The sequence below is a fragment of the Sphingomonas sp. 77B genome, from assembly GCF_056497825.1.
Map to the genome: position 1 here is coordinate 3,183,452 of NZ_JBWMBY010000001.1, position 56,330 is coordinate 3,239,781.

The 56,330-nt window shown below is 66.8% G+C and carries 52 protein-coding genes and 1 riboswitch (2 of these 53 running past the window's edge); of the genes, 24 read left to right on the plus strand and 28 right to left on the minus strand.

Going from position 1 to position 56,330, the window contains the following annotated elements:
* The 4 genes from dnaK to AC1GI4_RS14985 form a co-directional block, all read left to right on the plus strand.
* On the plus strand, positions 1-862 hold the end of the coding sequence (dnaK, locus tag AC1GI4_RS14970; protein WP_479630024.1) for a molecular chaperone DnaK. 1,037 nt of this gene lie to the left of the window's left edge; only the last 862 of its 1,899 coding nucleotides appear in the window; its start codon lies off the left edge, out of view; it ends in the stop codon at positions 860-862.
* A gap of 173 nt (positions 863-1,035) precedes the next feature.
* The gene (gene dnaJ, locus AC1GI4_RS14975) at positions 1,036-2,169 is read left to right on the plus strand and encodes a molecular chaperone DnaJ (RefSeq protein WP_433911205.1); all 1,134 of its coding nucleotides are present in this window, start codon (positions 1,036-1,038) and stop codon (positions 2,167-2,169) included.
* A 130-nt stretch (positions 2,170-2,299) separates the two neighbouring features.
* On the plus strand, positions 2,300-3,121 hold the full coding sequence (locus AC1GI4_RS14980; protein WP_479630025.1) for a hypothetical protein: 822 nt from the start codon (positions 2,300-2,302) through the stop codon (positions 3,119-3,121).
* Positions 3,122-3,195: 74 nt separating this feature from the next.
* Positions 3,196-3,723: a thioredoxin family protein gene (locus AC1GI4_RS14985; RefSeq protein ID WP_479630026.1), complete on the plus strand. Its 528-nt coding sequence runs from the start codon at positions 3,196-3,198 to the stop codon at positions 3,721-3,723.
* 183 nt (positions 3,724-3,906) lie between these two features.
* On the opposite strand, the gene purB is transcribed toward AC1GI4_RS14985, so the two are convergent.
* Positions 3,907-5,223, minus strand: a complete 1,317-nt coding sequence (gene purB, locus AC1GI4_RS14990) for an adenylosuccinate lyase (RefSeq protein WP_479630027.1) — start codon at positions 5,221-5,223, stop codon at positions 3,907-3,909.
* A 215-nt stretch (positions 5,224-5,438) separates the two neighbouring features.
* Here purB and AC1GI4_RS14995 point away from each other — a divergent pair, with 215 nt between their 5' ends.
* The gene (locus tag AC1GI4_RS14995) at positions 5,439-5,882 is read left to right on the plus strand and encodes an EF-hand domain-containing protein (RefSeq protein ID WP_479630028.1); all 444 of its coding nucleotides are present in this window, start codon (positions 5,439-5,441) and stop codon (positions 5,880-5,882) included.
* Between the two features lie 209 nt (positions 5,883-6,091).
* Here the strand turns inward: AC1GI4_RS14995 and AC1GI4_RS15000 are convergent, their stop codons facing one another.
* Positions 6,092-6,706, minus strand: a complete 615-nt coding sequence (locus tag AC1GI4_RS15000; RefSeq protein ID WP_479630029.1) for a 50S ribosomal protein L25/general stress protein Ctc — start codon at positions 6,704-6,706, stop codon at positions 6,092-6,094.
* 123 nt (positions 6,707-6,829) lie between these two features.
* Positions 6,830-7,393, minus strand: coding sequence for an outer membrane protein (locus AC1GI4_RS15005; protein WP_294272708.1), 564 nt, complete (start codon positions 7,391-7,393; stop codon positions 6,830-6,832).
* Between the two features lie 112 nt (positions 7,394-7,505).
* Between AC1GI4_RS15005 and AC1GI4_RS15010 the strand changes: the two genes are divergently transcribed.
* Positions 7,506-8,117: a hypothetical protein gene (locus AC1GI4_RS15010; protein WP_479630031.1), complete on the plus strand. Its 612-nt coding sequence runs from the start codon at positions 7,506-7,508 to the stop codon at positions 8,115-8,117.
* Positions 8,117-8,347 carry a helix-turn-helix domain-containing protein gene (locus AC1GI4_RS15015; protein WP_294272714.1) on the plus strand — a complete coding sequence of 77 codons (231 nt, stop codon included), beginning with the start codon at positions 8,117-8,119 and terminating at the stop codon, positions 8,345-8,347. Before AC1GI4_RS15010 ends, AC1GI4_RS15015 begins: the two co-directional genes overlap by 1 nt.
* A 42-nt stretch (positions 8,348-8,389) precedes the next feature.
* Here the strand turns inward: AC1GI4_RS15015 and AC1GI4_RS15020 are convergent, their stop codons facing one another.
* From AC1GI4_RS15020 to AC1GI4_RS15040, 5 genes are all read right to left on the minus strand, one after another.
* A complete protein-coding gene (locus AC1GI4_RS15020) occupies positions 8,390-9,277 on the minus strand; it encodes a TraB/GumN family protein (RefSeq protein ID WP_479630032.1) in 888 nt (295 codons plus the stop codon).
* Between the two features lie 64 nt (positions 9,278-9,341).
* A complete protein-coding gene (locus tag AC1GI4_RS15025) occupies positions 9,342-9,785 on the minus strand; it encodes a hypothetical protein (protein ID WP_479630033.1) in 444 nt (147 codons plus the stop codon).
* On the minus strand, positions 9,782-9,973 hold the full coding sequence (locus tag AC1GI4_RS15030; protein WP_433911198.1) for a hypothetical protein: 192 nt from the start codon (positions 9,971-9,973) through the stop codon (positions 9,782-9,784). The genes AC1GI4_RS15025 and AC1GI4_RS15030 overlap by 4 nt, the downstream gene beginning before the upstream one ends.
* Positions 9,970-10,419 (minus strand): hypothetical protein, encoded by a 450-nt coding sequence (locus AC1GI4_RS15035; protein WP_294272723.1) that lies wholly within the window; start codon positions 10,417-10,419, stop codon positions 9,970-9,972. The genes AC1GI4_RS15030 and AC1GI4_RS15035 overlap by 4 nt, the downstream gene beginning before the upstream one ends.
* Complete coding sequence (locus tag AC1GI4_RS15040) at positions 10,397-10,600, minus strand: helix-turn-helix transcriptional regulator (RefSeq protein ID WP_294272726.1); 204 nt, start codon at positions 10,598-10,600, stop codon at positions 10,397-10,399. Before AC1GI4_RS15040 ends, AC1GI4_RS15035 begins: the two co-directional genes overlap by 23 nt.
* 327 nt (positions 10,601-10,927) lie before the next feature.
* On the opposite strand from AC1GI4_RS15040, the gene AC1GI4_RS15045 reads away from it, so the two are divergent.
* The 3 genes from AC1GI4_RS15045 to ppdK all read left to right on the plus strand — a co-directional run bounded on the left by AC1GI4_RS15045 (position 10,928) and on the right by ppdK (position 16,714).
* Positions 10,928-11,767: a glycine--tRNA ligase subunit alpha gene (locus tag AC1GI4_RS15045; protein ID WP_007406656.1), complete on the plus strand. Its 840-nt coding sequence runs from the start codon at positions 10,928-10,930 to the stop codon at positions 11,765-11,767.
* Positions 11,767-13,929: a glycine--tRNA ligase subunit beta gene (glyS, locus tag AC1GI4_RS15050; RefSeq protein WP_479630034.1), complete on the plus strand. Its 2,163-nt coding sequence runs from the start codon at positions 11,767-11,769 to the stop codon at positions 13,927-13,929. The genes AC1GI4_RS15045 and glyS overlap by 1 nt, the downstream gene beginning before the upstream one ends.
* A gap of 124 nt (positions 13,930-14,053) precedes the next feature.
* Positions 14,054-16,714 carry a pyruvate, phosphate dikinase gene (gene ppdK, locus AC1GI4_RS15055; protein ID WP_479630035.1) on the plus strand — a complete coding sequence of 887 codons (2,661 nt, stop codon included), beginning with the start codon at positions 14,054-14,056 and terminating at the stop codon, positions 16,712-16,714.
* A 224-nt stretch (positions 16,715-16,938) separates the two neighbouring features.
* Here the strand turns inward: ppdK and AC1GI4_RS15060 are convergent, their stop codons facing one another.
* The 8 genes from AC1GI4_RS15060 to AC1GI4_RS15095 all read right to left on the minus strand — a co-directional run bounded on the left by AC1GI4_RS15060 (position 16,939) and on the right by AC1GI4_RS15095 (position 24,456).
* Positions 16,939-17,301, minus strand: a complete 363-nt coding sequence (locus AC1GI4_RS15060) for a hypothetical protein (RefSeq protein ID WP_479630036.1) — start codon at positions 17,299-17,301, stop codon at positions 16,939-16,941.
* A gap of 79 nt (positions 17,302-17,380) precedes the next feature.
* A complete protein-coding gene (locus AC1GI4_RS15065) occupies positions 17,381-18,373 on the minus strand; it encodes a type II secretion system F family protein (protein ID WP_294273503.1) in 993 nt (330 codons plus the stop codon).
* Positions 18,374-19,354 carry a type II secretion system F family protein gene (locus AC1GI4_RS15070; RefSeq protein WP_479630037.1) on the minus strand — a complete coding sequence of 327 codons (981 nt, stop codon included), beginning with the start codon at positions 19,352-19,354 and terminating at the stop codon, positions 18,374-18,376.
* 5 nt (positions 19,355-19,359) lie between these two features.
* Complete coding sequence (locus tag AC1GI4_RS15075) at positions 19,360-20,625, minus strand: CpaE/TadZ family protein (RefSeq protein ID WP_479630038.1); 1,266 nt, start codon at positions 20,623-20,625, stop codon at positions 19,360-19,362.
* Complete coding sequence (locus AC1GI4_RS15080) at positions 20,622-21,299, minus strand: CpaD family pilus assembly lipoprotein (protein WP_479630039.1); 678 nt, start codon at positions 21,297-21,299, stop codon at positions 20,622-20,624. The genes AC1GI4_RS15075 and AC1GI4_RS15080 overlap by 4 nt, the downstream gene beginning before the upstream one ends.
* A 26-nt stretch (positions 21,300-21,325) precedes the next feature.
* Positions 21,326-22,864 carry a type II and III secretion system protein family protein gene (locus tag AC1GI4_RS15085; RefSeq protein WP_479630430.1) on the minus strand — a complete coding sequence of 513 codons (1,539 nt, stop codon included), beginning with the start codon at positions 22,862-22,864 and terminating at the stop codon, positions 21,326-21,328.
* 2 nt (positions 22,865-22,866) lie between these two features.
* Positions 22,867-23,910 (minus strand): Flp pilus assembly protein CpaB, encoded by a 1,044-nt coding sequence (gene cpaB, locus AC1GI4_RS15090; RefSeq protein ID WP_479630040.1) that lies wholly within the window; start codon positions 23,908-23,910, stop codon positions 22,867-22,869.
* 51 nt (positions 23,911-23,961) lie between these two features.
* Complete coding sequence (locus tag AC1GI4_RS15095; RefSeq protein ID WP_479630041.1) at positions 23,962-24,456, minus strand: A24 family peptidase; 495 nt, start codon at positions 24,454-24,456, stop codon at positions 23,962-23,964.
* Positions 24,457-24,506: 50 nt separating this feature from the next.
* Here AC1GI4_RS15095 and AC1GI4_RS15100 point away from each other — a divergent pair, with 50 nt between their 5' ends.
* The 3 genes from AC1GI4_RS15100 to AC1GI4_RS15110 are packed head-to-tail and all read left to right on the plus strand — an operon-like array spanning position 24,507 to position 26,729.
* Complete coding sequence (locus AC1GI4_RS15100) at positions 24,507-25,445, plus strand: alpha/beta fold hydrolase (RefSeq protein WP_479630042.1); 939 nt, start codon at positions 24,507-24,509, stop codon at positions 25,443-25,445.
* Complete coding sequence (locus AC1GI4_RS15105; RefSeq protein ID WP_479630043.1) at positions 25,442-26,527, plus strand: NAD(P)/FAD-dependent oxidoreductase; 1,086 nt, start codon at positions 25,442-25,444, stop codon at positions 26,525-26,527. Before AC1GI4_RS15100 ends, AC1GI4_RS15105 begins: the two co-directional genes overlap by 4 nt.
* A 25-nt stretch (positions 26,528-26,552) precedes the next feature.
* Positions 26,553-26,729 (plus strand): YegP family protein, encoded by a 177-nt coding sequence (locus AC1GI4_RS15110; RefSeq protein ID WP_076718339.1) that lies wholly within the window; start codon positions 26,553-26,555, stop codon positions 26,727-26,729.
* Between the two features lie 6 nt (positions 26,730-26,735).
* Here AC1GI4_RS15110 and AC1GI4_RS15115 read toward each other — a convergent pair whose 3' ends face one another.
* The 4 genes from AC1GI4_RS15115 to ispH form a co-directional block, all read right to left on the minus strand.
* Positions 26,736-27,353 (minus strand): hypothetical protein, encoded by a 618-nt coding sequence (locus tag AC1GI4_RS15115; RefSeq protein WP_479630044.1) that lies wholly within the window; start codon positions 27,351-27,353, stop codon positions 26,736-26,738.
* 98 nt (positions 27,354-27,451) lie between these two features.
* Positions 27,452-27,889: a ribonuclease HI gene (rnhA, locus tag AC1GI4_RS15120; RefSeq protein ID WP_294202730.1), complete on the minus strand. Its 438-nt coding sequence runs from the start codon at positions 27,887-27,889 to the stop codon at positions 27,452-27,454.
* Complete coding sequence (gene thrB, locus AC1GI4_RS15125; protein ID WP_479630045.1) at positions 27,886-28,839, minus strand: homoserine kinase; 954 nt, start codon at positions 28,837-28,839, stop codon at positions 27,886-27,888. Before thrB ends, rnhA begins: the two co-directional genes overlap by 4 nt.
* Before the next feature lie 3 nt (positions 28,840-28,842).
* Positions 28,843-29,811 carry a 4-hydroxy-3-methylbut-2-enyl diphosphate reductase gene (ispH, locus tag AC1GI4_RS15130; protein WP_479630046.1) on the minus strand — a complete coding sequence of 323 codons (969 nt, stop codon included), beginning with the start codon at positions 29,809-29,811 and terminating at the stop codon, positions 28,843-28,845.
* A gap of 102 nt (positions 29,812-29,913) precedes the next feature.
* Between ispH and AC1GI4_RS15135 the strand changes: the two genes are divergently transcribed.
* Complete coding sequence (locus tag AC1GI4_RS15135) at positions 29,914-30,552, plus strand: hypothetical protein (RefSeq protein ID WP_479630047.1); 639 nt, start codon at positions 29,914-29,916, stop codon at positions 30,550-30,552.
* 23 nt (positions 30,553-30,575) lie between these two features.
* Here AC1GI4_RS15135 and AC1GI4_RS15140 read toward each other — a convergent pair whose 3' ends face one another.
* A complete protein-coding gene (locus tag AC1GI4_RS15140; RefSeq protein WP_479628293.1) occupies positions 30,576-31,502 on the minus strand; it encodes an IS110 family transposase in 927 nt (308 codons plus the stop codon).
* 420 nt (positions 31,503-31,922) lie between these two features.
* A riboswitch (glycine riboswitch) is annotated at positions 31,923-32,031 on the plus strand.
* A gap of 162 nt (positions 32,032-32,193) precedes the next feature.
* Between AC1GI4_RS15140 and gcvT the strand changes: the two genes are divergently transcribed.
* From gcvT to gcvPB, 4 genes are all read left to right on the plus strand, one after another.
* Positions 32,194-33,369, plus strand: a complete 1,176-nt coding sequence (gene gcvT, locus AC1GI4_RS15145) for a glycine cleavage system aminomethyltransferase GcvT (RefSeq protein ID WP_479630048.1) — start codon at positions 32,194-32,196, stop codon at positions 33,367-33,369.
* Between the two features lie 2 nt (positions 33,370-33,371).
* Positions 33,372-33,743 (plus strand): glycine cleavage system protein GcvH, encoded by a 372-nt coding sequence (gene gcvH / locus AC1GI4_RS15150; protein ID WP_056434420.1) that lies wholly within the window; start codon positions 33,372-33,374, stop codon positions 33,741-33,743.
* A gap of 188 nt (positions 33,744-33,931) precedes the next feature.
* Positions 33,932-35,290, plus strand: coding sequence for an aminomethyl-transferring glycine dehydrogenase subunit GcvPA (gene gcvPA / locus AC1GI4_RS15155; RefSeq protein ID WP_433911183.1), 1,359 nt, complete (start codon positions 33,932-33,934; stop codon positions 35,288-35,290).
* The gene (gene gcvPB / locus AC1GI4_RS15160; RefSeq protein ID WP_479630049.1) at positions 35,287-36,843 is read left to right on the plus strand and encodes an aminomethyl-transferring glycine dehydrogenase subunit GcvPB; all 1,557 of its coding nucleotides are present in this window, start codon (positions 35,287-35,289) and stop codon (positions 36,841-36,843) included. Before gcvPA ends, gcvPB begins: the two co-directional genes overlap by 4 nt.
* Before the next feature lie 113 nt (positions 36,844-36,956).
* Here gcvPB and AC1GI4_RS15165 read toward each other — a convergent pair whose 3' ends face one another.
* Positions 36,957-37,214, minus strand: coding sequence for a SemiSWEET family transporter (locus AC1GI4_RS15165; protein ID WP_433911181.1), 258 nt, complete (start codon positions 37,212-37,214; stop codon positions 36,957-36,959).
* 71 nt (positions 37,215-37,285) lie between these two features.
* Between AC1GI4_RS15165 and bluB the strand changes: the two genes are divergently transcribed.
* Positions 37,286-37,936, plus strand: a complete 651-nt coding sequence (gene bluB, locus AC1GI4_RS15170; protein ID WP_479630050.1) for a 5,6-dimethylbenzimidazole synthase — start codon at positions 37,286-37,288, stop codon at positions 37,934-37,936.
* Positions 37,937-37,967: 31 nt separating this feature from the next.
* Here the strand turns inward: bluB and AC1GI4_RS15175 are convergent, their stop codons facing one another.
* A complete protein-coding gene (locus AC1GI4_RS15175; RefSeq protein WP_479630051.1) occupies positions 37,968-38,867 on the minus strand; it encodes a DMT family transporter in 900 nt (299 codons plus the stop codon).
* Between the two features lie 90 nt (positions 38,868-38,957).
* Between AC1GI4_RS15175 and proS the strand changes: the two genes are divergently transcribed.
* A complete protein-coding gene (gene proS, locus AC1GI4_RS15180; protein WP_479630052.1) occupies positions 38,958-40,490 on the plus strand; it encodes a proline--tRNA ligase in 1,533 nt (510 codons plus the stop codon).
* Between the two features lie 165 nt (positions 40,491-40,655).
* On the opposite strand, the gene AC1GI4_RS15185 is transcribed toward proS, so the two are convergent.
* A complete protein-coding gene (locus AC1GI4_RS15185) occupies positions 40,656-41,624 on the minus strand; it encodes a glutathione S-transferase family protein (protein WP_479630054.1) in 969 nt (322 codons plus the stop codon).
* 136 nt (positions 41,625-41,760) lie between these two features.
* Positions 41,761-43,959 carry a ribonuclease R gene (rnr, locus tag AC1GI4_RS15190; protein ID WP_479630055.1) on the minus strand — a complete coding sequence of 733 codons (2,199 nt, stop codon included), beginning with the start codon at positions 43,957-43,959 and terminating at the stop codon, positions 41,761-41,763.
* Between the two features lie 226 nt (positions 43,960-44,185).
* On the opposite strand from rnr, the gene AC1GI4_RS15195 reads away from it, so the two are divergent.
* Positions 44,186-46,681 carry a family 20 glycosylhydrolase gene (locus tag AC1GI4_RS15195; RefSeq protein ID WP_479630056.1) on the plus strand — a complete coding sequence of 832 codons (2,496 nt, stop codon included), beginning with the start codon at positions 44,186-44,188 and terminating at the stop codon, positions 46,679-46,681.
* Here AC1GI4_RS15195 and AC1GI4_RS15200 read toward each other — a convergent pair.
* Positions 46,665-48,587 carry a beta-N-acetylglucosaminidase domain-containing protein gene (locus AC1GI4_RS15200; RefSeq protein ID WP_479630057.1) on the minus strand — a complete coding sequence of 641 codons (1,923 nt, stop codon included), beginning with the start codon at positions 48,585-48,587 and terminating at the stop codon, positions 46,665-46,667. The genes AC1GI4_RS15195 and AC1GI4_RS15200 overlap by 17 nt on opposite strands.
* A 270-nt stretch (positions 48,588-48,857) precedes the next feature.
* Entirely contained in the window at positions 48,858-50,651 is a 1,794-nt protein-coding gene (locus tag AC1GI4_RS15205; protein ID WP_479630058.1) for an ABC transporter transmembrane domain-containing protein, read from the minus strand.
* Between the two features lie 229 nt (positions 50,652-50,880).
* Between AC1GI4_RS15205 and AC1GI4_RS15210 the strand changes: the two genes are divergently transcribed.
* On the plus strand, positions 50,881-52,098 hold the full coding sequence (locus AC1GI4_RS15210) for a polyhydroxyalkanoate depolymerase (protein ID WP_479630059.1): 1,218 nt from the start codon (positions 50,881-50,883) through the stop codon (positions 52,096-52,098).
* Positions 52,099-52,204: 106 nt separating this feature from the next.
* Here AC1GI4_RS15210 and AC1GI4_RS15215 read toward each other — a convergent pair whose 3' ends face one another.
* Positions 52,205-52,684: a pyridoxamine 5'-phosphate oxidase family protein gene (locus AC1GI4_RS15215; RefSeq protein WP_294271957.1), complete on the minus strand. Its 480-nt coding sequence runs from the start codon at positions 52,682-52,684 to the stop codon at positions 52,205-52,207.
* 545 nt (positions 52,685-53,229) lie between these two features.
* On the opposite strand from AC1GI4_RS15215, the gene AC1GI4_RS15220 reads away from it, so the two are divergent.
* Complete coding sequence (locus tag AC1GI4_RS15220) at positions 53,230-56,160, plus strand: L-glutamate gamma-semialdehyde dehydrogenase (RefSeq protein ID WP_479630431.1); 2,931 nt, start codon at positions 53,230-53,232, stop codon at positions 56,158-56,160.
* A 49-nt stretch (positions 56,161-56,209) separates the two neighbouring features.
* Positions 56,210-56,330: the 5' portion of a DUF2167 domain-containing protein gene (locus tag AC1GI4_RS15225; RefSeq protein WP_479630060.1), read on the plus strand. 920 nt of this gene lie beyond the right edge of the window; 121 of the gene's 1,041 nt are visible here — the first part of the coding sequence; its start codon is at positions 56,210-56,212; the stop codon falls past the right edge of the window.

The window sequence follows — 56,330 nt, forward strand, 5'->3', positions numbered from 1 at the left end:
GGTGGTAAAGAACTTCTTCGGCAAGGACCCGCACACCGGCGTGAACCCCGACGAAGTCGTCGCCATGGGCGCGGCGATCCAGGCGGGCGTGCTGCAGGGCGACGTGAAGGACGTGCTGCTGCTCGACGTGACCCCGCTGTCGCTGGGTATCGAGACGCTGGGCGGCATCATGACCAAGATGATCGACCGCAACACGACGATCCCGACCAAGAAGAGCCAGGTCTATTCGACCGCCGACGACAACCAGAACGCGGTGACGATCCGGGTCTTCCAGGGCGAGCGCGAGATGGCGCAGGACAACAAGCTGCTGGGTCAGTTCGACCTGGTCGGCATCCCGCCCGCGCCGCGTGGCGTGCCGCAGATCGAGGTCACGTTCGACATCGACGCCAACGGCATCGTCAACGTCTCGGCCAAGGACAAGGGCACCGGCAAGGAGCAGCAGATCCGCATCCAGGCATCGGGCGGTCTGTCGGACAACGACATCGACCAGATGGTCCGTGACGCGGAGAAGTTCGCGGAAGAGGACAAGAAGCGTCGTGCCGAGGCCGAGGCCAAGAACAACGCCGAGTCGCTCATCCACACCACCGAGCGTCAGCTGGCCGACAATGGCGACAAGATCGACGCGTCGCTGAAGTCGGAAATCGAGGCGGCGATCGCCGAGACCAAGACGGCGGTCGAGGGTGGCAACCCCGACACCATGAACGAGAAGGCGCAGGCCCTCGCTCAGGTCGCGATGAAGATGGGCCAGGCCATCTACGAGAAGCAGCAGCAGGGCGAGGCTTCGCCTGCCGCTGATGCCGGTGCGGCCAAGCAGGATGATGTGGTCGACGCCGAATTCTCGGAAGTCGACGACACCAAGTAACACCATTGGCCCGGCCCCTCTTCGGATGGGCCGGGCCATGGCACTGACGTTGGAATACCGCCCCGGCGCGATCCGGGGCTTGAAGTGGCGAGGCGCTTGGCGGTGTCGCTCCGTCCGGCCTGACGGCACGGTCGGTGGGTGCACCATCCACACGCGCAGGGGCGAGACCGGGCATGAGCACGACGATCGACTATTATGAACTGCTCGAATGCGAGCGCACGGCGGACGATGCGACGATCAAGTCGCGCTACCGCAAGCTGGCCATGCAATATCACCCGGATCGCAATGCGGGCTGCAAGGATTCCGAGGCCAAGTTCAAGGCGATCAGCGAAGCCTATGACTGCCTGAAGGACCCCCAGAAGCGGGCGGCCTATGACCGCTATGGCCATGCCGCTTTCCAGCAGGGCATGGGCGGCGGTGGCGGCGGCCATGGTGGGCAGGATTTCGGCGCCTTTTCCGACATTTTCGAAAGCGTCTTCGGCGAATTCATGGGTGGCGGACGCGGCGGCGGTCGGCAACAGGCGCGGCGCGGCGCGGACCTGCGCTACGACATGGAAATCTCGCTGGAGGAAGCGTTCCACGGCAAGCAGACCGAGATCACGGTCGACGTTTCGGCCGCCTGCGACACCTGCGACGGTACGGGCGCCAAGGCCGGAACCAGCGCCAAGACCTGTCAGCAGTGCGGCGGCCATGGCAAGGTGCGCGCGCAGCAGGGCTTTTTCGTGGTCGAGCGGACCTGCCCGGTGTGTCAGGGCGCAGGCCAGATCATCGCCGATCCCTGCCCGGATTGCCGCGGCGAGGGCCGCGTCGAGAAGACCAAGACGCTGGCCGTCAACATCCCGGCGGGCGTCGACGAAGGCACCCGCATCCGCCTGTCCGGCGAGGGCGAGGCGGGTGCGCGCGGAGCACCTGCGGGCGACCTCTACATCTTCCTGCATGTGAAGCGGCACGCGATCTTCGAGCGTGAGGGCACCACCCTGTTCGCGCGCGCGCCGATCAGCTTCACGACGGCCGCGCTGGGCGGATCACTGTCGATCCCCGGCCTCGATGGCCGCAGCCATGAGATCAAGATTCCGGCGGGCATCCAGTCGGGCAAGCAACTCCGCCAGCGGGGGGCGGGCATGCCTGTGCTCCAGGGACGCGGCACCGGCGACCTGGTCATCCAGATCGAGGTCGAAACCCCGACCAAGCTGTCGACCCGGCAGCGCGAACTGCTCGAACTCTTCCGCGAAACCGAGACGGGCGACGAATGCCCCGAAAGCCAAGGCTTTTTCGCCAAGTTGAAGAGTGTGTTCGCGGGCGAGTAAACCGCTTTCGGCATGTTTCTCAAAATATTGGATTCGGCACGGCCGGGGCTGGCAATAGCTCCGGCCGTGTTGACTCGTGGCTGACAGCAGAGTCAAGATCCGGGTGCGACTTTTAAGAGGAAGTTCTGCGATGCGTCGGCTGTTTGCTTGCTTGATCGCCATGGGCGCGATGTTTTCCGATCCGGTATCGGCGCGTGACGGCCAATCGCGCGGGGCGGAAAAGCCGGTCTTGCCGGACGGCGGTTCCTCCGACGAGATCATCGTGAAGGCGCTCAGCCTTCCGCGCGATGAATTGCCGATCAACGTGCGCTGGGCTCCCGTCGACAACACCAAGATCGACATCATCTATGAACGTGCCGACCAGTATCTGGCCTGCGCCTTGAGCAAGGCCGATCGCAACTGGCTGCGCAAGGCGGTGGAGGGGCCACCCGCGCTGGCCAGCACCGAATATGCGCAAGGATGGCTGATCTCGACCAACTGGGGTTGCTATCCACCGCGCGGCACCTTTGCGCCTTGGAATCCCGGCATGGCCGGGCAAAGCCTGATCGATCGCGGTATCCTGATCGAGCGGACGTTGCGGACCTTCGTGCCCCATGCGTCGCTGACCGCCGCGCAGACCTTCGATCCGGCTGTCCGTGCGCGGTTCCGCAAGGTGGAGACGCAGCACAATCGCTATCGGCAGAATCCCGAATTGTCCGGCTATATCGTCGCGGCATGCCTGGTGCAGACGCAGCCGGTCCTCGCTACCCGCCTGTTCCATGCGAGGCAGGGAGGCGATCTGGTCCGCGGAATCGAACAGGCGATGCTCGTAAATTCGCCCGAATGCCTCGAAGGGGTGAATCAGCTGAACGTCGAGCCGACGACGATGCGCCTTTATCTCGTCGACGCCTTCTACCGTTGGGTTCTGGCAGTGCACGATGTGCCGTCGCTGATCCCCGAGGGCGGGGCATAGCCGGGGCACGGTTCTCCCCAAGTAAAGCCATATTGCATTGCAGCGGCGGGGGCGCTCCAATGGCGCGAATAAGGATGGAGATCGTCATGTCGTCGTGGAAAGCCGCTTTGCCCCTGATCGCTGCGTGTGCGCTGCTCCTGCCCGCGGCCGCGCCCGTATCCGCGCCACGTGTCGGGATCGCCAGCTTCGAGGCGCTGCCTAAGCCGCTGCCGCTGCCCTATCATGCCGGTGACGCCAAGGCGCAGATCGCAGCGGCGCGGGCGCGGGCGGTCAAGGCGCACAAGCGGGTGCTGATCGACCTGGGCGGTAACTGGTGCCTCGACTGCCGGTTGCTGGCGGGCGTGATGGAGACGCCGCAGATGCGCCCCTTCGTCGCCAAGCATTTCGAGGTGGTGACGGTCGATGTCGGCCGATTCGACCAGAATATGGATATTCCGGCGTCCTATGGGATCAAGGGGCGGCTGGCCGGGGTGCCCGCCGTGCTGATCGTCGACCCGAAGACCAATAAGCTGGTCAATGCGGGGCGGGAGACGGCGCTGGCCGATGCGCGGGCGATGACGCCGCAGGCGGTGGCGGATTGGTTGGCGGGTTGGGTGGGGTGAGATTCGTGCGCCGGTCGCTCGGATAACGACTGGTGTTCCCTCCCCCAACCCCTCCCGCCTGCGGGAGGGGAGAGGTTGGATGGCAACGGTTTCCCCAAATAACTCCCCTCCCGCAGGCGGGAGGGGGTGGGGGAGGGGAGTCCGGTTCGGCAAGCTATCCCGCCGTTGGGACTCCCCCCAACCTTAAGCCTCGCCAAACACCCGCGCGAAGATCGTGTCGACATTCTTGTAATGATAATCGAGGTCGAACCGCGCCTCGATCTCCTCTGCCGACAGGGCGGCGGTGACATCCGCATCGGCCTTGAGCAGCTCCATCAGCGACAGTTCGCCATCCGACTCCCAAACCTTCATCGCGTTGCGCTGGACCAGGCGGTAGCTGTCCTCGCGGCTCACGCCCGCCTGGGTCAGCGCCAGCAGAACGCGCTGCGAATGGACCAGACCGCCCATCTTGTTGAGGTTCTTCTCCATCCGCGCCGGATAGACGACCAGCTTGTCGATCACGCCGGTCAGGCGGGCGAGCGCGAAGTCGAGCGTGATGGTCGCGTCGGGGCCGATATAGCGCTCGACCGAGGAGTGGCTGATGTCACGCTCATGCCACAAAGCGACATTCTCCAGCGCCGGGGTGACATAGCCGCGGACCATGCGCGCCAGGCCGGTCAGGTTCTCGGTCAGCACCGGATTGCGCTTGTGCGGCATCGCCGACGAGCCCTTCTGGCCGGGCGAGAAATATTCCTCGGCTTCCAGAACCTCGGTGCGCTGCAGGTGGCGGACCTCGGTCGCCAGACGCTCGATCGAGCTGGCAATGACGCCCAGCGTGGCGAAGAACATCGCATGGCGATCGCGCGGGATGACCTGGGTCGAGACGGGCTCGACGGTCAGCCCCATCTTCTCGGCGACATGCGCCTCGACGCTGGGGTCGATATTGGCGAAGGTGCCGACCGCGCCCGAGATGGCGCAGGTGGCGATGTCGGCACGCGCGGCGACCAGGCGGGCGCGGTTGCGGTCGAACTCGGCATAGGCCTGCGCCAGCTTCAGGCCGAAGGTCACCGGCTCGGCATGGATGCCATGGCTGCGCCCGATGGTCGGGGTCAGCTTGTGCTCATAGGCGCGACGCTTGATGACCGCGAGCAGCGCGTCGAGGTCTTCGAGCAGGATATCCGAGGCGCGGGCGAGCTGCACCGCCAGGCAGGTGTCGAGCACGTCGGACGAGGTCATGCCCTGATGCAGGAAGCGCGCCTCCGGGCCGGTGCGCTCGGCGACATGGGTCAGAAAGGCGATGACGTCGTGCTTGGTCTCGGCCTCGATCGAATCGATACGGTCGATGTCGAAGTCCCCGGCGGCCTTGTCGGCTTCCCAGATGCGCGCCGCCGCTTCCTTGGGCACCACGCCCAACTCGGCGAGCGCGTCGGTGGCGTGCGCCTCGATCTCGAACCAGATGCGGAAGCGGGTCTGCGGATCCCAGATCCGGGTCATGGGGGCACGGGAATAGCGCGGAATCATCGGGGCACCTTCAGGTCGTGGAAACGGCACGGCTCACCGTGCACTCCCTCTCGGAATCACGGCGTACCGTGCCGTTAGCAGGGACGAGCCGAGCCTTCAAATCCCAAGGATGGATCGCCATATAGCATAATGGAGTTTAGGGCCGTATCACTAACGACGAAGATGCGTTCCTGATCTTCACAGTCATCGTTCGACCAACGTAAGGGAGAGACGAGATGATGAAATATGCTATTCTTGGCGCCGCGATGATGGCGTCTGCCCCCGTTCTGGCCCAGGTCACGCCTGCGCCAGCCCAAACCACTCCGGCCGCGCCGCAAGGGGCGCCCGCAACCACGGCGGATCCGGCGCAGATTGCGCAGCCCACGGCTGATGCGTCCGCATCAACTCAGGGTCAGGTGCAGGCCAATGGCAGCCAGATCGCCCAGGTCGTCGACACACAGTTCCCGACCTATGACAAGGACGGTGATGGCAAGCTGAACAAGGCCGAGTTCGCCCAGTGGATGGTCGCGCTGAAGTCGCAGACCGATCCGTCGACCAAGGCCGATGCGCCCGCCACCAAGAAGTGGGTCGGCAGCGCCTTCGCCCAGGCCGACACCGACAAGGACAAGACGGTGTCCAAGACCGAGCTGACCGGCTTCCTGAGCCAGGGCCAGGGCTAAATCGGAACACTCCCTCCGTTCCGACGATTCCCCGAGCGGGGATGAGCGGGGCCGTCGGACCTTCGGGTTCGGCGGCCCTTTCGCTGTCCTCTTATTCCGCCCCGTCGTCAGATGGGGAGGATTTGAGACGGGCACGAAAAAGGGCAGGGGCGTCGCCGCCACCTGCCCTTCTTTTCGTTCGCTGACCCCGAGGGGGAAGCGGGGCCGGATCAGGCCTCTTCCGAACCTTCGGCCTGCGCCTCGGCGTCGGCCGCCTCGTCAGCGGCGGTCGGGACCGTCGGCGGGACGATGGTGGCGATCGCGAAGTCGCGGTCGTCGATGGCGGGCTCGGCGCCCTTGGGCAGCTTCACGTCCGAGATGTGGATCGAGTCGCCTACGGCCAGACCCTTCAGCGAGATGCTGATTTCGGCCGGGATGTTGGCGGCGTCGACGACCAGCTCAATCTCGTGGCGGGTGACGTTCAGGACGCCGCCCTGCTTCACGCCGCTCTCGTCTTCGTCGGTGAACACGACGGGCACGGCGACCGTGACGGTCTCATGCTCGCCGATGCGCAGGAAGTCGACGTGCAGCGGACGGTCGGTGACCGGATGGAACGCGACGTCCTTCGCCAGCGTGCGCTGGCCGTCCACCATGATGACCGAGGTGAAGAAATGACCCGTCATCAGCGCCTTGACGAGGGCCTTCTCTTCGAGATGGATCGACGCGGCGGCCTGGTTGCGGCCATAGATCACGGCGGGGACGCGGCCTTCACGACGCAGCGAACGGGAGGCTCCCTTGCCAACCTGATCGCGCGTCTCGGCGGCGAGCGTAAGGGTGTCGCTCATTCCAGTTACTCCGAAACAAAATGGATATAGGCTTCCGACCACGCCTCCAGGGATGACCATGACCGGAAGCGGCGGCGCATAGCCGCAAAGCCCGCAAAAGGCAAGCCACGCGCCGCCTTATCCTCAGAAGCGGATCGGCAGGCCGATAAGGACGCGGCCATGCTCGGATCCCGCCTGGGCGCGCAGGCGAACCGCGACGTTGCGGCCGATCTGCCGCTCGATCCCGATGCCGCCGACCAGCCCGCTGGGTCCGTTGCCGTCATCGTCGATGACGTTCGCCAGCCGCACGTCGTAGCGATAGCCGCCATAGCCCGCCTCGGCGAATACCATGGTGCGATCGCCGAGCACATATCCTGCCCGTGCGGTCACGCTATAGCCCCAGCGCGCCTTCTGCTCGTAGAACGCGAAAATCTCCTGGCTGCGCACGGTGCCGCCCCCAGCCTGGACCGCTACTTCGCCCCCCAGGAGCAGGCGTTCGCTGGCGGGCAGCATGATCCCGGCAAAGCCACCCCCGGCCAGCCCCGCCCCCACATATTTGCGGCTGTTGATGTCATCGCCAAGGCGGAAGCCATGGATCAGGACCCCGGCCTCCAGTCCCGCATAAGGGCCGGCAAAGGCGGGCTTGTCCTGCGCGAAGGCGGTCGCGGGCAGGCAGATCAGCAGGGCGGCGGCGAACTGGAGGCGCATCGAAAACGTCCTTTGGTCATAGGGGCTCCCCATCGATTCCCTATGAAGGTTGATGTATGATGATTATGAATTTCTGTAAAACAGAAAGAATGTGATGTCGGACAGATATTTCATGAGCCGTGGGCGCGCGCGGGTGGTGCGGGTGTTCGCGCTGCTGTGCTTTCTGATCGCGGGGGCGGGGGCGGCAACGCTGCCTGCGATGTTGGTGGGGCCGCAGTGGCAGGCCTTCATGATCGATTGTAATGACGGATGCCGCCCAAAGCCCCAGCCGCTTGATCAATTGTCGCCGGAGGTCCGACACGTCATCGCCAGCTTGCCAAAGGCCCCGGAACGAATGACCGCCGCCATGGCGGAGCCCTATTGGTGGCGGCGACTGTTCGGCATCCAGATGCTGGACATCCTGCCCTTCACCCTGTTGTTCTTCTCCGTCGGCAAGGCGCTATGGTCGTTCGGCAACCGGCAGGAGCATCGCGATTGGCGCGGAATACGCTGGCTGCAGCGGGCGACGGCGGTGGCGATCATCATGGCGATCGTCGAACCCCTTGCGCAAGTGCTGCGCGACGCCGTCTTTCTCGGCGCGATGACGGATGTCGGGGCTTTTTCCTATTTGATCGACTTCACCCAGATCATCGAGCGGCTGCTGTTCGCCGGGGCGGCCTGGGCTGCGATCTGGGCGCTGGCGGCGGGGTTGCGCGCGCGGGGCGATCTGGCCGAGATCGTCTGATGCCCGTGACCGTCCATCTCGATCTGATGCTGGTACGGCGCAAGGTGAAGTCGAAGGAACTGGCCGAGGCGATCGGGATCACCGAATCGAACCTGTCGCTGCTGAAGTCGGGCAAGGTGAAGGGCGTGCGCTTTTCGACGCTGGCCGCCATCTGCCGCTATCTGGAATGCGAGCCGGGCGACATACTCGGCTACGAGCCGTCCGATGATGATCTGACGGCGGAGGAATAGGGCGCGCCGCCCTCCCGAAGGAGAGCGGCGCGCAGGTTGGGCTCAATAAACGATGCGTTCCGCCTTGATCCCCTGCTTGGCGAGTTGCGCCTGGACGCTGTCATTGCCCGCCAGATGGCCCGCGCCGACCGCGACGAAGACAGTGCCGGGCTTGGCCAGCCGTTCATTGATCCACGTCGCCCAGCGGGCGTTGCGGTCGGTCAGCAGGGTCTTGGCGACCTCGGGCGAGTCCTTCAGGCTGTCGTTCATCGTGCGGGCCAGCGCGTCGGGATCGCCCTTGGCCCATTCGTCGACCATCTCGGCCATTTCCTCACCCGCCTTGGGCAGGTCCTCGACCGTGGAGGTCAGGAAGTCGATCTGCGCCTTTTGCGACAGGCCGTTGAAATAGCCGATCTGCTGCTCGGCGGTCTCCAGCCCCGCGACCGGCTTGTTCGCGGCCTTGGCCGCGTCGGCCAGCACCGTCTCCGGGCCGTTCTTGGGATCGTAGCCGAGCTTCTGGATCGGCGCGATCGACAGGGTGACGCCCGCCAGCCACGGCTTCATCCGGTCGAACGCTTGGGGCGGCAGGCCTGCATCGGTCAGCGCCTTCAGATAGGCGCCACGCTTGTCGGCGGGCAGCTGTTCGGTCAGCGTCGGGCCGGTGGTGACGATACCGTTCTTCAGCACGATCTGCTGCATCGTCGCCTGGTCGGGCTGCACCATTTCCAGGACCAGCTGGTCCGACTTGTCGAAGGCGGTCTTCACCGCCTCGTCGAACCAGGACAGGCCGGGCTTCAGCACATGGATGGTGCCGAACAGATAGATGGTGGTGTCGGCATCCTTGACCACCCAGAGCGCGGGGTCCGCGTCATTGGGGTTTTGCGCGGGTTTGCTCTGCGCACAGGCGGGCAGCGCCAGCATCAGCGCGAGCGAGGTGAGGGCGGCTTTCATGATCGTCTTCATGGGATCGGACTTTCGGAAAAGGAAGGGCCGGATGGGATAAAGGGCCGGAAGCTCAGACGTATTTGCGCCACATCCAGACGATGCCGCAGGTCGCCATCAGGGCGACGTAGACCCATTCGACCTGTAGGGGCGGCAGCACGCCGCCGCGCCAGAGGAACCACCAGACGGGGGCGCCTAAGCCGACGACATAGAAGGCCGCCAGCGCGCCGTCGCGATAGGCGCGGCTTTCATGCTCATCGACCACCCGGTGCCAGCGCCAGGAAATGATAGGCACTACGACGCCCCACATCAGTGCCATGAGGATCGCGAACCAGAGCGGCAAAGGTGACGTCCACATGTCCAATGTGCTGGGCTTCATTCCCGCTGGGGTGGAAAGGATCGCCACAAGAGCCATGGAGAGGCCCATGACGCCGCCGACAGCGCCGGAGATGGCAACCAGACGGCGATTGGCGCGCTCGCTGGGGCCACGGCTGTCGCGTTGGAATAGATCAGTCACGGTCGCACCTCGATGGAAAGATGGACGGAAAAGGCGGGCATCCGCACATTATAGGCGGCGGTCCTAGCGGCCCGAATATCGGGGCGGAGTGTATCGAGCGTGATCTCTCCCACGCGTCCGGCACCCCAGCCGAGCAGCGACAGCGCGATGCCGGTGCCGATGACCGTGCGGGTCAGACGGCGGCTCATGACCGCACCCGCCGGATGACATAGAAGGCCATGCCGATGGCGACCGAGGCCCACCAGCTATTGTCCTCGAAATCAGTCTGGTGCGTCTGGGCACCGATGATCGTCAGCACCGGGTGCAGGACGAAGTTCGCCAGTCCGATCACGGCCCAGGTTTCGATCGCCAGCCGCCGCTGCATCTCATCGGTTTCGCGCCAGTTGCGCCAGGTCACGATGCCCCCGACGATCAGGATGACGACCGCTGTGATCTGGGCCAGTGGCCGTGGTGCGGATGCGCGGGGAAGATGGAACAATCCGTCGACAAATCCCTCCAGGAACGGAAGTCCGACCACCAGCAGGACGGCCACGGCGACCAGCACCATCCGACGTCGCTTCCGGCGCGCCGTGCGCGCGGCCTCCCGGCTCTCGCCCCAGCGGGCGCTGCCCTCACTCGCCGTCATGTTCATCATCGAAAATCTCCTCGATGGGCAATTCGAACAGGCGGCCGATGCGGAATGCGAGCGGCAGCGAGGGGTCGTATTTCCCCGTTTCGATGGCGTTGACGGCCTGGCGCGACACGTCCAGCCGCCCGGCGAGTTCCGCCTGGCTCCAGTTGCGTTCGGCGCGCAGCACCTTGAGGCGATTTTTCATGTCCACCTCCTCTTGCATGGCCAACCTCCCTTTGTCACCCGTGCATGACGTAATGTCAGGTGACCATGACAAAGTGACAGCGAGTCGTGATATTGTCAACAAGACCTGACAAAATATCACGCGTGGTTGACTTTGCTCCGTCATTGCGAGCGCAGCGAAGCAATCCAGAGCCACGGGCGAGCACACCCTGGATTGCTTCGCTGCGCTCGCAATGACGGGGGATGAGGATGGCGGCCGTCCTTGACCGCGAAAGGGCCATCCGCCAAAGCCTGCGCCATTATGCAGACCCGAAACGGCCCCACGGGAGGACCCATGTCCTTCCAGCGCATGATCCTCACCCTCCATGATTATTGGAGCGAGCGCGGATGCGTGATCCTGCAACCCTATGACATGGAGATGGGGGCGGGCACCTTTCACCCCGCGACCACGCTGCGCGCGCTGGGGCCGGACAGCTGGAACGCCGCCTTCGTCCAGCCGTGCCGCCGCCCGACCGATGGCCGCTATGGCGAGAACCCCAACCGGCTCCAGCATTATTACCAGTATCAGGTGATCCTGAAGCCCTCGCCAGCCGACCTGCAGGACCTGTATCTGGGCAGCCTGGCCGCGATCGGCGTCGACATGGCCAAGCACGACATCCGCTTCGTCGAGGACGACTGGGAAAGCCCGACCTTGGGTGCCTGGGGCCTGGGCTGGGAAGTCTGGTGCGACGGGATGGAGGTGACCCAGTTCACCTATTTCCAGCAGATGGGCGGATACGACATGAAGCCGGTCGCGGGCGAGCTGACCTACGGGCTCGAGCGTCTGGCGATGTATATCCAGGATGTCGACAATGTGTACGACCTGCGCTTCAACGATGCGGGCGTAAGCTACGGCGACGTGTTTCTCGAGAACGAGAAGCAGATGTCGACCTGGAATTTCGAGGTCGCCGACACCGACACGCTGTTCGATGCCTTCAAAAAGGCGGCGGCGGAGTGCGAACGCTGCCTGGAGGCCAAGCTGCCCATCCCCGCCTATGAACAGGCGATCAAGGCCAGCCACACCTTCAACCTGCTGCAGGCGCGCGGCGTGATCTCGGTGGCGGAGCGCCAGGCCTATATGGGCCGCGTCCGCGATCTGGCGAAGGGCGCGTGCGGCGCCTGGATGGACAAGAACGGCTGGGCCGCGTGATGACCGATTTTCTGCTCGAACTCCGCTCCGAAGAAATCCCCGCCCGGATGCAGGCGGGCGCGCGGGATAACCTCGCCAAGCTCTTCACCGCCGAACTCGCCAAGGCCGGTCTGTCGGCGGGTGAGATCGTCACTTATGCGGGGCCGCGTCGCCTGGCGCTGATCGCGCGCGGGCTTCCGGCCGCGACCGAGGCGGTGTCCGAGGAAGTGAAGGGCCCGCGCGCCTCCGCCCCGCCGCAGGCGCTGGAGGGCTTCCTGCGCAAGACCGGGCTGACGCGCGAGCAGCTGACCGAGCGCGATGGCGTGCTCTTCGCGATCACCGAAAAGCCCGGCCGCGCGACCGCCGAGGTTCTGGCCGAGGCGATCCCCGCGATCGTCCGCGCCTTCCCCTGGCCCAAGTCGATGCGCTGGGGCGCCGAGTCCGCCTCGACCGAGTCGATGCGCTGGGTCCGCCCGCTGCACGCCATCGTCGCGCTGTTCGGGGGCGAGGTGGTGCCGTTCGCAATCGCCGGGATCACCAGCGGCAATGTCACGCGCGGTCACCGCTTCCACGCGCCCGCCGAGATCGTGCTGACCGGCGCCGATACCTATGTCGACCAGCTGCGCGCCGCGAAGGTGCTGGTCGATCAGGACGAGCGCGCCGCGATCATCCGCGCGCGCGCCTCCGCGCTGGCCGCCGAGGCAGGGCTGGAACTGGTCGAGGACGACGGTCTGGTCGCCGAGAATGCCGGGTTGACCGAATGGCCGGTGCCGCTGCTCGGTCGCTTCGACGAAGCCTATCTCGACGTGCCGCCCGAGGTCATCCAGCTGACCGCGCGGGTGAACCAGAAATATTTCGTCTGCCGCTCCGCCGACGGCAAGCTGGCGAACGCGTTCGTCTGCACCGCCAATATCGAGGCGAGCGACGGCGGCGCGAAGATCGTCGAGGGCAATGGCAAGGTGCTCGCTGCCCGCCTGTCCGACGCGCGCTTCTTCTACGAGACGGACCTGAAGACGAAGCTCGACGATCTGCGCCCGAAGCTGGAAAAGATCGTCTTCCACGAAAAGCTCGGCACCGTCGCCGACAAGGTCGAGCGGGTGGCCAAGCTGGCCCGCTGGCTGGTCGAAGAGGGAATCGTCACCGAATCCCCCTCCCGCAGGCGGGAGGGGCTAGGGGAGGGCAGTGCCCCGAGCGACGTCGCTGGTGGAGAGGTCCCCCCCCCATCCCCCCCCGTTTACGGGGGGGGCGAGCTTGCCGATCTGGCGGAGCGCGCCGCGTACCTTGCGAAAGCCGATCTCGTCACCGGCATGGTCGGCGAGTTCCCCGAATTGCAGGGCCTGATGGGGGGCTATTATGCCGCCGCGCAGGGCGAGAACCCGCGCGTGGCCGAGGCGGTTCGCGATCACTACAAGCCGGTCGGGCAGGGGGACGACGTTCCTACCGCGCCGGTGACGGTGGCGGTCGCGCTGGCGGATAAGCTGGATACGTTGGCGCAGTTCTTCTCGGTTGGGTTGAAGCCCACCGGGTCGAAGGACCCATTCGCGCTGCGCCGTGCTGGTCTTGGCGTATTGGAATTGCTGAACCGGAACGAGCTTCGTGCACGTCTGTTCGGTGCGGTGAGCGCGGCCATGTTGGCGCGTATCGAAGCCCCCAACCCGGTTCAGGTCGATGAGGTCATGCAATTCCTCATCGACCGCTTAAAGGTCCAGCAACGCGAGGCAGGCGTCCGTCACGACCTGATCGACGCGGTGTTCGCGCTCGGCGGCGAGGACGACCTCGTTCGCCTGCTCGCCCGTGTCCGTGCGCTGCAAGCCTTCGTCACCACCGATGACGGCACCAACCTGCTCGCCGGGTACAAGCGCGCCGCGAACATTCTGAAGAAGGAACGCGTCGAGGGCGACCAGGCCTGGACCGCGCCGACCTATACCCCCGAACCCGCCGAGGCCGAACTGATCGCGGCGCTCGACCCCGCCGAGCCCAAGGCGGCGGACGCGGTGAAGGCCGAGGATTTCGAGGCCGCGATGGCCGCGCTGGCCTCGCTTCGCGCGCCGATCGACCGCTTCTTCGACGATGTGACCGTCAACGACGCCGACATGGACAAGCGAACCGCGCGCCTCGCGCTACTCGCGCGGGTGCGGGCCGCCGTGCATACGGTGGCGGACTTCTCGAGGATCGAGGGATGACGTGATCCGGATCGGGAGGCGGGGGCAAACGTTCCTGTCTTCCTCTCCGGCAATATCGCCTTATTAACACCGACGCCTGTGTCCCCAGGGCGTCGGACGTGACGACCAGTAAAGGATCGAACCGATGACCTATGTGTACCGTTTCGGCGGCGGCGTTTCGGACGGCGGCAAGGGGGACAAGAACCTGCTTGGCGGCAAGGGCGCGAACCTGGCCGAAATGGCCTCGATCGGGCTGCCGGTGCCGCCGGGCTTCACCATCTCGACCGCGATGTGCACCCGCTATTATGAGGATGGCGAGCAGTTTCCGCAGGAACTGCGCGACGAGGTCGCCGATGGCATCGCGCATATCGAGGCGGTGACGGAAAAGCGCTTCGGTGACGCGCAAAACCCGTTGCTGGTCTCGGTCCGCTCGGGCGCGCGGGTGTCGATGCCGGGCATGATGGACACGGTGCTGAACCTCGGCCTCAACGACCAGACGGTCGAGGGGCTGGCGAAGAAAGCGGGCGACGAGCGTTTCGCCTGGGACAGCTATCGCCGCTTCATCCAGATGTATGCCGATGTCGTCCTGGAGCTGGATCACGGTGCCTTCGAAGAAGCGCTGGAGATCGCCAAGGAAGACAATGGCTTCACCCTCGATACCGAGATGTCGGCCGAGGACTGGAAGGCGCTGGTCACGACCTATAAGGGTCTGGTCGAGGAACAATGGGGCAAGCCCTTCCCGCAGGACGTGCACGACCAGCTCTGGGGCGCGGTCGGCGCGGTGTTCGGATCGTGGCAGTCGGAGCGCGCCAAGGTCTATCGCCGCCTGAACGACATTCCCGCCGACTGGGGCACCGCCGTCAACGTGCAGGCGATGGTCTTCGGCAATATGGGCGACACCTCGGCGACGGGCGTGGCCTTCACGCGCGACCCGTCCAAGGGCGACCGCGCTTATTACGGCGAATTCCTCATCAATGCGCAGGGCGAGGATGTGGTCGCGGGCATCCGCACGCCGCAGTATTTGACCAAGGCCGCGCGTGAGGAAGCGAACGCCAAGCCCGCCTCGATGGAAGAGGCGATGCCGGAAGTGTACGCCGAGCTGGCCGCCGTCTTCGACCAGCTCGAAACCCATTACCGCGACATGCAGGACATCGAGTTCACGGTCGAACAGGCCAAGCTCTGGATGCTCCAGACCCGTTCGGGCAAGCGCACCGCCAAGGCCGCGCTGAAGATCGCGGTCGACATGGCGAATGAAGGCCTCATCACCCGCGAGGAAGCGATCGCGCGGGTCGATCCGGCGGCGCTCGACCAGCTGCTCCACCCGACGCTGGACCCCGATGCCAAGCGCGATGTGCTGACCAAGGGCCTGCCCGCGTCGCCCGGCGCGGCGTCGGGCAAGGTGGTGTTCGACGCCGATGCCGCCGAGCGCGCGGCGGCGGCGGGCGAGGCGGTGATCCTCGTCCGTGTCGAGACTTCGCCGGAAGACATTCACGGCATGCACGCGGCCAAGGGCATCCTGACCGCGCGCGGCGGCATGACCAGCCATGCGGCGGTCGTCGCACGCGGCATGGGTCGGCCTTGCGTGTCGGGCGCTGGCAGCCTGTCGATCGACAACAAGGCCAAGCTGCTGCGTGTGGGTAGCCGTGAGGTGCGCGAAGGCGACATCCTGACGCTCGACGGGTCGACCGGCGAAGTGATGGTCGGCGCGGTCGCCACCGTGCAGCCCGAGCTGGCGGGCGATTTCGGCACGCTGATGGAATGGGCCGATCAGGTCCGTCGTCTGAAGGTGCGCGCCAATGCGGAAACGCCGCTCGACTGCCAGACCGCGCGCGATTTCGGTGCGGAGGGCGTGGGTCTTTGCCGCACCGAGCATATGTTCTTCGACGCCGCGCGGATCACGGCGGTGCGCCAGATGATCCTGGCGTCGGACGAAGCGGGGCGCCGTGCGGCGCTCGCCAAGCTGCTGCCCGAACAGCGTGCCGACTTCACCGCGATCTTCGAGGTGATGGCGGGCCTGCCGGTGACGGTGCGCCTGCTCGACCCGCCGCTGCACGAGTTCCTGCCGCAGCAGGAGGCCGAGTTCGCCGAGGTCGCGACGGCGGCGGGCGTCGACGTCGATACGCTCAAGCGCCGGGCCAACGAGTTGCACGAGTTCAACCCGATGCTCGGCCATCGCGGTTGCCGCCTGGGCGTGACGTACCCGGAAATCTACGAGATTCAGGCGCGCGCCATCTTCGAGGCGGCTCTGGACGTGGCGGAGAAGTCGGGCGAGGCGCCGATCCCCGAGGTCATGATCCCGCTGGTCGCCACGCGCCGCGAGCTGGAGCTGATGAAGGCGGTGGTCGACAAGGCCGCGCAGGCGGTCTTCGCCGAACGCGGCAAGACGGTCGAGTATCTGGTCGGCACCATGATCGAGCTGCCGCGCGCCGCGCTGAAGGCGGGCGAAATCGCCGAGGTCGGCGAATTCTTCTCCTTCGGCACCAACGACCTGACCCAGACCACGCTGGGTGTCAGTCGCGACGATGCAGCGCGTTTCCTGAGCGCCTATGTCGAGAAGGGCATCTACGCCAAGGACCCGTTCGTCAGCCTGGATGTCGAGGGCGTGGGCGAGCTGGTCAGCCTGGCCGCCGAGCGTGGCCGCGCGACGCGGCCGGGGATCAAGCTGGGCATTTGCGGCGAGCATGGCGGCGATCCGGCGTCGATCGCCTTCTGTGAGCAGGTCGGGTTGGATTATGTCTCGGCCAGCCCGTACCGCGTGCCGATCGCGCGGTTGGCCGCAGCGCAGGCGGCGTTGAAGGCGCGGTGATTTTTGGGGGAGGGGGGGTCGGCGAGTGTGTGGCCTGGCCTCTTTCCCTCCCCCATCCCCTCCCGCCTGCGGGAGGGGAGCGTTATGAGGCTACCTGCTCGCCTCTTTCAGGAGCGGTAGGCTGGTTGCAACGCCAAACTGCCATACTTGGCACGCCCCTCCCGCAAGCGGGAGGGGATGGGGGAGGGCAGGGTGTCTCACCGAGCCCCACCCCCAAAAAACCATCACCCGTGCGTCGTCACACGATTCCCGAAATCGAACCACCCACGACGCTCCCCCGCCGGATAGGCCGGACGCGCGGCGCTGGATGCGACCGGACGATAGGGTGCCCGCTCCACCACCGGCGCGGCCGCGACCGGCTGGGCGCTCGCCAGCCGGTGGTTTTCCTTTTCCAACTCGGCGATGCGGTCTCGTGCCGCCGACAGCTTGGCCTCGGTGTCCTTCACCTGCGCGGCGTGCGCGTCGCGCTCGGTCGAATAGCGGGTGCGCCATTTGCGGCCGCCCGGATGGCTCGCCAGCCCGAAGAGCCAACCCGCGATGAGGACCAGCCCCAGCACGGCGAACTGTGTCGTCGAAGTGAACAGCATCGCGTCGATCCCATCCTGTTGAATTTGGTCTGTTACGACCGATCAACGACTGGGCGGCACGCTGGTTGCGAAGCCGGTTCTATTGCCCGGCGATGAGCGTATCCTTGATCGAACAGGCCGCAGGGCCAAGGATCACGACGAACAGCACCGGCAGGATGAACAGGATCAGCGGCACCGTCATGATCGCGGGCAGGCGCGCGGCCTTTTCCTCGGCGCGCATCATGCGTTCGTGCCGGAACTCGGCCGACAGCACGCGCAGCGCGCTGGCGAGCGGGGTGCCGTATTTCTCGGTCTGGATCATGGTGGTGACGACCCCGCGCAGCGAGTCGAGGTTGACCCGCATGGCGAGGTTCTCCAGCGCCTGCCGCCGGTCGGTCAGGAAGCCCAGTTCGACCGAGGTAAGCTGGAACTCATCCCCCAGCTCGGGATAGGCGCGGCGCAGCTCGCGCGCGACGCGGGCGAAGGCGGCATCGACGGTCAGGCCCGCCTCGGCACAGATCACCATCAGGTCGAGCGCGTCGGGCAGCCCCTTGCGGATCGCGGCGGTGCGTTTGTCGACCTGGTTCTTCAACGCCAGGTCGGGGCCCTTATAGGACAGGACCAGCGTGCCCGCGACGATCATGTAGCGGCTGAACCCGCTCCAATCGGCGAAATCCTCGGTCCCATAGACCCAAAGCGCCATCGCCCCGCCCAGCACGATCGGCAGGACGAGCCGTCCGAAGATCACCGCGACCGCCATGTCCTTCGATCGGATGCCCGCCTGGAGCAGCTTGATCTGGACGGCCTTGAGCTGTTCGTCCTGAAGCATCTTCAGCGCGCCCAGGACCTTGCGCATCCGGTCCAGCAGGGTGGCGCGGTCGATCAGCTGCGCGCGGGGTTTGGGCGCGCTGACGATGCCGTTCTTCAGCAACTCGCGCCGTTCGTTGAGCGCCCGCACCCGGCGCGTCATCGGATCGCGACTGCCGATCAGGGCATAGCCCGCGACCAGCAGCGCAAAGATGCACAGGCCCCATAGCAACGCGGTGAGCGATGCCGGATCCAGGCCGAAAGGGGTGGGCGCGGGAGCGGTCATTCAGATCTCGAAGCTAATCATGCGGGACATGATGAAGGCGCCCAGGCCCATCCAGATAAAGCCCGCCGCGCCGACCACCATGAGGCGGGGATCGACGAAAAAGCGTGCCATATAGGGCTGGTTTATCATCCAGATCATGCCGAACACGGCAAAGGGCAGGCACCCGATGATATAGGCCGATGCCTTGGATTCGGACGACATCGCCTTGATCTTCAGCTTCATCTGCGCACGCTTGCGCAGCACGTCGGCCAGGTTGGACAGCGTCTCGGCCAGGTTGCCGCCGGTCTCGCGCTGGATGGCGATGGCGATGACGAAGAAGCGGAATTCGGGAATGTCGAGCCGGTCGGCGGTTTCCTGAAGCGCCGCGTCCATGCTGCGCCCGATCCGCATCCGGTCGGTGACGGCGCGGAACTCGTCCCCGATCGGGCCGGGCAGCTCCAGCGCGACGACCGCCATCGTCTCGGAGATCGGTAGGCCCGAGCGCAGGCCGCGGACCAGCAACTCGATGGCATCGGGAAAGCGCGTGACGAACTTGTTGCGGCGCTTCGCGATCATTCGCCCGACGACCATGTGCGGCAGCCAGAGGCCGATGCCGAGCCCGACCAGAAGGGCGGTGAAGAACGACCAGCCCAGGATCATCAGCAGGATCATCAGGCCGAACGCCAGCCCCGCGCTCGCCATGCCATATTGGCCGACCGTCCAGTCCCGCCCGGTGCGGTCCAGCCGTGTGGCGAGCTTGGCCGGATTGGGAAGCAGGCGGCCGAACGCCTTGTCCATCCGCGTGTCACCGGCCAGCGCGATCCCGCGCGAGGCCGTCACCGCCTCCAGCGGCTTGCCGAGGTCGAGCGCGACGCGACCGCGCAGCGCCGCCAGCCGCCGCGTCTGGCTGCGCGAGCGAGCTGGGGTGGCAAGGGCCGACATCGCCAGCATCAGCGTCAGGAAGACGCCCATGGCCAAGATCAGGGTCGCGGTCATCGACATGGTGGTCAGTCGGCCCGCGCCCGCTTCTTCAGCAGCGATTTCAGGTCGAACCGATCGAGCAGCCCGCGCCGGGCGGGGCTGCCCGCCCCACCGCCTTCGGCCGAGGCGCAGAGACGCTGCGTCAATTCGATCAGCGGTGCGATAGTGCGCGACGTGCGGCCCAGTTCTGCGATGGGCTTGCCGACCTTGGCGGCCTGGACGACCAGCTTGGGGTCATAGGGGATGACGAAATCCAGCGCGCGCTCGATCGAACCCTCGAAATCGCTCTGGCTGATCTCGCTCTGCGCGGGCGGCTGTACCCTGTTGGCGACGGTCAGAACCGTCACCTGGGGCGCATGCGCCTTGGCCCAGGCAAGGAGGCGGATCGTGTCGCGTGCGGCGGCCAGGGTCAGATCGGTGACCAGCACGATGGTCTGGGCCGATCCCACCAGCATCGGCTGCTGGATCATAAGGCCGCGCGGCAGGTCGACGATGGTCGTCTCGAAATTGAGGCGCATCTCGTCCTGCAACTGGGCGAAAGCGAGGCCATCGGTCAGGACGGGCGCGTTGATCGGCGCTTCGGCCGACAGAATCGCCAGCTTCTCGGACGCCTTGACCATGGCGCGTTCGAGGAACAGCCCGTCGATGCGGCTGGGATTGTCGATCGCATCGACCAGCCCGCGCCCCGGCTCGAGGTCGAGCGCCAGCGCGGCGGTGCCGAAATGCACGTCGAGGTCGAGCAGCGCGGTCGTCCGCTCCAGCCGTTCGGCCATCAGCCAGCCGAGCGAGGTCGCGATGGTCGAGGCCCCGACGCCGCCGCGCACGCCGACGACCGCGACGGTGCAAGGCGCCTTTTCCGGTGCGGTGTCGAGGGGGCGGGGGGCATGGGCCATGGCGCGCGCCTGGCCGATCGTATCGCGCAACTGGTCGGGATTGAGCGGCTTCAGCAGATAATCGTGCAGCCCGCTCGTCACCAGCGATCGGTACAGGCGCACATCGTTGACTGGGCCGATCGCGATCACGATCGTGCCGGGCTCACAGACCTCCGCCAGGTTGTTGATCTCGCTGGCGGGATCGTCGGTTTCGGTCAGGTCGACGAGCAGGATCAGCGGGCTGGCCGATACCGACAGCGACTGGATCGCCCCGGACAGGCCGCCCTTCATGACCTTGTCGACCGACCAGCCCTGTTCGGCGACCAGCGGACGGATCGCCTCGGCCGTCCATTCGTCGCTGACGAAGGCGAGGAAGGGGGCGCGGACGGTCAGCATGCCGGGTTTCCAGGGGGCGTTCACTGCATGGCTCCCGCACCGGGTGCCGGGGCACCTGCGCCGCCGGTCTGGATCGTATTGGGATCGCGCAGCACGGTGCCGCCGTTTCCGGTCGGCGGCGCGTTGCGCAGCGCCTTGACCGCGCGGGTTGCGGTCGCGGGATCGCTGGTCGCCGTACCGCCGACGCCCTGGACCAGATCGGTCGGATTGGCGACCATCGCGGCCAGGTTGCGATTGATCGCGCAACCATGGTTGGACGAGGTCCGACCGTCCACATCGGGCACGGTATCGCTGCGCAGATCGGGACATCCCGGCACGGTCGCATAAGCGCGCGTCACGACCACGCGAATGGTCGCGGGCGCCACCGGACGACGCGCGATCGGCGAAGCCTGACCGAGCACCAGGCCATAGCGGCCGACGATGTTCGCCACCTCGCGATACGCGGCGGGGCCGTCGCCCGCCGGGTCCTCGACGGCAACACGGTCGCCATAGCCCAAATGCAGGTTGCGCGCCCAGCCGTCGAGCCGCCGGTCCTCATCCGCCGCCAGCCGGTCGCCGGACAACGCGAGGTCGAGCACATAGTCGGTCTGCGACACGACCGGCTGATGGACCGACTCCATCCCCGGCTGACTGCCGCTCATGCAGCCGCCGGTCATCAGCAAGAGGCCGAGCGGCGCGAGAAGCGAGGAAGGACGCATGGGGCGCATTATCCTTGGGCAGGCGGTCATTCGGAAAAGCCCGGCATCGGCACATTCTTGCGGACGGGCAGCGCGGCGGCGGCGGGGGGCGTGGTCGCCGCTCCGGCGGCCATCGGGCGGCCCTGCACCGGGGGGGCCATGGTCGGCACGGGGCGCGGCTCCGGGCCGCCGCTGCCCATCCGGCCCAGCAGCACGCGTTCGGCGTCGTTGGGCGAGCGCATCCCGTCGGTCGGCAACGCGATGTCCGAGGGCGAGTTGACCGGCTTCACCAGATAGGGGGTGATGATGATGACCAGCTCGGTCTCGTTGCGCTTGAAGGCGTTCGATCGGAACAGCGAGCCGATCAGCGGCAGGTCGCCCAGCCACGGCGTCTTCTCGATCGAATTGTCGCGCGAGCTGGACAGCAGGCCGCCGATCATCATGCTCTGGCCCGAACCCAGCTCCAGCGTGGTTTCGGCCCGCCGGGTGGTCAGCGCAGGGATCGAGGTGCCGCTGATCGTGACCGCGCCTAGCGACGACAGCTGCGACACCTCCGGCCGGACGCGCAGCGAGATGCGGCCGTCGGACAGGACCGTGGGCGTGTAGGACAGGCTGACGCCATATTGCTTATATTCGACCGACACCGCGCCGAAGCCGGTTGACAGCGGAATGGGAATCTCGCCACCCGCCAGGAAGGTCGCGGTTTCGCCCGACAATGCGGTCAGATTGGGATTGGCCAGCGTCGATACCTGGCCCAGCGTTTCGCCCAGATCGATCGCACCCAGCAGGTCCATGCCCAGCACGCGCCCGCCGAGGCCCAGCGTCGTCCGCTGCGAACCGGGGTTGAACGTATACCGCGTGCCGGTCACCGCCCCGGCGGCATCGGTGACGTCGGCGATGGTCCCCGCATTACGCCCCGATGCGACGCCGAACACGAAGCCGCTGGAATTGGAATCGCGGTTCAGCAGGTTGACGCCGATCTGCTTTACGAAGCTGCGGTTCACCTCGGCGATGCGGACCTGAAGATTGACCTGGAGCGGGGTCGCGGTCTTCAACCGGCTGATGATCTTGCTGTCCTTGCCGACATAGGCCTGGACCAGCCGTTCGGCCTCGGCGGCATCGTCGGGCGAGGCGATGGTGCCGGTCAGCAGGATCAACCCGTTCATCGGCGTGGCGGTGATCTGCGCCTCGGGCATGGCCAGCTTCAGCATCCGCCCGATCGAATCGGTATTGTTGCCCACCCGGACGGTCGCGGCATAGACGACCGCCCCGCCGCGCGCGGTGGCGGACACCGTCGTCTCGCCGGGCTTCTTGCCATAGATATAGAGCTGGGTCGGCGAGCGGACCTGCACGTCGGCGATGCTGTCATCGGCGACGAACAGGTCGGTCATCGGCCGGGGCAGGGTAATCAGCCGCGCCCGCCCGGTATTGATCTCCAAGGCGCCCGAACCGTCGCGCGCCGGGGCATCGCCGCCCGGCCCTGTCGGGGCCGAGCGCGCGGGGGCGGGGGCAAGCAGAAGCGGTGCCAGCACCAGCACGAAGGCCGAGGTGCGAGGCACGCGCGAAAGCATCGATCGTAGCGGCATCATCAGTTTCCACCCCCCATGGGCATGGCGCTGGGCGCGGAGGCGGCGGAACCGCTGCCGCTGCCCCGCGCGACCCGGACGCCCGCATTGTCGGGCAGGCCGCGCATCGCGCGGGCGGCGGTGGCGATCCCGGTGGTCATGGCGCCGGAGGTCGGGACGGCCGATCCATCCGCCATGGTTCCATCCGCCATCGCGATCGTCCCGTGGCTGGGCACCGAGCCGCTCTGGCGACCGGGTACGGTGCGCCGCTGATAGCGCGACACGTCGGCGCCGGTGACATAGGAGGCATGGTCGACCATCGGCTGCGCATCGCCCTTGCCATTCGGGTCGGCGGGCCGCTCGGCCAGGGCGCGCAGCGACAGCGACAGGGTGCCGACCGTCTGCGCGACGGCGAGCTCTTCGGCCATTTTCGGCGTCGCCTCGACGGTGACGGTGGTGAAGGTGTGGACCGGCGTCTTGCCGTCCTCCGCCTGGTTGTCGGTGCGCTGGTCGGTCGCCAGCACGCGGATGTTACGCAGAATCGTCTCGGACACCTTGAGCGGAGGGCCGTCGCCGCCGCCCACGACATCCTGGGTCAGCACCATGTCGATCCGGTCGCCGGGAAAGACGAAGCCTGCCACCGCCGTCTGCGCCGACACCGGCACGGTCACCGCGCGCATGCCGGGCGTCAGCGCGGCGGCCAGGAAGCCGCGATCGCTGGGGCTGACGACCGCGCCCTGGGTCAGCGGCTGGCCCGCGGTGATCGCATAGCGCAGCACATTGCCCTGCAATTTGGCGATATCGGCCTGACCCTTCACATAATAGGCACCGGCCAGCATGTCCTTGGGCCAGGGCTGGAATTTCAGCGCGGTGGGATCGATGATCGTGCCGACCGGCAGAGTGCGCGTGGCCACCAGTATCTCGGTGCCCGGCGCAGGCGCGGTCACCGCCGTCACGGCCTGCGCGACGGGCACGCTGCTACCGGATGTGACGGTTCGGGCGAATAGGGCCGTGATCCCCGCAATCAGCAGGGCCCCGACCAGCAGTAACACTTTGCGACTGTCCATCCTGCGTTCTTCGGCCTTGGCCGAGCCCTTTGCCCGGTTCGATAGGGGCGGTTAAATAGTGGGAAAGGGGTTAAATAACGGTTCCTGAAGGATCATCAGCGCGGCGATCGCGATGGCGACGCCGTAGGGCACCTCGATCGCCGCCGCCGAATCGCCCTGCTTGCGCAGGCGCAGGCGGTGGTCGACCAGCATCGCGATCGTGACCGCGCCGCCCGCGATCGACATGACCAGCATCATGCGGAACAGCGATGGCAGCGGCAGCCACAGCGCGATGGCCGCGATCATCTTCACGTCGCCGCCGCCCATCATGCCGATGCGGAAGGCCTGGGCGAACAACAGGAACGCCGCCAGCGCGACGACGATCTGCACCGCCATGCCGGGCCACACCGCCAGCCCGCTGGTCCACCACCAGAGCGGAGCCAGCAGCGCGATGGCGATGTTCTTGGCGTCGGCGATCTCGCGGGTGCGTGCATCCTCGATCCCCGCCGACACCAGCAGCAGGATGAGCGCCCCCAGCAGCGCGATACGCATTATGGTCCATTCCATGGCATCAGGCCCTAGACGGCAGGGCTTTCAAAACCGTAACCGGGACATGGATGACCGATAGCCTGTCCCTTCGCCGCAGTTTCCCGGCCGCCGCCACGCTGTCACGCTGGCGCGCCCCCGACGGATGGGAGCATCGGCGCTTCGACTGGACGGCCGATGCGCCGCGCGGCCGTTTGCTGTTCCAGACCGGCCGCGCCGATGTGATCGAAAAATATCTGGAGGTTTTCGCCTATCTGGTCGCGCGGGGCTGGAGCGTGACCGCCTTCGACTGGCGCGGGCAGGGCGGGTCGGGGCGGCTGCTGGCCGATCGCCATGTCGGGCACGGCGGTGATTTCTCGATACTGGTCGCGGATCTGCAGGCGTTCTGGGCCGGGTGGCGTGCCGAGGATCTGGCGGGTGATCTGCCCCATGTCCTGCTGGGGCATTCGATGGGCGGGCATCTGGCCTTGCGCGCGGTGGTCGAGCGCGCGGTCGATCCGGATGCGCTGATCCTGGTCGCGCCGATGCTGGGCCTGCGCCTGCCGACGGGGGCACTGCTGGGGGCGGGGATCATCGGCCTGATGAACGCACTGGGCCGGGCCGAGCGCGGCATCTGGGAGGCAAAGGACGGGCCCGGCCATCACACCCGCCAGCGCAACCTGACCCATGATGTCGAGCGTTTCGAGGATGAAGGCTATTGGTATCGCCAGCAGCCCGAACTGGCGCTGGGACCGCCCAGTTGGGGGTGGCTGGCCTCTGCGATGCGATCGATTCGGGCGCTCGATCGCGATCCCCGGCTGGACCGGGTGAAACTGCCCAGCCTGATGCTGGTCGCCGAGGCGGATCGGCTGGTCGATCCGCGTGCGGCCCTGGCCATCGCCGCCCGGATCGGCGCGCGGGTCGAGCGCTTCGGACCCGAGGCGGCGCATGAACTGCTACGTGAAGTCGATCCGGTGCGGCTGCGCGCGCTGGCGGCGATCGATGGCTTTCTGGACGGTCTGACGACGTGATCCACGATGTCGCGATCGTGGGGGCCGGAATGGCCGGGGCAAGCCTTGCCGCCGCGATCGGCCCGCGCGCGCGCGTCCTGCTGCTCGAGGCGGAGGATATGCCCGGCCGCCATGCGACGGGGCGCTCGGCGGCCTTCTGGTCGGAAACCTATGGCGGCCCGGCGGTGCAGCCGCTGACCACGGCGTCGGGGGCCGCGCTGCGCGACGGGGGGTATCTGACCCCGCTCGGCTCGCTGCATGTCGGGCGCGCAGAGGATGACGCGCGGATCGAGCGACTGCTCGCCGATTTCGCCGGGAGCGGGGTGGAATTGTCCCGCGTCGACCCGGCGTCGCATATTCCCGGCCTTCGCCCCGAATGGGTCCACGGCGTCTGGGAGCCGAGCTGCGCCTATATCGACGTCGCCGCGCTCCATGCCGATTACCTGGCGGCGGCAAAGGCGGCGGGGGCGGAAATCAGGACGGACGCCGCCGTGACGGGCGCCGGTCGGCGCGACGGCGCCTGGCATCTGGAAACCCGCGCCGGGCTGTTCTTCGCCAGATTGGTGGTCGACGCGGCGGGTGCGTGGGCGGACGAGGTGGCGAAGCTAGCGGGCGTCGCGCCGATCGGCATCACCCCCTATCGCCGGACCATGGTGCAACTGCGCACCGACCCGCCCGCGCCTGAAGGACTTCCCCATGTCGTCGACATAGCGGGGAATTTCTATTTCAAGCCAGAGGCGGGCGGGCGGCTCTGGCTGACCCCGCATGACGAAAGCCCGAGCGCGGCGTGCGACATCGCGCCGGAGGAATGGGACGTGGCGGTCGCCATCGACCGGCTGGAGAAGGTCGTCGACTGGCGCGTCGAAGCGGTGGAGCGCCGTTGGGCGGGTCTGCGCAGCTTCGCTCCCGATCGCGCGCCGGTGTACGGATTCGATCATAAGACGCCGGGCTTCTTCTGGTGCGCCGGGCAGGGCGGCTTCGGCATCCAGACCGCCCCCGCCGCATCGGCGATGGCGGCGGCGCTATTGCTGGGCGAGGGGGATGTGCCCGAAGGGCTGGACGCCGAACGCTATGGCGCGGGGCGATTTCCTGCTATGCGTTGATCGCTTCTTTTCAGGAGAGATCACCATGGCGCACAGCTTTGCGATCGAGAAGAACAAGGCGGGCGAGTATGTCGCCAAATTCCGCTACAACAGCGAACTCATCTGGTGGACCGAGGGCTATGCCAGCAAGGCCGGTGCCCGCAACGCGATCGAGTCGGTCCTGAAGAACGGCCCGAACGCGCCGATCCATGAACCGGAATAAGGCGGGTCAGCGCAGCGGGCGGGCCATTTGCGTCGTGATCCGAGTGCCAGTCGGATCGGGGGTGAAGGTGATCGGCACCTCGACATTCTGACCACAGGCCGCGACGATCCAGCTTTCGTGCCATGCCTTATCGGCGGTCGCGACTAAACCGTCATAACGAGTATGACGGACATGCGGCGTCACGCAATTCGGCGCGACCGCTTTGGCTGCCAGCCATGCATAGCGTAATGCGTCGCGTTGCAACGTCGGATCGGCATGGGTGTCACCCGGCAAAGCGACAATGCTGGTGATCTTCTCGTCCGGCTGGCCCCGGAAGAAAATATTGATGGTCGTGTCGTTGTCGCATCCACGGACGGGAAAGCTCTGTTTCCAGGCGCCCGCTACCGGATAGCCATCCGGCGCGAAACGAACCGGAGCGAGCACGGTGACGGTCGATCCTGCGGAAATCAGCGTGGGACAGCGTTGGAACACATCGGCGGGCAGGGCGGCGAACAGGCGTTGAATGTTGCCCTGATAGCCGGACGACCGGACCAGAGCCTGTAGCTGACCCGGTGGTTGTGTACTCGTGCCGTCGCCAAACATACCGACGCCAAAGACGGTCGCAATGGCGGCGGCGATCAACAAGACACGTCCCCTTATTCTCTGTCATGGGGACGTAGCGCAGGCCGCATGACAGTCGGATGGACCCGACTGCCAATTTTCGTCATCCGGGCAAGAGGTCGCTACTTTCGAAACGTCTCCGCCGCGTCGCTCGCCAGCTTGTCGGCGCGTTCATTGTCCGGGTGGCCCGCATGGCCCTTGACCCATTTCCATTCGATCTGGTGGCGCTCGGCGGCGGCGAGCAGCGCCTGCCAGAGCTCGGCGTTCTTGACCGGCTTCTTGTCCGCGGTGCGCCAGCCATTGCGCTTCCAGCCGTGAATCCACTTGGTCAGGCCGTCCATCACATAGCGGCTGTCGGTCGACAGCGTGACGGCGCAGGGGCGCTTGAGGGCGTTCAGCGCCTCGATCGCGGCCATCAGCTCCATGCGGTTGTTGGTCGTCAGCGCCTCGCCGCCGGACAATTCCTTTTCGTGTGCGCCCGATCGGATCAGCGCGCCCCAGCCGCCGGGGCCGGGATTGCCCTTGCACGCGCCATCGGTAGCGATCTCGACCGGGGTCACAGGCCCGCCTTTCCGTCGCGATACGCGATATAGCGCCGCCAATAGGCCAGCGGGTCCTTGCGCGTCACCAGCGCGTCGGCGGGCGTGTTCAGCCAGTCCCATGCCCGCGACAGGGCAAAGCGCAGGCACGCGCCCATCGCCAGCCGCGCAAACGCCGCGCGCTCGGTCTCGGACAGCGGGAAGTGGCGCGCATATCCCTCGACCAGCGCCGCGCCAATCTCGGGCGCATAGGCAGTACCGCTGGCATCGAAGCTCCAGGCGGAGTGCATGACGGCGAGATCGGAGATGCGGTAGTCGGTGCAGGCGAAGTAGAAGTCGATCAGCCCGGTGACCTTGTCGCTCAGCACCAGCACATTGTCGGGGAACAGGTCGGCATGGATGACGCAGGTGTCGAGCGCCTGATCTTCCCAACCGTCCAGCACTGAGTCCAGCGCCTCACCCATCGCGTCGTGCAGGCCCGGCTCGATCCGGTCGAGATCGCGGCCGCATTGCGCGAACAGCGGCCGCCAGCTGGCATGGCCCATCGAATTGGCGCGGCTCTGCGGGAAGTCCTGCACCGCCCGGTGCATCGCGCCCATCGCATCCGCCGCCGCCAGCGCCTGGGCCGGGGTGGGGTGCGACAGCGACACGCCGGTCAGGAACTGGATCAGGCAGGCGGGGCGACCCGCCAGTTCCTGAATCTCGACGCCCTGCCGGTCCTTGATCGCGGGCGGCACGGGCAGGCCTTTGGCCGCCAGGTGGTCGAGCAGCGCGAGGAAGAAGGGCAGGTCGCCCGCCGCCACGCGCTTTTCGTACAGGGTCAGTATGAAGCGCGCGGTCGTGGTGTCGACCAGATAATTGCTGTTCTCGACGCCCTCGGCGATCCCCTTGGCGGAGATCAACTCGCCCACGTCATAGCGTGCCAGAAACGCCGACAGCGCCTCGGCCGAAACCTGCGTATAGACGGCCATGGATCAGGCGGCCGCTTCCAGCCCGCGCGGCAGCTTGAAGGCGATGGTCTCGCGCGTGGTCTCTTCCTCACGCTCGGTGACGGTGAAGCGTTCCGACAGGCGATCGACCAGTTCGCGGACCAGCAGCTCGGGGGCGGAGGCACCGGCGGTCAGGCCCAGCGTCTTGACGTCGTCCAGGAACGCCCAGTCGAGTTCGGCGGCGCGCTGGATCAGCCTCGCGCGCTTGCCCGCCCGCTCGGCCACTTCGACCAGCCGCAGCGAGTTGGAGGAGTTGGGCGCGCCGATCACCAGCACCGCGTCGCACTCGGCCGCGATCGCCTTGACGGCGGCCTGGCGGTTCGACGTGGCGTAGCAGATATCCTCGCCGCGCGGCGCCTGGATCGTCGGGAAGCGCCGCTGCAACGCCTCGATCGTCGCCGCGGTGTCGTCGACCGACAAGGTGGTCTGGGTCAGGAAGGCGAGGTTGTCGGGATCGGCCGGGGTGAAGGCCTCGACATCGGCGACCGTCTCGACCAGCGACATTGATTCTTGCGGCACCTGCCCGAAGGTGCCGATGACTTCCGGGTGTCCGGCATGGCCGATGAAGACGATGTGACGGCCCATCTCGACCAGCCGCTCGGCCTGGCGATGCACCTTGGAGACGAGCGGGCAGGTGGCGTCGAAATATTCGAGGCCCCGGCTTTCGGCATCGGCGGGTACCGACTTGGGCACGCCGTGCGCGGAGAACACGACATGCGCATTCTCGGGCACCTCGTCCAGTTCCTCGACGAAGATCGCCCCCTTGGCCTTCAGGCTGTCGACCACGAACTTGTTGTGGACGATCTCGTGCCGGACATAGACCGGCGCGCCATGTTTCTCGATCGCGAGTTCGACGATGCGGATGGCGCGGTCGACGCCTGCGCAAAAGCCGCGCGGGGCGGCGATCAACAGGTCGAGCGGCGGCTTCGGGGCGTCGGTCAGGGATGCGGTCATGGATGCGGCTCTACGCCATTGCTTGCGCGCGTCCAAGCCGGTTCCTATGCTGGCGACCAAACCGGCATCCTGCTTCGGCATCCAGAATAGGCGTTTCGACCTGTGAAAGCATCGTTTCTCGCTCCCGTTGCCCTTGCGCTCATTCTGGGGGGCTGCGCCCGCACGGGTGAAATCGACGCCTCGGGCGGCATCACCGCCGTCCGCTCGGCATGCCCGGTGGTCGGCGTCGCGGCGGGGACCGGCGACATCACGCTGTTCAAGACCCCGGGTGCCACGGATGAGCGGTCGATCGACCTGATCGCCAACATGACCAATGTCCGCGGCAATTGCGCCGACGCGGGAGCCGACATCGTGACGACGGTCAGCTTCGAGGTCGAGGCGCGGCGTACCGACACCGCGGCGGCACGCGACGTGGTGCTGCCCTATTATATCGCGATCGTGCGCGGCGGGACCAACGTGGTCGCCAAGCGGGTCGGCCGCGTGAACGTACATTTTGACGCGGGCCAGGCGCGTGGCCAGGTGGCGGGGGAGGCGTCCACCACCATTTCGCGTGCGGCGGCGACGCTGCCCGACGATGTCCGCGAAAAGCTGACCCGCCGTCGCAAGGCCGGGGACGAGGATGCGGCGGTCGATCCGCTGACCAACCCCGAGGTGCGCCAGGCCGTGGCGAGCGCCAGCTTCGAGGCGCTGGTCGGGTTCCAGCTGACCGATGCGCAGCTGCGGTACAACGCGACCCGATAATTTCGCGGGGGCAACTGTGATGCTCATGAGAGAGCGATAGGCTGTCGCTTTCGGATCATGGCGTTGAGGATGACGAGGAGTTGGCGTGCGACGGCGATAAGGATGGTCTTTGGCGCCTTGCCTTTGGCTCGCATCCTGTCGCGCATAGCGGTGAGGACGGGGATGCGCCGTGAGGCATTGAGGGCGGCGATGTAGAGGGCTTCGCGGACCTTGCGCCGCCCGCCCCAAATGCGCCTGGCGCCGCGCCATGTGCCACTTTCGCGGGCGTGGGGAGCGAGGCCGGCGAGCGAGGCGATCTTTCGACGGCACAGCGTGCCGAGTTCGGGAAGTTCACCGAGCAGGGTTGCCAGGACGGTGGGCCCGATGCCGGGAACAGCCGTCAGCAGCTGGGCCTGTTCGGACAGGGCCCGATCCTGGGCGATGAAGCCTGCGATCTGGCGGTCGAGCTGGGCGATCTGCTGGCTGAGCAGGTCGATCATGGCTTCGATGGCTTGTGCGATTTCGGGTTGGCCTGCGCTGTGGCGATGCAGCTTTTCGGCTTTGCGCATGTCGACCAACTGTCTGCGGCGACGCAGGAAATCGGCCAGGCGTGAACGGGCAGGGCTGAGCGGGATGGTAGCGGGCAGGTTCAGCGCTGCGCCCATCTGCGCGAGCACGCGGGCATCGACGCGGTCAGTCTTGGCCAGCGTGCCGGTGGCTCTGGCGAACTCGCGGGCCTGACGCGGATTGACGCGCGAGAAGGGATGGCCGCGTGTCGCCAGCGCGGCGATCAGGTCACCGTCGCAACCACTGGTCGCCTCGAAGACAAGGCGGATGTCGTGGTCGAGCGTGTCGAGCCAGACGGCGATGGCATCCGGTGTATTGGCGATCCGCCCGATCCGGCCCGATGGCAGCTCGCAGATGTCGATGACGGCACGCGAAAGGTCGCAGCCGATAACGGCTTGTGGCATGGTATAGGCTCCTGTCCATGTCGTGCGGGATCAGCAGTCCCAAGCAACTGTTCAGGGTTGTGACCAACGCGGAAGGGACCCTTGCTCCCTATCGGGCTCCAGACCCTCGGGGGGGACGGGCTCCCTTCCGCAACATCTTCATACCACCGTCGCATCAGACAGGGGGGGGGGGCGCCCCTCCACCACGCCCTGCGGGCGCGGTCCCCCTCCCCAAGCACAACTTGGGGAGGAATGAATGTCGCGTGCAAATCCTCCCCATCTCTGATGGGGAGGGGCACCGCTCGCGAAGCGAGTGGTGGAGGGGCATCTCCCCACCGATCCGACAATCCACAACATTGATCGCACGCGCCGCCGTTCCCGATTGACTTCGGCAAACCCGCCCGGCAGAGGGCGCGGCGTCGATGTCGGACATGTCCGACATAGGCGCGCGCGGGAGAGCGCCGGGTTCATCTTTCAGGTGACGAAAACCCGGCCGCCGAAGGAGCAACCACCCCGGAATCTCTCAGGCAAATGGGACCGCGCGATCGCCATCGACACTCTGGAAAGCGCGCCTCGGCCTCGGGCTGTCGCGCCACCGAAGGGGTAAGCCGGAATTTCCGGCGAAAGCTCTCAGGTTCCGTGACAGAGGGGGATCGGATCGGGTAAGGACATTTGCGTCCCCAGCCGACACCCTTTGACGGAGACCGGCCCCGTGACTGATACCGCAGACCTGAACGTAGAAGACGCCCCCGAGGGTCAGGACATCATCCAGACGCTGCCGCTGGACGCATGGCATCGTGCGCGCGGCGGGCGGATGGTCCCCTTCGCCGGGTACGAGATGCCGGTCCAGTATGAAGGCATCATGGCCGAGCATCTCTGGACCCGCGAGTCGGCGGGCCTGTTCGACGTCAGCCATATGGGCCAGGTGGTCTTCACCGGTGAGAATGGTCTTGGTCCCGTCATCACCGCGCTGGAAAAGGTCCTGCCGGGCGACATCGCCGGCCTTGGCGATCGGAAGAACCGCTACTCGCTGCTGCTGAACGAAGAGGGCGGCATCCTCGACGACCTGATGGTGACGAAGCGCACCCTCGATGGCGCGGAAGAACTCTACATGGTCGTCAACGGTGCGACCAAGTATGACGACATTGCCTATCTGCTCGACTTCATCCCCGACGATGCGACGCTGAACCTGCTCGACGAGCAGGCGCTGCTGGCGCTCCAGGGGCCGAAGGCGGTCGATGCGCTGGCGCGGATCGTGCCGGGCGTCGAGGCTTTGGTGTTCATGACCGCCGCCGACTTCACCTGGAACGACGTGCCGCTGTGGATCAGCCGTTCGGGCTATACCGGCGAGGACGGTTACGAGATTTCGATCCCGGCCGAGCATGCCGCCGCTTTTGCCGACCTGCTCTGCGAGCAGGCCGAGGTGAAGCCGATCGGCCTGGGCGCGCGCGACTCGCTGCGTCTGGAGGCGGGGCTGCCGCTCTACGGTCATGACCTCGACCCCGAGACGACGCCGGTGATGGCCGATCTCGGCTTCGCGCTCGCCAAGAAGCGCCGCGAGGCGGCCGACTTCCTGGGTGCCGAGCGTATCCTCGCCGAGCGTGAGAATGGCCCGGCCGTCAAGCGCGTAGGCCTGACCGTCGCGGGCCGCCAGCCGGTGCGCGAGGGCGCGTCGGTGGTCGCCGAGGATGGTTCGGTCATCGGTCGCGTGACCAGCGGCGGTTTCGCCCCCTCGATGGGTGCGCCGATCGCCATGGCCTATGTGCCGACCGAGCTGGCTGCCCCCGGCACCACCGTCAAACTGCTTCAGCGCGGCAAGACCCATGACGCCACCGTCACGGCCATGCCGTTCGTCCCCCATCGTTACGTTCGTTCAGGAGCCAAGTGACCATGAGCCGCTATTTCACCGAAGATCATGAGTGGATCGACGTCGACGGTGATGTCGGCACGGTCGGCATCTCCGATTATGCGCAGGGCGCGCTGGGCGACATCGTGTTCGTCGACGTTCCTGAGGAAGGTCGCGAGCTGTCCAAGGGCGACGAGGCCGCGGTGGTCGAGTCGGTCAAGGCCGCGTCGGACGTGTACGCGCCCGTGTCGGGCACCGTGGTCGAGGGCAATGCCCAGCTGGCCGACGAGCCCGCGCTGGTCAACAGCGACCCCGAGGGCGAGGGTTGGTTCTTCAAGATCACGCTGTCGGATGCCTCGGAGCTGGACGCCCTGATGGACGAAGCCGCCTACGCCGCGTTCGTCGCGAAACTCTAACCGACTTTCTCCCCTCCCGCAGGCGGGAGGGGCTGGGGGAGGGGACTCGCTCTCCCCCGATCATCAGGCTTGTTGAAGCCGACTGCCCTCCCCCGACCCCTCCCGCCTGCGGGAGGGGAGAAGAAGGGAAGGGCGATGACCCCTCGATCCGCGAGGTTTTCGGGGTGAGGGGCGGAGAAATGGAACGCATGCGCTACCTGCCCCTTACCTCTTCCGATCGTGCCGAGATGCTCTCGGTCATCGGCGCGGGATCGGTCGACGATCTGTTCGTCGACGTCCCCGAATCCGCCCGTCTGTCCGGCCCTATCGAGGGGCTGCCCAACCACGCCTCCGAACTGGCGGTCGAGCGGCACATGACCGCGCTGGCCCGCAAGAACACGGTCGCGGGCGACGTGCCCTTCTTCCTGGGCTGCGGCGCCTATCGCCATCATGTGCCCGCCAGCGTCGATCACATGATCCAGCGCGGCGAGTTCTTGACCGCCTATACGCCCTATCAGCCGGAAATCGCGCAGGGCACGTTGCAGATGCTGTTCGAGTTCCAGACGCAGGTCGCGCGTCTGCTCGGCACCGATGTCGCCAACGCCTCCATGTATGACGGCTCGACCGCCTGCTGGGAAGCGATCGGCATGGCGCGGCGCATCACCAAGAAGTCGAAGGCGATCCTGTCCTCGGGCCTGCACCCGCATTATGTCTCGGTCGCCAAGACCATGGCGAAGTATACCGGCGACACGCTGGAAACCGGCACGCCGGTCCTGACCGCCGAGACCGATCTCGACCAGATGATCGCGGCGATCGATGGCGACACCTCCTGCGTCGTCGTCCAGTATCCGGACATTCTCGGACGCATCGCCGACCTGACCCCGCTGGCCGAGGCGTGCCATGCCAAGAAGGCGCTGCTGATCGCCGTCGTGACCGAGCCGGTCGCGCTGGGTGCGATCCGCTCGCCGGGCGAGATGGACGCCGACATCGTCGTCGGCGAAGGCCAGTCGCTGGGCGTCGGGCTTCAGTTCGGCGGGCCTTATGTCGGCCTGATGGGCTGCAAGGATAAGTATATCCGCCAGATGCCCGGCCGCTTCTGTGGCGAGACGGTGGACGCGGACGGCAAGCGCGGCTTCGTGCTGACGCTGTCGACCCGCGAGCAGCATATCCGCCGCGAAAAGGCGACGTCGAACATCTGCACCAATTCGGGTCTGTGTGCGCTCGCCTTCTCGATCCACATGACGCTGCTGGGCGAGGCGGGTCTGCGCCGGATGGCGGGGATCAACCACGCCAATGCCTGCCGCGCGGCGGATCGTCTGGCCAAGGTGCCCGGCGTGAAACTGGTCAACGACGTGTTCTTCAACGAGTTTACGCTGGACCTGGGCCGCGAAGCGCGTCCGATCGTACGGACGCTCGCCGAGCGCGGCGTGCTGGCGGGCGTGTCGCTCGGGCGGCTCTATCCGGGCGAGGACGCGCTCGCGAACGGACTGGTGGTGGCGGTCACCGAGACGGTGACGGCGGAGGATATCGAGACGCTTGCCAAGGCGCTCGAGGAGGTGCTGGCATGACGATCAACCAGAGCGGCTGGAAGCCCACGAGCCCCGAAGTCAAGGACGGCGAGGTCGCAGGCACCTTCACCGGCAACCGCGCGCTGATGCTCGAGGAAAAGCTGATCTTCGAGATCGGCGATGACAAGACGACCGGCGTCGACTTTGCCGAGGGCGATGTCGCGGGTTCGCGTCTGGGCGACCTGAGCCGCAAGGACCCGATCGGCCTGCCGGGCCTGTCGGAGCCGGAGACGGTGCGTCACTATACCCGTCTGTCGCGCCAGAATTACGCGATCGACCTGGGCCTGTTCCCGCTCGGCTCGTGCACGATGAAGCACAATCCGCGCCTGAACGAGAAGATGGCCCGCCTGCCGGGGTTCAGCGACGTTCACCCGCTCGCCCCCGTCGACACGGTGCAGGGCGCGCTGGAGGTCATTCACCAGCTGGCGCACTGGCTGGTCACGCTGACCGGCATGACCTCGGTCGCGATGAGCCCCAAGGCGGGCGCGCATGGCGAGCTGTGCGGCATCCTCGCGATCAAGGCGGCGCTGGAGAAGCGCGGCGAGGGCCATCGTAAAGTCATCCTGGTGCCGGAATCGGCGCACGGGACCAACCCGGCGACGGCGGCCTTCGCGGGCTTCTCGGTTGAAGATATCCCCGCGACCGCCGACGGTCGTGTCGATACCGCGGCGCTGAAGGCGCGGCTGGGGCCGGACGTGGCGGGCGTGATGATTACGAACCCGAACACCTGCGGCCTGTTCGAACGCGACCTGAAGGATATTTCCGACGCGGTCCATGCAGCGGGCGGATACGTTTATTGCGACGGCGCGAACTTCAACGCCATCGTCGGGCGCGTGCGTCCGGGCGATCTGGGCGTCGATGCGATGCACATCAACCTGCACAAGACCTTCTCGACCCCGCATGGCGGCGGCGGGCCGGGTTCGGGGCCGGTGGTGTTTTCCGAGGCGCTGACGCCCTTCGCGCCTTTGCCCTTCGTCGAGAAGACGGGCGAGGGCTTCCGTCTGGTCGAGGAAGAGAATGCCGACGACCATCATGCTGACAGCTTCGGCCGCATGGTCGCCTTCCACGGCCAGATGGGCATGTTCACCCGCGCGCTGACCTATATCCTCAGCCACGGTGCGGACGGCCTGCGCCAGGTCGCCGAGGATGCGGTGCTCAACGCCAACTACGTCCTGCGCAGCCTCGAAAACACGCTCGATGCGCCCTTCGCCAAGAGCGGCCCGTGCATGCACGAAGCCATCTTCTCGGACGAGGGCCTGGCCGAGGGCTTCTCGACGATCGACGTCGCCAAGGCGCTGATCGACGAGGGTTTCCACCCGATGACCATGTACTTCCCGCTGGTCGTCCACGGCGCGATGCTGGTCGAGCCGACCGAGACCGAGTCAAAGGCGGCGCTCGATCAGTTCATCGGCGCGCTGGCGTCGGTGGCGGAGCGTGCCAAGGCGGGCGACGCCTCGCTCAAGACCGCGCCGCACTTTGCGCCGCGCGCCCGCCTCGACGAAACGCTCGCCGCGCGCAAGCCCGTGCTGGTGTGGAAGGACAAGGCCGCCTGATCTTACAGCCGTCCTCACCCTTCCCACTCACCTGCGGTGAGCGGGCCCCTTCCCTCTCCCGATGGGAGAGGGAGGGAGGCGCGAAGCGCCGGAAGGGTGAGGGTCGTTTGCCGTCAAAGCGCGGTGAACAGGCAGATCCCACCCAATATCACCCCCGGCGCATTGGCGAAGACGATCGGCCAGTCCCGCTTCTCGCGTAAAAACCCGTACGCTACCCAGAGCGCGCAATTCACCATCGTCGCCAGCGGCTGGATGACCGAGCCTTTCTGTCCCGCCAGATTGAACCGGATCTGGTCGATATAGGACAGGTACATCATCACTGCCGTTGCGGTCGCGATCCAGCCGAGTAGCATCAGTTTCCGTTCGCTCACGGTGTCGAAATCTCCTCAAATGTCTGTGAAATCGATTGAAGTGCCTTGTGCCGAGGCGCAAGCGACGCGGGATGGTCCGAGCCTGGGAAGGGGCGAAGATGCACTTTGACGAGGATGACGCCGCGACGCTGGTGACGATCCTGCGCTGGCGGCGGGATGTCCGGCATTTCCGTACCGATCCGGTCGACGAAGCTATACTCGCCCGGCTGTCGGAGGCGATGGCGCTGGCCCCCTCGGTCGGCAATGCGCGGCCGTGGCGGGTGCTCCGCGTCGAGGACCCCACGCTGCGCGCCGCCGTCCGGGCGGATTTCGAGCGGTGCGACCGGGCGGCGGCGGCGGGCTATGACGATGCGCAGGCCGCCGCTTACCGGGCGCTGAAGCTCGCCGGGCTGGACGCCGCGCCGGTGCAGCTGGCGGTCTTCACTCATATCGATCCGGTCGCGGGCCACGGCCTGGGCCGCCGCACCATGCCCGAGACGCTGCGCCAGTCGACCGCGATGGCGATCCATACGCTGTGGCTGGCGGCGCGGGCGGCCAATCTGGGGCTGGGGATGGTGTCGATCCTCGACCCCGCTGCCATGGAGCGGCTGTTCGCGGTGCCCGACGACTGGGCCTTCACCGCCTATCTGTGCCTGGGCCATGCCGAGTGGGACGACGACACGCCGCTGCTCCACCGCGCCGGGTGGCAGGAAAATGCGCCTACGCGGTGGGAGGTGCGCTGACAAATTTCCTCCCCTTACAGCGGAGGAATATTCAATCCTCCGCTGTTGCCGAGATCGTCTGCCGCTTGCCCAGTCTCTGCTCGCGCCACACGATGAACAATCCGCTCGCGATGATGAGCGGCGCGCCGGCCCAAGTGGTCGAGGCGGGCAGGACCCCGAACATCGCCCAACCATAGACCGTCGCCCAGATCAGCCCGGTGTAGTCCATCGGCACGACGGCGGTGACGGGCGCCAGCCGTGACGCGGCCGTCAGCGCCAGCTGGGCCAGCCCTCCGACCACGCCGATCGATGCCAGCACCGCCCAGATGAAGGCGCTATGTCCCTGAACGTGAAAGGCATAGGGAACGGCGATGAAGGGCAGGGTCAGGACGGTGAAGTAAAAGACGGTCGTGCCCGCCGGTTCGTCACGCAACTGGCGCAGCACGATCGCGACGATGGCGACGAACATCGCCGCCATCAACCCTACAAAGGCCCCGAACAGCGACATGTCGTTGGCGCCCGGCCTCACGACGATCAGGACCCCGACAAAGCCCAACAGGACCGCGCTCCACCGCTGGAGTCCCGTCCGCTCACCCAGCACCAGCGCGCCGAGCAGGGTGGCGAAGATCGGCACGGTAAACTGGAACGTCGTCGCCTCCGCCAGCGGCAGCAGGATCACCGCGCCGAAGGTAAAGACCATGCCGACCAGTCCGATCATCGCCCGTGTCGCATGGCCCTTCAACCGCGTCGTGCGCAGCGCCCGCAACCCGCCGGGTCCGGCCATGACAAAGGCCAGCACGACGGGCAGGGCACAGAACTGGCGAAAGAACATGGTTTCGGACAGCGTCGCCCCGTGCGACTCCGCCAGCTTGATGAGCGCCGACATGGTCGACAGAAAGAAGATGGCGATCAGGCGCAGGCCGATGCCTTTGAGCACGCGGTCGCCGGTCATGCGGCCGCTCCTAACGATTGCGGCGGTGCAGCGAAACCCCGAACGCACGGCCCCTTGGCGAAACCGGGTCTTTGCCGCTATCGGGCTGGCATGAAGCACGCTCTGTCCGTCACCCGCGACGCGGATTTCTCCGCCTGGTATCAGTCCGTCATCGCCGAGGGCGATCTGGCCGAGGAATCGGGCGTCCGCGGCTGCATGGTCATCCGCCCCTGGGGCTATGGCATCTGGGAGCGTATCCAGCGCCTGCTCGACGATCGCATCAAGGCGACGGGGCATGAGAATTGCTATTTCCCGCTCTTCATCCCGCTCAGCTATTTCGAGAAGGAAGCCGAGCATGTCGATGGCTTCGCCAAGGAAATGGCGGTCGTCACGCACCACCGGCTGATCGCGGACGGCAAGGGCGGGCTGGTCCCCGATCCCGAGGCGAAGCTGGAAGAGCCGCTGGTCGTGCGCCCGACCTCGGAGACGGTGATCGGCACCGCCTTTGCCCGCTGGGTCCAGTCGTGGCGCGACCTGCCGGTGCTCATCAACCAGTGGGCGAACGTCGTCCGCTGGGAAATGCGCACCCGCATGTTCCTGCGCACCGCCGAATTCCTGTGGCAGGAGGGGCATACCGCGCACGCCACGGTCGACGAGGCGCGGGCCGAGACGCTCCAGATGCTGGAGGTCTATCGGACGTTCGCCGAGGATTGCCTGGGCGTCCATGTGATCGCAGGCGAGAAGCCCGAGAATGAGCGATTCCCCGGCGCGGTCGCGACCTATTCGATCGAGGCGATGATGCAGGACGGCAAGGCGCTTCAGACAGCGACCAGCCACTTCCTGGGCGACAATTTCGCCAAGGCGCAGAATATCCGCTTCCAGAATGCCGAGGGCGGGCTCGACTTCGCCCAGACGACCAGCTGGGGCATGACCACGCGCACGATCGGCGCGATGATTATGGTCCACGGCGACGATGACGGCATGCGCGTGCCGCCCAAGGTCGCGCCGTGGCAGGTGGTGATCGTGCCGATGCTGCGCGATCAGCCCGAGGACGAGGCGCTGCTGGCCTATTGCCGCGACCTGCAGAAGGAACTGGCCGCGGGGTCTGCCTTGGGCGAGCCGATCCGCGCAATGGTCGATGCGCGTGCGCAAAAGGCCGCCAACAAGCGCTGGGGCTGGGTCAAGAAGGGCGCGCCGGTCATCATTGAGGTCGGCGGCCGCGACATGGCGGGCGGCAACGTCTCGGTCATCCGTCGCGATCGTCTGTACCGCGAGGACGGCAAGCTCGACTCGGTCGTGAGCCCGCGCGGCGATTTCGTGAGCGGTGTCGCCGACCTGCTGGCCGACATCCAGGGCGAACTCCATCGCCAGTCGGCTGAGCGGTTGAAGGCACAGATTTCTCCGGTCGATGACTGGGCGAGCGTCGAGGCGCATTTCGCGGACGGCGTGAAGAATCCCGGCTGGGTCGACGTCCGCTGGGCCAAGCCCACGGGGGCGGAACTGGAACAGGTGGTCGAGAAGCTGAAGGGCCTGAAGCTGACCATCCGCAACGCGCCGATGGGCCAGACCGGGTGCGATGACGGCCTTTGCATCTTCACCGGCCGTGAGGCGGTGGAGCGTGTGCTGATCGGCCGGGCGTATTGATGCAAACGCCCCCTCCCGCAGGCGGGAGGGGATATCCATCGCACTCCCCCTCCCGCAGGCGGGAGGGGGCTGGGGGGAGGGCTCGGAGTCTCACCGAGACCATCGCTTGCGGCGTTTCCCTCCCCCGGCCCCTCCCGCCTGCGGGAGGGGAGAATGATAACGGGCTTAACCGCGAACCAACCCCGCCCAGGGCAAATCCGGCCCGGCGGGGACAATCCCGGTCGGGTTCAGCTCCAGATGGCTGGCATAATAATGCGTCTTGATGTGATCGAGATGCACCGTCTCCGCGACCGCCGGGATCGCCAGCATCCGCTCCAGCAGGCCCTCCAGCGCCGGATAATCCTGCACCCGCCGGACATTGCATTTGAAATGCCCGTGATAGACCGCGTCGAAGCGGACGAGCGTGGTGAACAATCGAATGTCGGCCTCGGTCATTCGGCCCCCGACCAGCCATTCACGGCCCGTCAGCCGTTCCTCCAGCGAATCCAGCTCGGCGAATAGCGGCCCGACCGCTTCGTCATAGGCTTGCTGACTCTTGGCGAAGCCGCATTTGTACACGCCGTTGTTCACCCGGTCATAGACGGGGCCGTTGACCGCATCGATCTCCTCACGAAGCTCGGCGGGATAGAAATCGCCCGGCCGTGCGCCGAGCCCGTCGAACGCGGTGTTGAACATGCGGATGATCTCCGCCGACTCATTGCTGATGATCGTGTCGCGCTGCTTGTCCCATAGCACCGGCACCGTGACCTTGCCGCTATAGCCATCGCGAGCCCGGGCATAGAGCTGCCACAGATAGTCCGAACCGTACAGCAAATCGCCGGTGCCGCCCCGCTCGGTGGCGAAAGTCCAGCCATTCTCGCGCATCAACGGATCGACCACCGACACATCGATCATGTCCTCCAGCCCTTTCAGCGCGCGGACGATCAGCGTGCGATGCGCCCAGGGGCAGGCATAGGAGACATAGAGGTGATAACGTCCCGGCTCGGCGCGGTGGCCGGTCTGGCCATCGGGGCCAGGGCCGCCATCCGCCGTCACCCAGTCGCGGAAACCGGAATCGGGGCGTTTGAAGCTGCCCTTCTCGTCTGACTTGAACAGCCCATCGGCGTGCCAGACGCCGTCCACCATATTGCCCATGCGTGTGTCTCCTTTTGGGGAGGGTACGCATGGGGCAGGGGAGCGATCCGCCAAGGTGCGTCATTGCGAGCGTGGCGAAGCAAACCAGTGTCCGGGCAAGACGCCCGGGATGGCTTCGCTACGCTCGCAATGACGGTCAGCGCCGCTTACCGTTGTGGCGGATATTCGCGGGCCGCCCGCGCCGCTTCAGCACCCGGCGCGGTTCGGGTGCCGCGCCCTTGCCGTCTGGCAGCTCGAAGCGCAGCGCCCCCGACACCGGATTCGCCTCGGCCAGGCGCAGCGGCAGGCGCTGGCCCAGCTTGTAGATTTCGCGGCTCTTCTCGCCGAGCAGTTGCTGCGAGCCTTCGTCATAATGGAAGTAATCGCCGCCCAGTTCGCGGATCGGCATCAGGCCGTCGCCGCCCACGCCGTCGACGGTCGCGAAGAAGCCGAAATTCGTCACGCCGGTGATCCGCGTCTCGACCACCTGCCCGACATGCTCCGACAGATAGGCCGCGACGTAACGATCGATCGTCTCGCGCTCCGCCTCCATCGCACGGCGTTCATATTGGCTGATCGAGGTGCCCAGCCGCTCCATTTCGTCGCCTTCGGGCAGCAACCCGCCATCGCCCAGCTTATAAGCCCCCACCAGCGCGCGGTGGACGACCAAGTCGGCATAGCGCCGGATCGGCGAGGTGAAATGCGCGTAGGAGCCGAGCGACAGGCCGAAATGCCCCTGGTTGACCGGCGCATAATAGGCCTGGGTCTGCGAACGCAGGATCTGCTCCATCACCTGCGGCTTGAAATCCGCATCGCCGATCTTGTCGATAATCCGGTTGAACGTCGCGGGGCGGATCACCTGGCCCATCGCAAAGGGGATGTCGAAGGTCTCGAGATAGTCCTTCAGCGCGACCAGCTTGGTGCGGCTGGGCACCTCATGGACGCGGTACATCACGGGGGCCTTCTTCGCCTCCAGCGCCTTGGCGGCGGCGACATTGGCGGCGATCATGTAATCCTCGATCAGCCGGTGCGCATCCAGCCGCGCGCGCGGCGCGACCGACAGGATGCGACCATTCTGGTCGAGCACCACCCGCCGCTCAAGGAGATCGAGATCGAGCGGCTCGCGATCGTCGCGCGCCTTGGCCAGTGCCGCCCAACAGTCCCAGAGCGGGCGCAGCGCCGTCTCGGTCAGCGGATGCGACAGTTCCCCGTCGATCGCAGCCTGCGCATCTTCGTACGCGATGTTCGCCGCCAGCCGGACGACCGCGCGGGTGAAGCGGAAGCCCTTGAGCTTGCCGTCCTTCGTCACCTGAAGATGACAGGCGAGCGCGGCGCGGTCCTCGCCCTGTTTCAGTGAACAGACATCGGCCGACAGGATCTCGGGCAGCATCGGCACGACCCGGTCGGGGAAATAGACCGAATTGCCCCGCCGCCGCGCATCCTTGTCGATCGCCGAGCCGGGGCGCACATAGAAGCTGACATCCGCGATCGCGACGATGGCGCGCCAGCCTTCTGGATTGGCGGGATCGTCATCGGGCGCGGCCCAGACCGCATCGTCATGGTCGCGCGCATCGACCGGGTCGATCGCGACGATCGGCAGGTCGCGCAGGTCTTCGCGGTCGTCGCCCAGCGGCTGGCGCGCGACTCGCTCGGCCTCCTCCAGCGTTTCGGGCTGGAAGCGGTCGGGGATTTCGAACTTGTGGATCGCGATCAGCGAGAAGCTGCGCGGGGCGAAGGGATCGCCCAGCCGCTCGACCACCATCGCGGTGATGCGCGGCGGGCGGCCCGCCTTTTCGGCCAGCACCAGGTCGCCCGCTTCCGCGCCGCCGGTGTCCGAAACCATCATCTCGCGCCGGTCCTTCTTGTCGACGCTCGTCAGCCAGAAACGCCCCGCTTCCTCGCGCAGCACGCCCAGCACCTGTTCGGAGGCGGGGGCGATCGTCTTCATGACATGCGCGATCCAGCCGCCACCGGCTTCCTCGGTACGCGCCAGCACCCGCTGACCGATGCCGAGGCTACCACGCTTGCGCTCGCGGATGCGCAGGCGAGGGATGGGGACGCCGTCGGCCTCCCAACGCTCGGGCTGGCCCCAGACATTGCCGCCGTCATCGACATCGACGACGCGCAGCACCGTCACCTTGGGCAGTCCACCCATCTTGTGAAAGGCGCGGCCCGGCGCGCTGTCGATCAGCCCTTCATCGGCCATGTCCTTGAGCAGCGCCTTCAGCCCGATCTTCTCCTGCGCGGAGAGGCCGAAAGCGCGTGCGATCTCACGCTTGCCAGCGGGCTGGTCGGACTGTTCGATGAAGGCGAGGATTTGCTCACGGGTCGGCAGACCCGGCTGGGGTTTTTTCATGAGGTGGAGATAGGGGGTAGGGGAGGCTGCGTCACCCCCGAAGCTGATCCTCCCCGGCACGGGGAGGGGGACCATGCGCAGCATGGTGGAGGGGGCTTTCCACGCAGCGAGGCATTTGCGGCGATCCCCCTCCACCAGCTTCGCTGGTCCCCCTCCCCTTGCAGGGGAGGAATAGTCGGGTCATGATCCAATGTAATACCAGTACCGCGTAGCAGGACGGCAGGACATGATGACTCTCTGGGCTTCGGCCGCGATTCTGGCGGCGGCACCGGCCGCGCAGGCCGATCTGGATCGGTTGGCGGCGACGCTCGGCTATCGCTACACCATCCTGACCAACCGCCCGGCGTCCTGCCCGACCGGCGTGCCCCGCTGTTTCGAGGCGGATATCGCCATCGCCGTGCCCGACGGCGCGCTCAGCCTGCCGGTCGAAATCCGCTACAGTCTGGTCAATCCGGTGCTGAAGGTCGACAGCGATACATTCGATAATCGCACGATCAACGGCGACCTGAACGTCCTGACGCTGAAGCCGGACCAGCGGTTGACGCCGGGCCGGACCTATCATGTGAAGGTGACCGGGCTGGGCGCATTCTTTTCGCGCAACCACATGATGCCCAATGCGATGCTGGCCGCGCCGGGGCTGGTTCCGCGGGTGATCGCCGCGACCCGAACCGGGACCGATGCCGCGACCGGGCTGGAAACCTTGCCCTTCGTCGCGCCGATGACCGACGAGGCCGCGCTGGCCCGTAGTGCGCCCGACGACCAGACGCTGTGGCGCACGCCCGAGCGGGCCTTCGCGCTCTATGCCGAACGGGGGGCGGCGACGCCGGTCGATGTCGCGATCCTGCCCCGGCCGATGACGGTCACGCGCCCCGCCGGTGCCCCGGTCGATCTGTCGAAGGGGCTGCGCGCCTCGGTGGAGGGCTTCACCCGCACCGCGATCGCGCCTGCGCTGGCCGCGCTGCCGATCGGTACGGTGCCGCTGATTATCCGCAGACAGGCGGGGATCGCGCCGGAGGGCTATCGCCTGACCATCGGCCGGGGTGGCGTGACGATCGCGGCGGCGGATGCGGCGGGGGCGTCCTATGCCCTGCGCTCGCTGGCGCAACAGATGGCGGCGGAGGGGACGACGCTTCGCCCGCTGACCGTCGAGGATGCGCCGCGCTACGGCTTTCGCGGGCTGCATATCGACCTGGCACGCAACTTCCACAGCAAGGCCGAAATCCTGAAGCTGATCGAGCAGATGGCGGCGTACAAGCTCAACACGCTGCACCTGCATCTGGGCGATGACGAGGGCTGGCGGTTGCAGATCGCCGCGCTGCCCGAACTGACCGAGGTGGGGGCTTATCGCTGCGCCGACCTGACCGAGAAGACCTGTCTGTCGCCGCAACTCGGGGCGGACCCGGCGCGGGAGGCCGCCACCAACGGCTATCTGACCGCCGCCGACTATTCCGACATCCTGCGCGCCGCGAAAACGCGGCAGATCGACGTCATCCCCTCGTTCGACATGCCGGGCCATTCGCGCGCGGCGATCCGGTCGATGGAGGTGCGGTACAACCGGCTGATGGCGAAGGGCGACCGCGCCGGGGCCGAGCGTTTCCGGCTGGTCGAGCCGGGCGACACCACCCGTTATTCCAGCGTCCAGCATTATGACGACAACACGCTGAACGTCTGTATCGACAGCACCTATCGGTTCATCGACACGGTGATCGACGCCATCGCCGCGCTGCACAAGGCGGCGGGGGTGCCGCTGACCACCTATCATATCGGCGCGGACGAGACGGCGGGGGCCTGGGTCCAGTCGCCCGCCTGCAAGGTGATGATGGGCAAGACGGGCCTGCAGCCCAAGCAGTTGGGGGCCTATTTCATCGAGCGGATCGCCGCCGACCTGGCCAAGCGCGGCATCGCGGTCGCGGGGTGGAGCGACGGGCTGGGCCACACCGATCCCGCCAAGATGCCCGCAAAGGTCCAGACCAATATCTGGAGCAACCTGCACGCGGGCGGCGTCGCCGAGGCGCATGAGCAGGCCAATCGCGGGTGGAAGACGGTGCTGTCCATCCCCGATCTCAGCTATTTCGACATGCCCTATGCCGCCGATCCGAACGAGACCGGCTATGACTGGGCGTCGCGCGGGGTGGACAGTTTCCAGGTGTTCGGCTTCATGCCGGGCAATCTGGCCGCGAACGCCGCGCTGATCCCCAATATCCTCGCCCAGCCCAAGGCGATCGCCGACACCGTGCCGCTCCAGCCGGGTCGCAGCATCGCCGGGATCCAGGCCCAGTTGTGGAGCGAGACGGTGCGCCGCGACAGCCAGGTCGATTACATGCTGTTCCCGCGTCTGCTGGCGCTGGCCGAGCGGGCGTGGCGCAAGCCCGACTGGGAACCCGCCTATGTCGCGGGCACGGCCTATCAACCGAACGACCCGCGCGTGGACCGCGCCAAGCTGCTCGCTGGCTGGCAGGATTTCGCCGGGCGGATGGGCGTGCAGATGCGGCTGCTCGACCGGGCGGGCGTGACCTATCGCCTGGCCCCGCCGGGGGCGCGGATCACCGACGGGCGGCTGGAGGCCAATGCCGAGTTTGCCGGCACGCCGATCGAGTATCGAACCGGCGGCACCGCCTGGACGCGCTATACCGGCCCGGTCGCGGTGACGGGGGCGGTCGAGCTTCGTACCCGCACCCCCGATGGCCGCCGCGCCAGCCGAACGGTTACGGTCGCGCCGTAACCGCGATCAGCCCCGGCGCCTCGGCGATGAAGGTATCGAGCACGCCGTCCGCCAGCTTGACCGGCCCGCCGAACCGGGTCGCGCCGGGGATAGTGGGCACGGCGGCGGCGGCGGCCGCGATCCGCTTGGCGTCGGCGAAATAGCGCGTCGCGGGGTGACCGCGATCGGCGGCTTCAAGCCCGGTGGCGGTCTGTTGCAGCGCGCGGCCCCAGAGCTGCATCGCCTCCAGCCAGGGGGCGGCCTGTTCGGCGAAACCCGCATCGACCACGCCCGCGCGGATCGTATCCGGCGCGGCGGCCAGCGCATCGGCCTTGGCGTGCAGTTCGGCCAGCGCCGCGCGGCGTTCCTCCGCATCGCCGTTCGCCAGCGCCTCGCGAACATGGTCGAGCAGCGCCTTCAGCCGGGGCGCCTGTTCCTGCCAGGGCTGGCTGCCGAAGGTCGGGGCGAGATGCTCGGCATCGAACAGCTCCAGCAGCGCGGCGGTGGCGTTGGGCTCGCCCCCCGCCAGTTCGCGCGCGGCATAATGCCAGGTGCGGTCGGCGTCATAGCCCTTGTCGTTCCAGCCGAACGCCAGCACGCCCGTCACCGCGACCCGGCTGGGCGCTTCCTGGTTCATCGGGTTGGACAGGATGCCGGTCAGCTCCGACGACAGCCCCGCCTCGCGCTTGGCATAGGGCGCGAGCAGCAGCCGACCGGCCGAGCTGGCATAGTCGTTGACCGGATAATTGTCCCAGAGCAGCGTCTTGCGCCCGAACGCCTTGGTCGCGGCCTTGGCATCGGGGACCGAGATGGCAGGCGGCACGACGTCAGTGCCGGTCCATTGCACGACGATGCGCGGATTGAGGTTGGCGCGGAGAGCCGCCTTGTAGGGGCTTTCCTTGGCGTCATAATATTCGGTCGGCACCATGATGAGCGGACGCGAGGCGGGGTCCTGCTTGAGCAGGTCGGCCTGCACGGCGTTCAGCAGCTTGGATTGGGCGACACCGGCCGCCTGCGCGCCCGAGGGACCGAAGGCGGCCTTGTCCGCCTCGCAATTCCACTTTTGATATTCGATATCGTCCAGCGCGACATAGAAGCTGTGCACGCCGATCCCGCGCAGCGCGGCGAACTTGCGCAGCAACGCCTGCTCGTCCGCCGGGTCGGAGAAGCAGATGCTCGGTCCCGGTGAGATGGCATAGACGAAATCGACGTGATTGGCCTTCGCGCGGGCGGCGAGCGTGCCCAGCGCGCTCAGCGTCGCGGCGGGATAGGGATCGCGCCACTTGTCGCGGGCGAACGGATCGTCCTTGGGGCTGTAGACATAGGTATTGGCCTTCATCCGGCCAAGGAAGTCCAGATGGTTGGTCCGGTCGGTCATCGACCAGGGCTTGCCGTAGAACCCCTCGATCGTGCCGCGGATCGGCATGGCGGGGTGATCGCGGATGGTCAGCGCGGGGATCGTCTCGCGGGTCAGCAGCTGGCGGAAGCTCTGGGCGGCGTGGAACAGCCCGTCCGCGTCATGCCCCGCCAGCGTGATGAGGCCGCCGCTGCCCGAGGCAAGGCTGGTCAGCGTATAGCCTTCGCGCGCCTCTTCGCGGCTGGCATTGCTCCGCGACAGGGCCTCGCGGACCAAGGTCGCGCTGTCCGGGCCGATCACGATGGTCGGGCGGTCGAGCGCTGCGGGCAGGCGCCTGGCCGTAGTAATGTCGGTGACACCGGCCTGAGTCAGCAGGTCGCGGACCAGCGTGGCGGTTTCCGGCTCGGTCCCGGGCGCGACGATCAGCGTGACGGCGCGACCCAGCGTCACCGTGCCGTCGCCCAGCGTCATCGTGGCGGGAGCGGGGAAGATCGCAGGCAGGGTGGCGGGGCTGGCATGTGCCGCCGGGGTCAGCGTCGCCAGCGCGATCGCCGCCAAGGCCGCACCCATTGCTCTGTTTGCCGCCCGCATCATCCTCAATCTCCGGTATTGAACTGGTATTGTCGGAGGGTAGGGGAGTGGGGGGCGGGCTGCAAGCGGGATTGCGGGATGGGGTCATGGGCGGTTTGTCAGGCGGTAGGGCAGAGGGTAGAGCGTGGCCTTCGACTTCGCTCAGGCTGAACGGATGTTGGGGTGCAAACCATTCCCTCGCTCCGTTCAGCCTGAGCGAAGTCGAAGGCCAAGGGAAGCTCTCGCCGAACTGGTACTAAACCGGCAATATCAGTCGTGAAATTGCAGGCTCGCCAATCGCGCATAGAGCCCGCCGCCCGCGATCAGCTGGGCATGACGCCCCTGTTCGACGATCCGGCCGCCATCCATCACCACGATCCGCTCCGCCGCGCGCACCGTCGCCAGCCGGTGGGCGATGACCAGCGTCGTGCGGTTCGCCATCAGCCGTTCCAGCGCCTGTTGCACCAGCTGCTCGCTCTCGGCGTCGAGCGCGCTCGTCGCCTCGTCCAGCAACAGGATCGGCGCATCGCGCAGCAGCGCACGGGCGATGGTGATCCGCTGTCGCTGTCCACCCGACAGTCGCGCACCGCCCTCGCCCAGGAAGGTATCCAGCCCCTGCGGCAGCGCGCGGAGAAACTCGGCGGCATTGGCGGCCTCGGCGGCGGCCCAGAGTTCGTCGTCGCTCGCCTCCCACCGGCCATAGCGCAGATTGTCGCGGGCCGAGGCGCCGAAGATCACCGTCTCCTGCGGCACCATCGCGATGCGCGCGCGGATCGCCGCCGGATCGGCATCGCGCAACGACACGCCGTCGAGCGAGATGTTGCCGCTCTGCGGGTCATAGAAACGCTCGGCCAGCTGGAACAAGGTCGACTTGCCCGCGCCCGAAGGCCCGACCACCGCGACCGTCTCGCCGGGGCGGATGTCGAGCGAGAAGTCGTTGAGCGCCGCGACCTCGGGCCGGGTCGGATAATGGAACACGACATTGTCGAACCGCAGTGCGCCCATCGGGATGACCGGCAGAACGGCCGGGGCAGGGGGCGGTGCGATCTCGGGCTCCTCGGCCAGCAGTTCGGCCAGCCGCTGCGCCGCGCCCGATGCGCGCAAGATGTCCCCCCACACCTCGGTCAACGCCTGGAACGAGCCCGCGACCAGCATGCCCGTCACCACGAACGCGGTCAGCGACCCGCCCGACAGCCGTCCGCTGGCGACATCGGCGACCGCTTCCCAGAGGAGCAGCGTCAGCCCGCCGAAGAACAGCCCGATCACCATCGCGGTCATGATCGCGCGCAGCAGGAAACGCTTGCGCGAGGTGGTGAAACCGTTGCTGACCGCCAGTTCGAACCGCTCGGCCTCGCGGCGTTCCTGGCCGAACGCCTGCACGACCTTCATCGCGCCCAGCGTCTCCACGGCGGTCGCGCCGATCTCGGCCAACTTGTCCTGGCTGTCGCGCGAATAGCTGCGCACGCGTCTGCCCAGCAACACGATCGGCAGCACGATCAGCGGGATACAGACCAGCAGCGAGAGGGTCAGCTTGGGCGAGAGCGCGAACAGATAGATGGTCCCGCCGATCCCGATCACCACATTGCGCAGCGCGATCGAGACGGTGGAGCCGACGACCTGCTCGATGATCGCGGTGTCGGCGGTCAACCGGCTCGCGATCTCGGACGGGCGGTTTTCCTCGAAATAGCGCGGAGCCAGGCGCAGCAGATTGGCTTGCACCGCGATGCGGATGTCGGCGACCGTGCGCTCGCCCAGCCAGGACACGAAATAGAAGCGGAACGCGGTGGCGATCGCCAGCACCACGACGACGGCCAGCAGACCCTGGAAATAGGGTGCGATATTTCCGGTATCGGCGACGTTGCCGAAGCCGTGGTCGATTACCTTCTGAAAGGTGCGCGGGATGAACAGCGTGGCCAGCGCCGCAACCGCCAGCGACACGGCGGCGGCGGCCAGATGCGCCGGATAGCGCAGCGTATAGCGCCAGACCATCTTGAGGTTGCTCAGGCGGCGGCTGGCCGGGACGGGGGGCTCGGCGGATTTGCGGGACGCGGCGGATCTGGCCATGATGCTCGCGGGCCTAGCAGCGTGCGCGCACGGGCTCAACGGCGGGCGATGGCCGGAACGCATCGTTTGGGCGCTTTGGTGCGTTCGAACCGTGTAAAGAAGATCATGAGCCTGTCATGGGTTCGGCACTATGACCGATCGGCCATATTCTGGTCATCATGCGCAAACGGTTTCGTGATAGACAGTTCGCAATCACGGCTCCGTCCGGCGGAGCGCAGGGGAATCGACGATGTTGTACGACGCCTATGAAATGCAGCGCTCGATGCTGGCGGGTGCCAGCGCGCTGGCCAATTTCGGCGCGGGGCTGCTTCAGAACCCGGCCAATCCCTTCGCCTATTTCGGCGGCGGTGCGATCATGGGATCGGCGCTGGAGGTCTTCGCCCACGCCTCGGCCCCGCGCGGCAAGCCCGCCTTCGGCCTGACCAAGACGGTCATCGACGGTCGCGAGGTGGTGGTCCATGAGGAGATCGTGCTGCGCAAGCCCTTCGGCCAATTGAAGCGCTTCCGCCGTGAGGGCGTGGAGGACAGCCCCAAGCTGCTGATCGTGGCGCCGATGTCGGGCCACTACGCCACGCTGCTGCGCGGCACGGTCGAGCGGATGCTGCCGACCTGCGAGGTGTACATCACCGACTGGCGCGACGCGAAGCTGGTGCCGCTGTCGGACGGGCGGTTCGATTTCGACGATTATGTCGACTACATCATCGACTTCCTGGCTGCAATTGGGCCGGGCGCGCACGCCCTCGCGGTGTGTCAGCCCTCCGTGCCCTGCTATGTCGCGGCCTGTGTGATGAGCGCGGACAAGCATCCCTGCACCCCGCGCACCCTGACCCTGATGGGCGGGCCGGTCGACACGCGCGAGGCACCAACCGCCGTCAACCTGCTGGCGACCGAACGGCCGCATGCCTGGTTCGAGCAGAATGCGATCGCGACCGTTCCAATGACCTATCCGGGCGCGGGGCGGCGGGTCTATCCGGGCTTTCTCCAGCTGGCCGGCTTCATGTCGATGAACCTGGGCAACCACATGATCTCGCACTGGGAGATGTTCAAGCATCTGGTCCAGGGTGACGGCGAAAGCGCCGATTCCACCAAGCGCTTCTATGACGAATATCGCGCGGTCTGCGACATGACGGCGGAGTTCTATCTCCAGACCGTCGAGCTGGTGTTCCAGCGCCATGCGCTGCCCAAGGGCGAGATGCTGCATCATGGCAAGCGCGTCGATCCGGGCGCGATCACCGATATCGGCCTGCTGGCGATCGAGGGCGAGCGCGACGACATCTCCGGCCTGGGCCAGACTCGCGCGGCGCTGACGCTGGCGACCAATTTGCCGGACGACAAGAAGCGCTATTACATGGCCGAGAAGGTCGGCCATTACGGCATCTTCAACGGCTCCAAATGGCGCGACCGCATCGCGCCGGTGGTCGAGGAGTGGATCAAGGCGAACGGGTGAGGGGGCTTCCTCCCCACCCTTCGCTCAGACTGAACTGAATTTGAGGCATAGTAAAACGCCCGGAAGCTTCTGGCCTCCGGGCGTTTCGCATTCCGGCGATCGCGATTTACGCGACCGAGCCGACCACCGCATGGCTGGACGCCTCGTCCGAGCGGATCGTGCCGCCGAACAGCATCTTTACCCGGCCCGACAGCGAGATGTCGGTTTCCCACAACTCGGCCGAGCTGATGTCGAAGCGCAGCAGCGTCAGATTCGGGTCGGACTTGCCCTGCGGGAACCAGGCCTCGACCTGATTGCTCCACAGCTTGTCAATCTGCGCGCGATCATTGTCTACCGAGACATGGCCCGCCAGGCACGCGAAGAAGTCGTGGCCCTTGCCCACGAACTGCGCCATCGCCTCGCCGCCCTTGGCGATGCGGTTGTCGCGGCCGGAGAAGAAGAACAGCGTGTTCGGCTGATCGTCGTCGATCTGCGCCGTCATCGGTTCGGAATGCTGGCCGTCGTTCAGGCCGATCATGACGAACGGGCTGCTCTTCAACTTGTCGAGGAACTTGGCGGCGATTTCCTGGGGGCTGTCATCGGCCATCGTGGCTCTCCTTTCAGGGGTTTGACGGGAGAACGATGCGGGGGCGGGGATGGTTGCGCCGGGAAAAACCACCAGAGGAAACTGATTCCAGCGTCGGCGAAGGGAGGGCGTGGCGACGTTGTTGTCGCCGTTCGTTAAAGGACCAATTGAATGACCATAGTTGCCGTCACGCAAATTCTGCGCCTGCTGATAGAGCTTGCGATGCTAGTCGTGAAGATCATGGAAATCAGCGGGCATTGAGTATCACGATTGGGGCTCGGTTAGCCGCCCGAGCTCCAAGGCTATGAGCCCCGGCCGTAGCAGCAGCCGGGGCTCCAGAAAGGCGGATGTTTGTCGCCTGTCTGTCTGATACCAAAAGGCTGGCCTCATTCCAATCGCGATCCGCCCCACATCGTATCAAACGATACCCAATCCCTATATTTCCCGCTAAGCGCTGGTCCATCACAGCATAGCCATGCGGCCCGCCAGCGCATCGTCGCGCGCCGGGCCGCCCGACCGGACGAAGACCTATGACCTCTGCCGTTACCGCCGACGCGCGCAAGACCATGAAATCGCTGTATCGCGCGCCTGAACCCGATGTCCTGAAGCCGCTGCTCGACCGCGCCGCCGCGACGCCGGAGATGCGCGAGCGGATCATGGGCCATGCCTCGGGGCTGCTCGCCGACCTGCGGGCGGCGCAGAATCGCGGCTGGGTGAACCAGTTCCTGCAGGAATATCGCCTCAATTCGTCCGAGGGCGTCGCGCTGCTCAGCCTTGCCGAGGCGTTCCTGCGTGTGCCCGATCCCGAGACCGCCGACCTGCTGATCGCCGACAAGCTGGGCGAGGCCGACTGGCGCGCGCATACCGGGCGGTCGGCGTCGAAGCTGGTCAACTCGGCCACCTGGGGCCTGGTTGTCGGCCGCGCGCTGGTGGGCGAGGGCGAAGCGGGGCCGCTCAAGCGCCTGCTGTCGCGCGCGGGCGAGCCGTTCGTGCGTCAGGCGGTCGGCGCCGCGATGCGGATGATGGGCGAGATCTTCGTGATGGGCCGCACCATCGAAGAAGCGATGCGCCGCATGAAGAAGCCCGAGAACAAGGGCTTCACCGCCAGCTTCGACATGCTGGGCGAGGCCGCCCGCACGCATGAGGATGCCGAGCGCTATTTCCAGGCCTATGTGAAGGCAATCGACGCGGTCGGCTCCGACCCGGCGGCGGGCCATTCGGTATCGGTGAAGTTGTCGGCGCTCCACCCGCGCTACGAACTGCCGCGCGCCTATGAGTGCGTGCCCGCGCTGACCGACATGCTGGAGCAGCTGGCACGGCAGGCGGCGGACAAGGGCATCGCGCTGACCGTCGATGCCGAAGAGTCCGAGCGGCTGGAGATGAGCCTCGACATCATCGGCGGGGTCGCGGCGCTCCCGGCGCTTAAAGGTTGGGACGGCTTCGGCATGGCGGTGCAGGCTTACGGCAAGCGCGCGCGCGCGGTCATCGCCTGGGCCAATGGCCTCGACCGGGTCATGAACGTCCGGCTGGTCAAGGGCGCCTATTGGGACAGCGAGATCAAGCGCACCCAGGTCGAGGGGCTGGCCGACTATCCGCTGTTCACCCGCAAGGCGGCGACCGACGTGTCCTATCTGGCGGTCGCCAAGGACATGCTGGCGGCCGAGAATATCCGCCCCGCCTTTGCCAGCCACAATGCGCTGACCGTCGCGACCATCCTGGAATGGGCGGGCAATTCCCACGACTTCGAGTTCCAGCGGCTGCACGGCATGGGCGACGGCCTGTACGAGCGGCTGGTGCGCGAGCATGGCCATAAGTGCCGCATCTATGCGCCGGTCGGCGGGCACCGCGACCTGCTGGCCTATCTGGTCCGCCGCTTGCTGGAGAATGGCGCGAACTCCAGCTTCGTGCACCAGCTCGCCGATGCGCGTCTGACCGAGGCGGAGATTCTCGCCGATCCGGTCGCCAAGATCGCCGCCGTCGGTGGTGCGCGTCACCCGAGCATCCCGCTCCCTATCGACCTGTTCACGCCGGGCCATCGCAACTCGACCGGCATCGACCTGAGCGATATCGCGACGCTCGACGCGACGGTGAAGGCCGTCAACACGCCTGCCGTGAAGCCGGTCGCTGCCACCGCCGATGTCGCTTTGCTGGTCGCGCGCGCCCATGCCGCCTTCCCTGCCTGGAACGCGACGCCGCTCGACACGCGTGCGAGCGTGCTGGAAAAGCTCGCCGATCTGCTGGAGCAGGACCGCGAGCGGCTGATGGCGATCCTCGTGCAGGAGGCGTTCAAGACCATTCCCGACGCGATCGGTGAGGTGCGCGAGGCGGCCGATTTCTGTCGTTACTATGCGCAACAGGCCCGCGCGCGGCTCGGTTCGGTCGAACTGCCCGGACCGACGGGCGAGCGCAACACGCTGCACCTCGAAGGGCGCGGCGTCTGGGCGACGGTCGCGCCGTGGAACTTCCCGCTGGCGATCTTCCTGGGCCAGACGGTGGCGGCGCTCGTCACCGGCAACACCGTCGTCGCCAAGCCCGCGCCGCAGACGCCCGCGATTGCGCAGGCCGCCGTCGAACTGGCGTACCGCGCGGGCGTTCCGCGCGACGCGCTGCTGCTCGCGGTCGGCGGGCCGGATGTCGGCCAGGCACTGACCGAGGATCACCGGATCGCGGGCGTCGCCTTCACCGGCTCGACCGCCACGGCCAAGCGGATCGCGCGGACGCTGGTCGCGGATGACGACCGCCCGATCGTGCCGCTGATCGCCGAGACCGGCGGGATCAACGCGATGATCGTCGACTCGACCGCGCTGCCCGAACAGGTGGTGGCGGACGTCATCACCTCGTCCTTCCGCTCAGCGGGGCAGCGTTGCTCGGCGCTGCGGCTGCTGCTGGTGCAGGCGGATGTCGCCGACAATGTCATCGCCATGCTGAAGGGTGCGATGGAGACTCTGGTGCTCGGCGCAACCGGCAATCCGGCGACCGATGTCGGCCCGGTCATCGACCAGGCGGCCTATGACAAGCTGATGGCCTATCGCGCCTCCATGGTGACGCAGACGATCAAGACGCTCGACGCGCCCGCCGACGGCCTGTTCGTGCCGCCGACGCTGATCCGGCTCGACCGCGTCGAGGACCTGACCCAGGAATGGTTCGGCCCGATCCTGCACGTCGCGACCTGGGAAGCGGGCACGCTGTCCGAGACGATCGCGAAGGTGAACGCCAAGGGTTACGGCCTGACCATGGGCCTGCACAGCCGCATCGCACGCGCGGGTGAAGTGATCGAGGCGGAAGCGGCGGTCGGCAACCTCTATATCAACCGCTCAATGATCGGCGCAGTCGTCGGCAGCCAGCCTTTCGGCGGCGAAGGCCTGTCGGGCACGGGCCCGAAGGCGGGCGGCCCGCATTACCTCTACCGCTTCTGCGCCGAGCGAGCCGTGTCGGTCGACACGACCTCGGCGGGCGGCAACGCCACGCTGTTGTCGCTGGACGAAGGCGGGATCTGATCGTTATTCCCCCCTCGTCCGCCATGGGAGGGCGGGCGAGGGGGGAATGATGAATTTGCGGAGAACGCGCGCCGTTGTAGTGGCGCTGATGCTGACGGTGGGATCTTGGTCGGGCGGTGCGCTGGCCGCCGATCCGACGCCCGCGTCGAACAGTGCCGAGGCGCAGTTGC

Excerpts from the sequence above, each read along its gene's own strand:
- dnaJ (WP_433911205.1), top strand. The coding sequence starts at position 1,036 with ATGAGCACGACGATCGACTATTATGAACTGCTCGAATGCGAGCGCACG.
- AC1GI4_RS14980 (WP_479630025.1), top strand. The coding sequence starts at position 2,300 with ATGCGTCGGCTGTTTGCTTGCTTGATCGCCATGGGCGCGATGTTTTCC.
- AC1GI4_RS14985 (WP_479630026.1), top strand. The coding sequence starts at position 3,196 with ATGGAGATCGTCATGTCGTCGTGGAAAGCCGCTTTGCCCCTGATCGCT.
- purB (WP_479630027.1), bottom strand. The coding sequence starts at position 5,223 with ATGATTCCGCGCTATTCCCGTGCCCCCATGACCCGGATCTGGGATCCG.
- AC1GI4_RS14995 (WP_479630028.1), top strand. The coding sequence starts at position 5,439 with ATGATGAAATATGCTATTCTTGGCGCCGCGATGATGGCGTCTGCCCCC.
- AC1GI4_RS15000 (WP_479630029.1), bottom strand. The coding sequence starts at position 6,706 with ATGAGCGACACCCTTACGCTCGCCGCCGAGACGCGCGATCAGGTTGGC.
- AC1GI4_RS15005 (WP_294272708.1), bottom strand. The coding sequence starts at position 7,393 with ATGCGCCTCCAGTTCGCCGCCGCCCTGCTGATCTGCCTGCCCGCGACC.
- AC1GI4_RS15010 (WP_479630031.1), top strand. The coding sequence starts at position 7,506 with ATGAGCCGTGGGCGCGCGCGGGTGGTGCGGGTGTTCGCGCTGCTGTGC.
- AC1GI4_RS15015 (WP_294272714.1), top strand. The coding sequence starts at position 8,117 with ATGCCCGTGACCGTCCATCTCGATCTGATGCTGGTACGGCGCAAGGTG.
- AC1GI4_RS15020 (WP_479630032.1), bottom strand. The coding sequence starts at position 9,277 with ATGAAAGCCGCCCTCACCTCGCTCGCGCTGATGCTGGCGCTGCCCGCC.
- AC1GI4_RS15030 (WP_433911198.1), bottom strand. The coding sequence starts at position 9,973 with ATGAGCCGCCGTCTGACCCGCACGGTCATCGGCACCGGCATCGCGCTG.
- AC1GI4_RS15035 (WP_294272723.1), bottom strand. The coding sequence starts at position 10,419 with ATGATGAACATGACGGCGAGTGAGGGCAGCGCCCGCTGGGGCGAGAGC.
- AC1GI4_RS15040 (WP_294272726.1), bottom strand. The coding sequence starts at position 10,600 with ATGAAAAATCGCCTCAAGGTGCTGCGCGCCGAACGCAACTGGAGCCAG.
- AC1GI4_RS15045 (WP_007406656.1), top strand. The coding sequence starts at position 10,928 with ATGATCCTCACCCTCCATGATTATTGGAGCGAGCGCGGATGCGTGATC.
- glyS (WP_479630034.1), top strand. The coding sequence starts at position 11,767 with ATGACCGATTTTCTGCTCGAACTCCGCTCCGAAGAAATCCCCGCCCGG.
- ppdK (WP_479630035.1), top strand. The coding sequence starts at position 14,054 with ATGACCTATGTGTACCGTTTCGGCGGCGGCGTTTCGGACGGCGGCAAG.
- AC1GI4_RS15060 (WP_479630036.1), bottom strand. The coding sequence starts at position 17,301 with ATGCTGTTCACTTCGACGACACAGTTCGCCGTGCTGGGGCTGGTCCTC.
- AC1GI4_RS15065 (WP_294273503.1), bottom strand. The coding sequence starts at position 18,373 with ATGACCGCTCCCGCGCCCACCCCTTTCGGCCTGGATCCGGCATCGCTC.
- AC1GI4_RS15070 (WP_479630037.1), bottom strand. The coding sequence starts at position 19,354 with ATGTCGATGACCGCGACCCTGATCTTGGCCATGGGCGTCTTCCTGACG.
- AC1GI4_RS15080 (WP_479630039.1), bottom strand. The coding sequence starts at position 21,299 with ATGCGTCCTTCCTCGCTTCTCGCGCCGCTCGGCCTCTTGCTGATGACC.
- AC1GI4_RS15085 (WP_479630430.1), bottom strand. The coding sequence starts at position 22,864 with ATGCCGCTACGATCGATGCTTTCGCGCGTGCCTCGCACCTCGGCCTTC.
- cpaB (WP_479630040.1), bottom strand. The coding sequence starts at position 23,910 with ATGGACAGTCGCAAAGTGTTACTGCTGGTCGGGGCCCTGCTGATTGCG.
- AC1GI4_RS15095 (WP_479630041.1), bottom strand. The coding sequence starts at position 24,456 with ATGGAATGGACCATAATGCGTATCGCGCTGCTGGGGGCGCTCATCCTG.
- AC1GI4_RS15100 (WP_479630042.1), top strand. The coding sequence starts at position 24,507 with ATGACCGATAGCCTGTCCCTTCGCCGCAGTTTCCCGGCCGCCGCCACG.
- AC1GI4_RS15110 (WP_076718339.1), top strand. The coding sequence starts at position 26,553 with ATGGCGCACAGCTTTGCGATCGAGAAGAACAAGGCGGGCGAGTATGTC.
- thrB (WP_479630045.1), bottom strand. The coding sequence starts at position 28,839 with ATGGCCGTCTATACGCAGGTTTCGGCCGAGGCGCTGTCGGCGTTTCTG.
- ispH (WP_479630046.1), bottom strand. The coding sequence starts at position 29,811 with ATGACCGCATCCCTGACCGACGCCCCGAAGCCGCCGCTCGACCTGTTG.
- AC1GI4_RS15140 (WP_479628293.1), bottom strand. The coding sequence starts at position 31,502 with ATGCCACAAGCCGTTATCGGCTGCGACCTTTCGCGTGCCGTCATCGAC.
- gcvH (WP_056434420.1), top strand. The coding sequence starts at position 33,372 with ATGAGCCGCTATTTCACCGAAGATCATGAGTGGATCGACGTCGACGGT.
- gcvPA (WP_433911183.1), top strand. The coding sequence starts at position 33,932 with ATGCGCTACCTGCCCCTTACCTCTTCCGATCGTGCCGAGATGCTCTCG.
- gcvPB (WP_479630049.1), top strand. The coding sequence starts at position 35,287 with ATGACGATCAACCAGAGCGGCTGGAAGCCCACGAGCCCCGAAGTCAAG.
- bluB (WP_479630050.1), top strand. The coding sequence starts at position 37,286 with ATGGTCCGAGCCTGGGAAGGGGCGAAGATGCACTTTGACGAGGATGAC.
- AC1GI4_RS15175 (WP_479630051.1), bottom strand. The coding sequence starts at position 38,867 with ATGACCGGCGACCGCGTGCTCAAAGGCATCGGCCTGCGCCTGATCGCC.
- proS (WP_479630052.1), top strand. The coding sequence starts at position 38,958 with ATGAAGCACGCTCTGTCCGTCACCCGCGACGCGGATTTCTCCGCCTGG.
- AC1GI4_RS15185 (WP_479630054.1), bottom strand. The coding sequence starts at position 41,624 with ATGGGCAATATGGTGGACGGCGTCTGGCACGCCGATGGGCTGTTCAAG.
- rnr (WP_479630055.1), bottom strand. The coding sequence starts at position 43,959 with ATGAAAAAACCCCAGCCGGGTCTGCCGACCCGTGAGCAAATCCTCGCC.
- AC1GI4_RS15195 (WP_479630056.1), top strand. The coding sequence starts at position 44,186 with ATGATGACTCTCTGGGCTTCGGCCGCGATTCTGGCGGCGGCACCGGCC.
- AC1GI4_RS15200 (WP_479630057.1), bottom strand. The coding sequence starts at position 48,587 with ATGGGTGCGGCCTTGGCGGCGATCGCGCTGGCGACGCTGACCCCGGCG.
- AC1GI4_RS15205 (WP_479630058.1), bottom strand. The coding sequence starts at position 50,651 with ATGGCCAGATCCGCCGCGTCCCGCAAATCCGCCGAGCCCCCCGTCCCG.
- AC1GI4_RS15210 (WP_479630059.1), top strand. The coding sequence starts at position 50,881 with ATGTTGTACGACGCCTATGAAATGCAGCGCTCGATGCTGGCGGGTGCC.
- AC1GI4_RS15215 (WP_294271957.1), bottom strand. The coding sequence starts at position 52,684 with ATGGCCGATGACAGCCCCCAGGAAATCGCCGCCAAGTTCCTCGACAAG.
- AC1GI4_RS15220 (WP_479630431.1), top strand. The coding sequence starts at position 53,230 with ATGAAATCGCTGTATCGCGCGCCTGAACCCGATGTCCTGAAGCCGCTG.